Below are 52,546 nucleotides of genomic sequence, written 5' to 3'. Positions count from 1 at the left end.
GGCGCCCTTGGCTTTTGTGGCCCTAGTCAGAAGAAGGACCCCGACTGCACCGTCGCCCCCCAACCACCACCCGCTTGCGCGGGGATGACACCCGGTGGAGGACGGCGAAACCGAGTACCCCCGACACCTCTATCCCCCACGTCACCGCCGATTTCCCCTTCCCCCACAATCCCCTGCAACAAATCCACCGTCCGCCAATCCACCACCCTCCTGCCCGGGTGTACTCTCCGCTCCATCCCCTCGCGATTGCGAGGTCGCGACGAACGGTCGGCGGGGGGAGGCCGGTGTGGGTGGGGTGTCGACCCCATCCGGGCCGGTTCTGCCGGGAACCATGGGTGAGCCAATCCTGCACCCAGGGTCCGGGGATCGCTCCGAGGGTGTTGCCATCCGAGGGGCTTGGAGCTGTGGGGCCAACTCGGCAAGACCCCGCACCTCGACGCGGTCCCTGCGCGCCGCAGTCAAGAGGCTGGTCGAAGGCAGGACCTGGTCGCAAACCCCGGTCGCGTGGCGAGGCTCCGGTCTCACTACACGCCGTCTACCGGCTCCGGGAGCGGAGCCTCGCCATGCCGCATGTCACAGGCGGCGCTGCTCTTTGACATCGCCGGTCGGGCCGGTGGAGGTGTCCGCTCGCCCACAATTCTGACGCTGCGGCTAGAACAGGTCGACGTCGCCGTTCGAGGGCGTGGCGGCGACGCCGTGCAGCGCCGGCACGCGCAATTCGTCGAGCACCAGATTGGCCCAGATCTCGTCGTAGTCGGAATCCGGCGCGGTCGGCGGCAGCAGGGCGAACTGGCGCACGGCAAGAGCCATGTTCTGGCAGCGCTGCTCGATGCGGTCCTGGCCCTGCAGGGCGCTGACGATCATGGCCACCGCTTCCTTCTTGGAGGCTTCGCAGCTCAACGACGGGTCGGCGAGAATCTCGAGGGCGTAGGTGATGCCATCCACCATCGCGGCCGTCTGGCGCGCGGTTTCGTCGAGTTCTCGTGCAAGCTTCTGCAGCGACATGGAAGGGCCAACCCCTGGACGTTCACATGATATACCCGCACAAGTCTAAAGCTCTTATTGCCGGCATACGCGATGAATAATGGTTGCCGAAACTGGTTAGAAGTTCACTAAGGACTCCTCCCCTATCCTGATGACAACCTTGTCAGGAACGACACAGAAAACATGATGCAGGCCCGCGCCAGCGCACCCGCGTTCGACCGCGGCGTCGTGACCACGATTCACCAGGGCGACTGCCTCGTGGGCGGCGAAGCGGACCTGACCTTCTCGACCATCCTGGGCTCGTGCGTCGCCGCCTGCATCCGCGACATCGAGGCGCGCGTCGGCGGCATGAACCATTTCCTCCTGGCCGAGCCCTCGGGCAGCGCCCGCGACCGCTACGGCGCTTCGGCGCGCTACGGCGCCTTCGCCATGGAGCAGCTGATCAACAAGGTGCTGACGCGCGGCAGCGGCCGCAAGGCCAATCTCGAGATCAAGATCTTCGGCGGCGGGCTGATCAATTCGGCGCTGACCGATGTGGGGGCCAAGAACATCGAATTCGTGCGCGAATTCCTCGGCAATGAAGGCTATGTCATCGCCAGCGAGGACGTGGGCGGCAGCTTCGCCCGCCGAGTGATGTTTAAGCCGCATTCGGGGCGGGCCTTCGTCAAGCGGCTCGACTCGGTGGCCGCCTCGAGCGTGGCGCGCGAGGAACTGTCGATCGTGGGCCGGCGCATGGCGCAGGCGTTCGCGCCGCGGCAGCCGGCCAATGACGACATCGAGCTGTTCTGAGACGGTGGAAAACCCGACATCCTGACCGAAATCTTACCGGCCGCCGCCGGCATATAGGTTTGGTTAACCATTCGGATTTTAGGGTCGGACTGCCCGTTTCACCCCGACTGTCCGGATGCGCCGCACCAGGGTTGCGTTGATCGTCGATCTCGTCTGGCTCGCGGCCTTCGCCGCCGGGACGAGTGCAGTCGCGCTGCTCGGGGCCGGCTGGCTTGGCTATGGTCTCTGCGCCCTGTTCGCGCTCCTCGCCATCGGCGCGAGCCTGATGTTTGCGGCGCAGGCGGAAAAGACCGTACAGCGCAAGCTCGCCCAACTCGGCCAGGCGGTGGGCGCCGCCAGCGGCCGCGATTTGCGCGACGGGGTCAGCGTCGAGGCCATCGTCGCCAATCTCGCCGGGCGGCTCGAGCGGGCGACGCAGTTCAAGGCGGCGTTCTCGGGGCTGTCGCAACCGGCGCTGGTGGCCGGGGCCGATGGCGAGATCGTGGGCGTGAGCCGCGGCCTCACCGCGCTGGAGCCGCGGGCGGTCGAGGGGGCGCGGCTCGACGTGCTGCTCGGGCCCGGCTACGCCGCCGCCGGCTTCGCCGAGGAAGAGCTGGTCAATCTGGCGGGGGTCCGCCACACCGCCCGCCACCGTGCCGCCGGCGCCGGGCGCAGCGTCATCGAGTTCGTGCCGGCCGGCGCCTACATCGCCGACGACGATCTCGACGCCTTCGCCGCGGCGCTTGCCGGCGGGCAGACGAGCTTCCGCTTCGATGCCAGGGCGCTGCAGGCGTCGCCGGCGCTGCGGGCGCTGGGCGAGGGGCTCGAGAGCCTCGATCTCGGCATGGCGGCGCTGAACCGCGTGCTGGCCGGCGAGCCGCTGACGCCGGAGATGCGGCGGGCCAATGCCGGCATCGCGCCGCAGGTGCGCGACCTCGCCGATCTCGTGGCGGCGCTGACCGACGAGCGCGACGAGCATTTCGAGGTGCGCGCGGCGCTGGAGCGCAAATGCGAGGCGGTGCTCAACGCCATCGACAAATACCGCCTCGCGGTGGTGTCGATGTCCGAGGCCGCCGAGGGCACGCGCACCGGCGTCGCCGTTGCGGGCGACGCCGTGCAGCGCGGGCGCGACCACACCAGGATGGCGCGGGCGCTGGAGCGGCAGGTGCGCGACATCGTCGGCGAGGCGGCGGTGGCGGCCGAGCGCAGTACGCAGGCGGTCAACGGCGTCGACGGCACCACGGCCGAGATCGACAAGCTGGTGGCAGCCATCGAGGATGTGAGCTTCCGCACCAACCTCCTCGCCCTCAACGCCGCCGTCGAGGCGGCGCGGGCGGGCGAAAAGGGCGCAGGCTTCGCCGTCGTCGCCGACGAGGTGCGCATGCTGGCGCAATCGACGCAGAAGACGGCGCGCGACATCCGCGGCCTGGTCGGGACCAGCCGCGGCCAGGCCGGCGCCGGCGTGGCGGAGGCCGAGGCGCTCAGGAATATTCTGGGCGGCCTCGCCGGACATTTAGAGAATCTAAGCAATGAGACCGACATGATCGCCGGCGCCCTCGACGAGGGCAGCGGGGCAATCAGCCGGCTCGGAACGCAAATCACCTCGCTCGAGGACGAGGCGTCGCGAGCCCTGACCCTGCCGGCGCGCCGGCAGCAGAGGGCGGTGAACGGGGGATGATGGAGCAAAGCGAATTTGCCCTCAGCGAGCGCGAATTCACGCGCATTCGCGAGCGGCTCTACGACGTTGCCGGCATCTCGCTGTCGGACGCCAAGCGCACGCTGGTCATCGCCCGGCTGAGCCGCATCCTGCGCACGCGGCAATTGCCGTCGTTCGACGCCTATCTCGACTTCCTCGAGACCGAGGGGAGCGCCGACGACGCGCAGGATTTCGTCAACGCGCTGACCACCAATCTCACGCGCTTCTGGCGCGAAGAGCACCATTTCGAGCATCTCGTCGGCTATGTCGGCGAGCTGATGAAGACGCGGCTGTCGCAATCGCAGAAGCGGCTGCGCATCTGGTCGGCGGGCTGCTCGACCGGGCAGGAACCCTACACCATCGCGCTGTCGCTGCTGGCGGCCCATCCGGACCTCAGGCGCTGGGACTTCAAGATCCTCGCCACCGACATCGACACCAACGTCATCGCCAAGGCGGCCACCGCCGTCTATCCCGACAGCGAGCTCAACGGCCTGTCGCTGGAGCGGGCGCGGCTGTTCGAGCGTACCGGCGACGGGCGCGTGCGGATTCCGCAACCGGTGGCGTCGCTGGTGTCGTTCAAGCCGCTGAACTTGATGGCGGCGTGGCCGATGAAGGGGCCGTTCGATGCCATCTTCTGCCGCAACGTCGCGATCTATTTCGACAAGGCGACGCAGGGCGAGATGTTCGGCCGGCTGGGCCGCATCCTGGCGCCGGGCGGCTTCCTCTATATCGGGCATTCGGAAAATCTGGGGGCCGGCGGCGCAGGATTCCGCCTCGTCGGCAAGACCATCTACCAGTCCCGCCTGGAGCGGGCGAAGGACGCGGCATGAGCATTCGGGTACTGATCGTCGACGATTCTGCCCTGATCCGGGAAGTGCTGAGCCGGACGCTCGGACGCGACGGCGACATCAGCGTGGTCGGCACCGCCGAGGACCCCATCGATGCACGCGCCAAGATCAAGGCGCTGAATCCGGACGTGGTGACGCTCGACATCGAAATGCCCAACATGAACGGGCTGGCGTTCCTCGACAAATTGATGCGCCTGCATCCGCTGCCGGTGGTGATGGTCTCGACCCTCACCACCAAGGGCGCGAGCGAAACGCTGCTGGCGCTGGAGCTCGGCGCCGTCGACTTCGTCGCCAAGCCCTCGACCGATCTCGCCGGCGGGCTCGAGGCGTTCGGCGCCAATCTGCGCGAGAAGGTGCGCGCCGCCGCGACTTCCGACGTGCGGGCCCAGGCGATGAAGCCGGCCGCCTCCACCAAGCTGCGCACCGCGGCGGCGCCCGCCGGGGCGCTGATCGCCATCGGGGCGTCCACCGGCGGCGTCGAGGCGATCCGCGTGGTGCTGGGCGACATGCCGGCCGATTGCCCGCCGATCGTCATCGCGCAGCACATGCCGGCCGGCTTCACCACGCGCTTTGCCGCCCGCCTCGACGAGCTCAGCGACGTGCGGGTGGTCGAGGCCGAAGACCGCATGCCGCTCGAGCCCGGCAGGGCGTACGTCGCCCGCGGCGACTGGCATCTGCGGGTGGAGCGCAGTTCCGGCCAGCTCAAATGCCGGCTGGGGCAGGACGAGCTGACCTCGGGACACCGGCCCAGCGTCGACGTGCTGTTCGAATCCGTCGCCCATACGGTGGGCGCGCTGGCGGTTGGCGCCATCCTCACCGGCATGGGCCGCGACGGGGCGCGGGGCCTCAAGCTGATGCGCGAGGCGGGCGCCTATACGGTGGGCCAGTCGCAGGCCTCGGCGCTGGTCTATGGCATGCCGCGCGTCGCCTTCGAGGAGGGCGCGGTGGCCGAGCAGGCGCCGATCGACATGATCGCCGGCCGGCTCGCGGCGGCCCTCAACAGGTTGAAGTCTGCGGCATAAGGCCAAGGTCGCAATTGAAGAAATGGTAACGCTTTTTGCCTAGCGTCGGCGGCGAGTGTCGAGTTTCCGGTTTTCCGGCACCATAAGGTAGTGCGTGATGCCCAAGGCCAGTGATGTCAGCGTTCTGATCGTGGATGACCAGCAGTCGATGCGCGGCATCTGCAAGTACATCCTGACGCAACTGGGCTTCAAGGACATCATCGAGGCCAAGAGCGGCCGCGATGCCCTGGGCAAGCTCGAAAAGTCCAACGTCCAGCTGATCATTTCGGACTGGAACATGGAGGACATCGACGGGCTGACGCTGCTGCGGGTCATCCGCAAGCACCCCAAGACCGCCAGCATGCCGTTCATCATGGCCACCGGCCGCTCCGACAAGGAGCAGGTCAAGGAGGCCATCTCGTTCGGCGTCAACAACTACATCATCAAGCCGTTCGACGCCGGCACGATGAAGAAGCGCATCGAAGCGGTCATCGGCGCGCTCACCTGACGTCCGGCGCCGCCGGTTCGTACGCAAGCTCCCGTAAGGACTTGTTCATCCGCCGCTGCCTATAGTTTCACCCGCATTCACCATGGCCTTATTGGGGGAGAGGTCAGGGCGGGCCCGCTGGCGGCTGCCTGTGCTCCCCAAGACAACGGAGCATCCGCCCATGTCCCTCACCTTGCCGAAGTTCCAGATCGCCCAGAAACTGCCGCTCGCGCTGATCGGTTCGGCATTGGTGGTCGGGCTCGGCATCGGCGCTGCGGCATACATGATCGGGCTGCAGACGGTCGAGCAGCAGCGGGCGCGCAGCTTCGATGCGTCGGTCGAGTCGGCGGCGGACCAGGTCGGCTCCTACTTCAAGGACATCGCGGTCGATCTCACGATGTTCGCGGCGCGCGGCGATACGGCGACGCAGATCGACAACATGACGCGCTCCTATGTCGAGGCGGACGTGCAGGGCAAAGGCTCCGACGTGCTGCAGATGGCCTACATCAAGAACAACCCGAACCCGCAATGGGAGCGGGCGAAGGTCGATGGCGTCGGGGCGATCGGCGGCACCTATGACAGCCAGCACAAGCGCTTCCATCCGACCTGGCACAACCTGCTCGAGCAGAAGGGCTACGAGGACGTCCTGCTGTTCAATGCCGACGGCATCCTCGTCTATTCGGTGCAGAAGAACGCCGATTTCGCCACCAGTTTCGCCAAGGGCAGCGGCAACCCGCTGTCGGAAGGCCCGGTGGGCGCGCTGCTGCGCCAGGCGGCCGGGCTGCAGGAGGGCGAGGTGGCGTTCGCCGATTTCAGCTTCTACGAGCCGGCCGGCCGGCCGGAGAGCTTCATGGCGACGCCGGTCTACAAGGGCAAGACCGTCGACGGCGTGCTGATGTTCGAGATCTCGGCCACCGGCATCTCGTCCAAGATGCATTCGATCCGCGGCCTCGGCCAGTCGGGCGAGGCGATCATCGTCGGCGCCGACGGGCTGATGCGCACGCAGTCGAGCTTTTCGAGCGACCCCAACGTGCTGATCACGCCGGTGCGCAGCGACATCGTCAAGGCGGCGATCGCCGGGCAGGCGGTCGACGGCGTCATTGCCGATTTCCGCGGCCAGCCGATGATCGCCAAAGCGGCGCCGTTCGCCTTCCAGGGCACCAAATGGGCCGTGGTCGCCATGCAGTCGGAAGCCGAGCTGTTCGCGCCGGTGGTGTCGATGCGCAACTGGATGCTGCTGGTGGGCGGCGCGCTGCTGCTGGTCGCGGCGGCAGGCGGCCTGCTGTTCTCGCGCTCGGTGACCAAGCCCATCACCCGGCTGACCGGAACGATGAAGGCGCTGGCGGACGGGCAGCTCGATGTCGAGGTGAAGGGCGCGACGCGTTCCGACGAAATCGGCGAGATGGCGCGCACGGTCGAGGTGTTCCGCGAGAACGCGCTCAAGATCAACAACATGACCGACGAGGAGCGGGCGGCCTCCGAGCGCCGCCGTATCGAGCGCACCACCATGATGCAGGCGCTGCAGCAGGCCTTCGGGCAGGTGGTCGACGCCGCCGTCGCCGGCGATTTCTCCAAGCGCGTCGAGGCCGAGTTTCCCGACCGCGAGCTCAACGTCATCGCCGCCTCGATCAACAATCTGGTGGAGACCGTGGATCGCGGCCTCGGCGAGACCGGGCGGGTGCTGTCGGCGCTGGCCAATACCGACCTCACGCACCGCGTCGAGGGCGACTACCAGGGCGCCTTTGCGCAGCTCAAGGCCGACACCAATGCGGTGGCCGAAAAGCTCGGCGAGATCGTCGGGCGGTTGCGGGAAACCTCGCGGACGCTGAAGACGGCGACCAGCGAAATCCTGTCGGGCGCCAACGACCTTTCCGAGCGCACCACCAAGCAGGCGGCGACCATCGAGGAAACCTCGGCGGCGATGGAGCAACTGGCCAGCACCGTGCTGCAGAACGCGCAGCGGGCCAAGGATGCGAGCGTGGTCGCGGCGTCGGTGACGCGGACGGCCGAGGAGGGCGGCGAGGTCATGCTCAAGGCCACCGACGCCATGGAGCGGATCACCGCCTCGTCGGGCAAGATCTCCAACATCATCGGGCTGATCGACGACATCGCGTTCCAGACCAATTTGCTGGCGCTCAACGCCTCGGTCGAGGCGGCGCGCGCCGGCGAGGCCGGCAAGGGCTTTGCCGTCGTCGCCGTGGAAGTGCGGCGGCTGGCGCAATCGGCGGCGCAGGCCTCGAGCGAGGTGAAGGGGCTGATCGAGCAGTCCGGCGCCGAGGTCAAGACCGGCTCCAAGCTGGTCACCGAAGCGGCGAGCAAGCTCGAGGCGATGCTGGCGGCCGCCCGTTCCTCCAACGGGCTGATGGATTCGATCGCCAGGGAGAGCCAGGAGCAGGCCGCCTCGATCGAGGAGGTCAACGCCGCAGTGCGCACCATGGACGAGATGACCCAGCACAATGCGGCGCTGGTCGAAGAGACCAATGCCTCCATCGAGCGCACCGAGGAGCAGGCGACCGAGCTCGACCGCATCGTCGAGGTCTTCACCATCGCCAGCCCGGATGCGCCGTCGCGCAGCTCCCGGCCGGCCCCGGCGCCGGCATTCTCGCGCGGCATCAAGGGCCTGCAGGAGCGGGTCAGGACCGCCGCCAAATCCTACCTGGCGCACGGCAACGCCGCGGTCGACAAGGACTGGGAAGAATTTTGAGGCGGAAAGCCTGACAGCTCCTGGCACGACGATGTGCGATAGAGCTTCGCATGTCCCGCTTCGACCGCGACCTCGATGACCTGCTGGCCCGCCGTCCGCCCGGCGTTGCGACAATGTCGCGCGCGCTGATCGCGACGCTGCGCGACATCCGGCCCGACCTCGACGCGACCGTGCGGCTGGGCTGGGGCTCGGTCAACTTCACCCATCCCCGGCTCGGCTATCTCTGCTGCGTTTATCCCGGCAAGGAGCACGCCGCGCTGGTGTTCGCCGACGGGCGGCTGCTCGACCATCCGCGGCTGGTCGACGACGACAAGGTCAAGCGCGTGCGCTGGATCCCCTTCGCGCCGGGCGAGGCCATTCCGGTCGACGACATCGCCATCCTGCTCGCCGAGGCCATTGCACTTCGCAGCTAAGCGGCTATCAAGAGCCGTTCCGCTCGGAGGACTGCATGGCCCGGATCGGCCTCGTGGCGCATGACGACAAGAAGGACGAACTGGTCGCCTGGGCGCTCAAGCATCGCGAGCGGCTGGCGCAGCACGAGCTGTGGGGCACCGGCACCACTGGCGGGCGGGTGATCGAGGGCACGGGCCTCAGCGTCACCCGGCTGCTCAGCGGTCCGCTCGGGGGCGACGCGCAATTGGGGGCGATGATCGCCGAAGGCCGGCTGGACGCGCTGATCTTCTTCCAGGACCCGCTGACGGCGCTGCCGCACGATGTCGACGTCAAGGCGCTGACGCGGCTGGCGACGCTCTACAACATCCCCTTTGCGGTCAACCACGCCACCGCCGACGCGGTGCTGGCGACGTTCTAACTCGCGATGACGTGCTGCTTTGACCGGGTGGTCAACATTGACCCGACCGGCCCCATATGTGCTAAGTGCGCCCGACGGGCGGGGAGGCCCGCAGTGCAGGCGGGGGCCGGGTGAGCATCGACGCAGTTATCGACGTCCAGAACGTCAGCAAGAGCTTTGGCGGCCTGAGGGCAGTGCACGAGTGTTCGCTGCAGGTGAAGCGCGGCTCGATCACCGGGCTGATCGGCCCGAACGGCGCGGGCAAGTCGACGCTGTTCAACCTCGTCGCCGGCAATATCGTCCCCGACAGCGGCCGGATCGTGTTCGACGGCCAGGACATCACCGGCCTGCCGCCCTACGAGCTGTTCGGCCGCGGCATGCTGCGCACCTTCCAGATCGCGCATGAATTCTCCAACATGACGGCGCTGGAGAATCTGATGGTGGTGCCGGGCGATCAGGTGGGCGAGAGCGTGCTCAAGACCTGGCTGATGCCCGGGGCGGTGCGTTCGCGCGAACGCGAGGTGCGCGAGAAGGCCAACGACGTCATCGACTTCCTCAAGCTCGCCCACGTCAAGAACGAGCTCGCCGGCAATCTTTCGGGCGGCCAGAAGAAGCTCCTGGAGCTCGGCCGCACCATGATGGTCGACGCCAAGGTGGTGCTGCTCGACGAGGTGGCCGCCGGCGTCAATCGCACGTTATTGCAGGATCTGGCGGCCAATATCGAGCGCATGAACCAGGAGCTGGGCTACACCTTTTTCGTCATCGAGCACGACATGGATCTGATCGGCCGCCTGTGCGATCCGGTGATCGTGATGGCGCAGGGCGAAAAGATCGCCGAGGGCCCGATGCGCGAAATCCGCGCCAATCCGCAGATCATCGAAGCCTATTTCGGCGCCCCGGTCGAGGCCGCCTGATGCCGCTGATCGAAGTCAAGAACGTCGTCGGCGGCTATGGTGGTGCGCCCATCCTCAACGGCGTCAACATCGCCATCGAGCAGAGCGACATCGGCGTCATCGTCGGCCCCAACGGCGCCGGCAAGTCGACGACGCTGAAGGCCATCTTCGGGCTGCTGAAGGTGACGTCGGGGTCGATCACCTTCGAGGGCCACGACATCGCCAACGCGCTGCCCGACCGGCTGGTGCCGCTGGGGCTCAGCTTCGTGCCGCAGGAAAAGAACGTCTTCACCTCGATGAGCGTCGAGGAAAACCTCGAGATGGGCGCCTTCACCCGGCGCGACGACATTTCGGGCACGCGCGACGAAATCTACGCCATGTTCCCGGTGCTCAAGGAGAAGCGCCGGCAGCCGGCGGGCGAACTCTCGGGCGGCCAGCGGCAGATGGTGGCGATGGGCCGGGCGCTGATGAGCAAGCCCAAGCTGCTGCTGCTCGACGAGCCGTCGGCCGGCCTCAGTCCGCGCTATGTGCTCGAAATCTTCGAGCACATCGTCACCGTCAACAAGGCGGGCGTCGCCATCCTGATGGTCGAGCAGAACGCGCGGCAGGCGCTGGCCTTCGCCTCGCGCGGGTTCGTTCTGGCGCAGGGCGCCAACCGCTTCACCGGAACCGGGCCCGAGCTCATCGCCGATCCCGAAGTCGCCAGAAGTTTTCTCGGGGGTTAGGCGATGGACGTGCTCGTCTTCTTCATCAACAAGGTCCTCGTCGCCGGCACGGTGCTCGGCTCGATCTATGCGCTCGGGGCGATCGGCGCGACGCTGATCTTCGGCATCCTGCGCTTTGCGCATTTCGCGCATGGCGACATGATGACCATGGGGGCCTTCTTCGCCTTCCTCATCGCGCTCGTCTTCTATCATTACGGCATCTACCTGCCGGTGCCGATGGGCTTCGTGGTGATGCCGCTGGCCATGCTGCTGACCATCGCGGTGGCGCTCGGCATCGACAAGACCGTCTATGCGCCGCTCCGGCGCCGCGGCGCGCGGCCGGTGACGCTGCTGATCGCCTCGATCGGCGTCACGCTGATGCTGCAGGGGCTGATCCGGCTGTTCTTCGGCACCGGCCAGTACAGCTTCTTCGACTATGGCGAGACCAAATCGATCTTCCGCATCGACATGAGCTGGGCCGGGGCGCGGCCGATCACCTTCACGCAGCCGCAGGTGCTGATGGTGATCGTCACCGTGGTGCTGGTGCTGATCCTCAACTTCTTCCTCACCGGCACGCGCCTGGGCAAGGCGATGCGGGCCATGGCCGACAATGCCGACCTGGCGCAGGTCTCGGGCATCAACACGCAATTGGTAGTGCGGCTGACCTGGGTCATCGCCGCGGCGCTCGCCTGCGCCGCCGGCACCATGCTGTCGCTCGACGTGTCGCTGAAGCCGGACCTCGCCTTCAACATCATCCTGCCGATCTTCGCGGCGGCGATCGTGGGTGGGCTCGGGCAGGTGTACGGCGCCATCGCCGGCGGCTTCCTGCTGGGCTTTGCCGAAACGCTCGGCGTCTTCAACTGGTCGACCATCCTGCGGCCGCTGGCCGGCGTGCTGCCGGACTGGATCGTCATTCCGCCCGATCTCAGCCTCGTGCCCACCGAATACAAGCTGACGGTGTCGTTCGTGATCCTGGTGATCACCCTGCTGTGGCGCCCGACGGGGATCTTCAAGGGGGCCTCGACATGAACAGCGTCTCGCGGGCGGCGCTGCTCTATCTGGGGCTGGCCGTCTTCATCGTGCTGGTCGGGCTGTGGCAGGGACCGGCCAACATCTCGCTGCTGCTGCTGCAATCCACCGCCTTCGCGCTGGTGGCGCTCGGGCTCAACGTGCAGTTCGGCTATGGCGGGCTGTTCAATTTCGGCATCCTCGGCTTCGTGATGATCGGCGGCTTCGCCGTCACCTTCGTCTCCTATCCGGTCAGCAAGACGTTCTGGACCGGCGAGGGGCCGATCTGGCTGCTGCGTGCGCTGGTGGCGTTCGCGGCCGGGTTCGCGCTGGTGTGGGGCGCCCGGCGGCTGCCGCTCAAGGGCGGCTGGAAGGCGGCGCTGATGGTGCTGTGCTACTTCATCGCCTATGTCGTCTATCGCAGCCAGATCGATCCGGCGGCGAACTACATCGAAAAGCATGACGGCTTCATCGGCGGCCTTGGCCTGCATCCGGTGCTCGGCTGGATTTTCGGCGGCATCCTCGCCGGCGGCGTCGCCTGGATCATCGGCAAGATCGCGCTCGGGCTGCGGTCGGACTATCTCGCCATCGCCACCATCGGCATCTCCGAAATCATCCGGGCGCTGATCAAGAACGCCGACTGGCTGACGCGCGGCACGCTCACCGTGTCGCCGATCCCCTGGCCGGTGCCGACGCCGGGCGACTATCAGGATCACGGCGTCGCGCCGGCGGTGTCCTTCATCTATGCGCGCGGCGGCTATCTGGCGCTGGCGCTGGTCGTCGTCGCCATCGTGATGTTCCTCATCCAGCGCGCCTATGGCGGGCCGTGGGGGCGGATGATGCGGGCGATCCGCGACAACTTCATTGCCGCCAATTCGATGGGCAAGAACGTCACCGCACGGCAGCTGGAGCTGTTCGTGCTTGGCGCGGTGCTGATGGGCATCGGCGGGGCGATGCTGGTGTCGATGCTGCAGATCTTCGATCCGGGCTCGTACCAGCCGATCAACCACACCTTCCTGTTCTGGGTTATGGTGATCGTGGGCGGCGCCGGCAACAATTGGGGCGCGCTGCTCGGCGCGATGCTGATCTATCTGGTCTATACGCTGTCGGGGCCACTCAGCCAGGCACTATTCTACGCCATTTCCGGCTGGACCACGCAGCTCGGCTGGGGCGCCATCCCCGACATCGATTCACGGTCGCTGCAGATGCGCGTGTTCGTGCTCGGCGTGGTGATCGTCCTGGCGCTGCGCTACGCCCCCAAGGGCCTGATCCCCGAAGTGGTGCGGCGCGAGCGGTAGGGCGCCTCACGCCGCGGCATTCACGGCGTATTGCGCCGCAAAGGCGCGCCGGTAGGCGGGGCGGGCTTCGGCGCGGGCGACGTAGGCGGCAAGGCTGGGGTGTTTGGCCAGCATGCCGGACGGCGCGAGGCGCTGCAGCACATGCACCATCATCAGATCGCCGGCGCTGAAGTTTCCGTCCAGCCACTCGGCCTCGCCGAGCCGGGCCGACAGGTCGCGGAGCCGGACATGCACGCGCTCCTCGAGCATCGGCATGCGCTCGGCGGCCCAGCTCTGCGGGCTCTCGAACAGCCAGGCGCTGGCAAATTCCAGGATCGGCGGCTCCACGGTGCTGACCGCGGCGAACATCCAGGCGATGGCGCGCGCCCGGGCATCGGCGTCGGCCGGCAGCAGGCCGGCATGCCGCCCGGCGATGTGAAAGATGATGGCGCCGCTTTCGAACAGCACCAGGCCACCGTCCTCATAGGTCGGGATCTGGCCGAAGGGATTGCGCCCCCGGTGGGCTGGCTGCTTCATCGCCGCAAAGGACACGTAGCGGACCTCGTAGGGCTGGCCGACCTCCTCGAGCGCCCAGCGCACGCGCATGTCGCGGGCCAGGCCCTTGCCGCCATCGGGCGAACGTTCAAAAGCGGTGATGGTCGGGGTCATGCTGCTGCTCCGTGATGGGTGTTGCATCTAATCGACGGAGCCGAGCGGCTTTCGACAGCCGGTCGCGATTTTTCTGCCGGGCGGCAACGAAAAGGCCCGGGATCGCTCCCGGGCCTCGTCAACTCAGCGATGCCAGCCGATCACTTGACCGGGCCGACTTCGACGAACTTGCCGTCCTGCACGTCGACCTCGACGATGATGCCGTCGACGTCGCCGGCCTTGTCGAACTCGGCCGGGCCCGAGGCGCCCTCATAGTCGATGTCCTTGCCGGCCTTGATCAGCTCGACGGCCTTCTTCCACTCGCCGGGCAGGATCTTCTCGCCCGGGGCGGTGGCGACGTCGCGCAGCGCCTGGCTCAGGCCGGCGCGGTCGGCCTTGCCGTTCTTCTCGATCGCGAGGGCGAGCAGGAAGGCGGCGTCGTAGGCCTGCGGCACGTAGGTGTCGTACTGGCCCTTGTCGTTCTTGAGCGCGGCTTCGTTCTTGTCGAAGGCCGCAGCGCCGTCGCCGGTGTAAGCGCCGGCGCGGGTGGCGAACAGGTGGCCGTTGACGGCCGCCGGGTCGATGCCCTTGAGCAGGTCGTCGCCGATCACGCCGTCGACGCCGATATAGGTGGTGAAGTCACCGGCCTCGACCGCCTGCTGCAGGATGGTGTGGGCGGAGCCCGACGCATAGGCGATGATCACCAGGTTCTTGTCGCCGCCGGCGGCCAGCTGGCCGAGCTCGGCGCGATAGTCGGCCTTGCCGTCTTCATGCGACACGTCGGCGGAGATGGTGCCGCCTTCCTTGGTGTAGGTCGCCTTGAACACGTCGGCGAGGCCCTTGCCGTAGTCGTTGTTCACATAGGTGAGCGCCACCGACTTGATGCCCTTCTGGATGAGCAGGTCGGCGAGCTTGACGCCCTGGAACGCATCCGACGGGGCGGTGCGGAAGACGAGGTCCTTGTCGTCGAGGGTGGTCAGCGCCGGCGCGGTGGCGGACGGCGAGATCATGACGACGCCGCCGGGGATGCCCGCGGCGGTCGCGGCGCCGATGGTGGCGCCGGTGCAGAAGGCGCCGACGATGCCGACGACCTGGTCGGTGTTGACGAGCTTGTCGGCGGCCGGGCCGGCCACGGACGGGTCGCAGGCGCTGTCGCCGGTGACCACGACCAGCTTGCCGTCGAGGATGCCGCCCTGGGCATTGACGTCGCTGAAGGCCTGCTGGGCCGCCTTGACGATCGGGCCGGCCAGGGCTTCGATCGGTCCGGTGATGTCGCCGAGAATACCGACCTTGACGTCGGCGGCCAGCGCGGGGGTCGCCGCCAGGATGGCAGCAGCGGCCGCGAGACCGACGAATTTGTTCACATTGATCATGATGTCCCTCTGCAATGGTTGCCCCGCTCGGCGGCCGTTTCGGACCTTGTTCAACCGGCGCAACATCTTATGGGAGCCCCTTACGACGCTCCGCTGCGGCCGATATTGCACAAATCGTAATCGCGAGTCACCCGGATTTGATCGGGCGGTCAAGGCGTTCGCGCGGTTGCGTAAACGGCGGCGAAGCGCTTACGCTCGCCCCGGTTTTTGTGCGCGGCGGACCTCCGATGCTCCGATTTTCCTGCTGTCTCACCCTGGCCGTGCTGCTGGCGGGGCCGGTGTTCGCGCAGGACTCGGTGATTTCGCTGCAGCCGCCCGGCGCCAGCGAGGCGGTGAGCGTGCCCGACACGGCCGACGACGCCGACGCCTCGTCGTCGGAGGAGCCGGGACCGCCGCCGCCCTGCGGCGGCAAGACCATCACCATCGCCCGCATGCCATGGCCGACGGCGCAATTGCTGGCCGAAATCCACGCCCGGCTGGTGCAGCAGCAATTCGGCTGCGACGTCGAGGTGGTGCCGGGCGACCTCGCGGTGACGCCGTCGTCGATGGGGGCCAACGGGCAGCCGGCGGTGGCGCCGGAATTGTGGATCACCCGCGTTGCCGACGTGTGGAACACCGCGCTCAAGACCGAGGAGGTGCGGCAGGCCGGCACCACCTATTCCGACGCCACGTTCGAGGGCTGGTTCGTGCCCGATTACGAGGTCGCGGCGCACCCCGACGTGACGACGATCGCCGGCCTCAAGGCGAACTGGAAGGATTTCCTCGCCCCCGGGCAGAAGAAGGCGCGGTTCATCTCGTGCCCGCCGGATTGGGCCTGCTCGGTGATCAACCGCAATTTGATCCGCGCCAACGGGCTCGAGGGGGTGTTCGACATCGTCGAGCCGGCCAATCGGTTCGAGCTCGACACGCTGATCTCTGAGGCCGAGAGCCGCAAGCAGCCGATCCTGTTCTACTATTGGCAACCCAATGCGGTGCTTGCGCAATTCGCCTTCAAGCAGGTGGATCTGGGGCCGTTCGACAAGGACAGCTTCGTGTGCCTCGGCCGGGTCGCCTGCGCCGACCCGAAGCCGTCCGGGTTCTCGCCCGATCCGGTGATCGTGGCGCTGGCGCAATGGGTGTTCCTCGATGCGCCGGAGGTGGCGGCGTATTTCCAGCGTGCGCACATGCCGTTCGCCGAGATGAACACGCTGCTGCAGAACCTCAGCGAGCCCGGGGCGACGATCGAGAGCGTCGCCGACGCGTTCGTCGCGGCGCGCGGCGAAATCTGGCAGCCCTGGGTGGGCAAGCCGGCGCAATAGGCGGGCGGGCCTCCGCCTTTTTGCCGAGCAGGCCGCGGTTGCCTCCGGCGGCGGCCGGCGTCTATAACCCTCCCCCGGGAAGCCCGAAGGCGCGAGTTGGAGCAGAGTATTGGACGTCAAGCGGATCAACGAGCACGTGAGCGTCGCCCCGCAGATCAGCCCGGAGGATTTTCCCGCGCTCAAGGCCCTCGGTTTCACCGCCGTCATCAACAACCGGCCGGACGGGGAATCGCCTGACCAGCCGTCCTCGGCGACGATGCAGGCGGCGGCCGAAAAGGCCGGGCTCGCCTACCACTACATCCCGCTCGGACGCGACGGGGTGTCGTCGCAGATGGTGGTCGAGACGGAGGCGGCGCTCGAGGGGAGCGCCGGGCCCGTCCTGGCATTCTGCCGATCCGGCACGCGCTCCACCACCTTGTGGGCGCTGTCGCAGGCCGGAAAGCTGCCGGCAGAGGAGATCGTCGCGGCGGCGGCGCGCGCCGGCTACGACATGTCCCACCTCTTGGGCCATCTCAGCCAGAAACAGTAAGCCCGGGGCCTCGTCGATGCGGGGCCCTTTGTTTTTCGAGCCGGCGGCAACGCCCTCGTCCCCTCGTGACCGGACCTTAAATCGATGCCGATCAAGAAAATCCTCGTCGCCAACCGCAGCGAAATCGCCATCCGCGTGTTCCGCGCGGCCAACGAGCTGAACATCAAGACCGTTGCCTGCTACGCCGAAGAGGACAAGCTGGCGCTGCACCGCTTCAAGGCCGACGAGGCGTACCTGATCGGCAAGGGCAAGGGGCCGGTCGAGGCGTACCTGCAGATCGACGAATATATCCGCGTGGCGCGGGCGGCGGGCGCCGACGCCATCCATCCCGGCTATGGGCTGCTGTCGGAATCGCCGGAGTTCGCCGAAGCCTGCGAGGATGCCGGGATCATCTTCATCGGGCCGAAGCCGCAGACCATGCGCGACCTCGGCAACAAGGTCGCGGCGCGCAACATGGCGATCGCCGCCGGCGTGCCGGTGGTGCCGGCCACCGAGGCGCTGCCCGACGACATGGAGGAGGTGAAGCGCCTCGCCGCCGCCATCGGCTATCCGCTGATGCTGAAGGCGAGCTGGGGCGGCGGCGGGCGCGGCATGCGCCGGATCATGGACGAGAAATCGCTGGTCGCCGAGGTGAGCGAGGGCAAGCGCGAGGCCAAGGCGGCGTTCGGCAAGGACGAGATGTATCTCGAAAAGCTGATCGAGCGGGCGCGGCACGTCGAGGTGCAGCTCATCGGCGACGACCACGGCAACCTCGTGCATCTGTTCGAGCGTGACTGCTCGGTGCAGCGGCGCAACCAGAAGGTGGTGGAGCGGGCGCCGGCACCGTATCTGAGCGACGCGGTACGCCACGACCTGACCGAGGCGGCGCTGCGGCTCGGGCGCAGCGCCAATTATCGCTGCGCCGGCACGGTCGAATTCCTGCTCGATGCCGACACCGACAAATTCTACTTCATCGAAGTGAACCCGCGCATCCAGGTGGAGCACACGGTCACCGAGATCGTTACCGATATCGACATCGTCAAGGCGCAGATCCGCATCATGGAGGGCGCGGTGATCGGCACGCCGGAATCGGGCGTGCCGAAGCAGCAGGACATCAAGCTGCGCGACCACGCCATCCAGTGCCGGGTGACGACGGAAGATCCGGAAGAGAATTTCATTCCAGATTACGGGCGGATCACCGCCTATCGCGAGGCGACCGGGTTCGGGGTGCGGCTCGACGGGGGCACGGCCTATGCCGGCGCCATCATCACGCGGTTCTACGATCCGCTGCTCGAGAAGGTCACCTGCTGGGCGCCGACGCCGGAAGAGGCGATCGCCCGCATGCACCGGGCGCTGCGCGAGTTCCGCATCCGCGGCGTCGCGACCAATCTCGCTTTCCTCGAGAACATCATCACGCATCCCGATTTCGTCAACAACCGCTACACCACGCGGTTCATCGACACGACGCCGGAGCTGTTCCAGTTCGAGCGCCGCAAGGACCGGGCGACCAAGCTGTTGACCTATATCGCCGACGTCACGGTCAACGGCCATCCGGAAGTGCGAGACCGGCCGCGGCCGCCGGCCGACGCCATCGAGCCGGTGCCGCCGCTCTACGAGCCGGTGACGCTGATCGACGGCTCGCGGCAGGTGCTGGAGCGGCAGGGGCCGAAGGGCCTCGCCGAGTGGATGAAGGCGCAAAAGGCAGTGCTCTTCACCGACACCACGATGCGCGACGCGCATCAGAGCCTGCTGGCGACGCGCATGCGCAGCTACGACATCACGCGCATCGCCGAGAGCTATGCGCGCGGGCTGCCCAATCTGTTCTCGCTCGAATGCTGGGGCGGCGCGACGTTCGACGTGGCGATGCGCTTTCTCAACGAGGATCCGTGGGAGCGGCTGGCGGCGGTGCGCGAGGGCGCGCCGAACATCCTGACGCAGATGCTGCTGCGCGGATCGAACGGCGTCGGCTACACCAACTATCCCGACAATGTGGTCAAGTTCTTCGTGCGCCAGGCGGCGAAGGGCGGCGTCGATGTGTTCCGCATCTTCGACTGCCTCAACTGGGTCGAAAACATGCGCGTGTCGATCGACGCGGTGGCCGAGGCGGGCAAGGTGGCGGAGGGCGCCATCTGCTACACCGGCGACCTGTTCGATGCGAGCCGGCCGAAATACGACCTCAAATATTACGTCGGACTGGCCAGGGAGCTGGAGGCGGCAGGCGCGCACATCCTCGGCATCAAGGACATGGCGGGGCTGCTGAAGCCGGCGGCCGCCAAGGTGCTGATCTCGGCGCTGAAGCAGGAGATCGGGCTGCCGATCCACCTCCACACGCACGACACGTCGGGCGCCGCCTCGGCGACGCTGATGGCGGCGGTCGAGGCCGGCGTCGACGCGGTGGATGCGGCGATGGACGCGTTCTCGGGCACCACCAGCCAGCCGACTTTCGGCTCGGTGGCGGCGGCGCTGCGCGACACCGATCGCGATCCCGGATTCGATGCCAAGGTGATCCGCGAAATCTCGTTCTACTGGGAGGCGGTGCGCACGCAGTACCGCGCCTTCGAAAGCGACCTCAAGGGCGGCGCGTCGGAAGTCTACCTGCACGAAATGCCGGGCGGGCAGTTCACCAACCTCAAGGAACAGGCGCGTTCGCTGGGGCTCGAGAGCCGCTGGCACGAAGTGGCCAAGACCTATGCCGACGTCAACCGGATGTTTGGCGATATCGTCAAGGTGACGCCGAGCTCCAAGGTGGTGGGCGACATGGCGCTCGCCATGGTCAGCTCCGGGCTGACGCGCGCCGACGTCGAGGACCCGAACCGCGAGATCGCGTTCCCGGATTCGGTGGTCGGGTTCTTCGCCGGCGATCTCGGGCAGCCGCCGGGCGGATTCCCCAAAAACCTGCAGAAGAAGGTGCTGAAGGGCCGCACGCCGCTCACCGAGCGGCCCGGCTCCTATCTCAAGGACGTCGACCTCGAGGCGGAGCGGGCCAGGGTGGCCAAGGAGACCGGCGAGAAGATCGACGATTTCCGCCTCGCCTCCTACCTCATGTACCCCAAGGTCTTCCTCGATTTCCTCAAGACGCAGGACCGCTACGGGCCGACCGCGGTGCTGCCGACGCCGGTGTATTTCTACGGGCTCGACCAGGGCGAGGAAATCTTCGCCGAGATCGAGCGCGGCAAGACCATGGTGATCAACTATCTGGGCCGCGCCGAGACCAACGAGAAGGGCCAGGTGCGGGTGTTCTTCGACCTCAACGGGCAGCCGCGCACCATCACCGTGCCGGACCGGCTGAAGGTGGGCGAGGTGCAGGTCCGGCCCAAGGCGGCGCTCGGCGATCCGCGCCAGGTCGGCGCGCCGATGCCGGGGGTGATCTCGGGGCTGTCGGTCAAGGTGGGCGACCCGGTCAGCGCCGGCGACGTGCTGCTGTCGATCGAGGCCATGAAGATGGAAACCGCCATCCACGCCGAAGCCGACGGCGTCGTCGCCGAAGTCACGGTGAAGCCGGGCGACCAGATCGACGCCAAGGATTTGCTGGTCCGATTCGAGTAGGGTTGTTCCCAAGGCGGGAACGTGCTAGATTTGCCGCATGCGTGTCGTGGCGTATGGACACCTGCGGGCATACGGACATGCGCATCCAGACGCGGCAGCATCGTTGCGTCGCTGGTACAACATCTCGCGGAAGGCGCGTTGGCGGACCACTGCCGACGTGCTGGTAGATTTTGGCGGTGCGAAGGTGCTCAACGCCGAGCGCGTCAGGTTCGCGATCCATGGCGGAGCATATCGTATGGTTGCTGCGTTCGATTTTCCGCGACAGACGCTCTATATGAAGTTCATCGGCACGCATGCGGAGTATGACCGCATTGACGCGCTTACGATCGCTCAATTCTGACAGGACTGCGGATGGACATCCAACCAATCAAATCCGACAAGGACTATCGGACAGTCCTCAAGGAGATCGATCGACTATGGCTGTCGCCCGAGGGGACGCCAGAAGGCGATCGGTTGGATGTACTCATCGCGTTGGTGGTCGCGTACGAAGAAAAGCGGTGGCCACCGGAACCGGAAACACTCAGCGACCCGGTCGAGGTCATCCTGGCACACATTGATGTCACCGGCCGCACCCAGGACGATCTCGCCAAGCTGCTCGGATCCCGCTCGCGGGCGTCAGAGATTCTCAATCGCAAGCGGTCGCTGACGCTGGGCATGATCCACAAGCTGCACGAGCAGTGGAAGATTCCGGCCGAGCTGCTGATACGGCCGTACAAGCTCGACGCCGCCTAATACCCGCGAACCAAGGTGGTGACGGCGTAGGCGGCGAGCACCACGAAGATCCAGAGGTCCGAGACCGTGGCCCAGGTCTCGATGCGGTTGCGGCCGGTGTTGGCGATGTGCCGGATGCCGGCGAGGCCGTAATAGAGGCCGGTCACGATGGCGGCGGGCAGCACCCAATCGGGCCGGACGATCGAGGCGACGCTGACGAGGCCCATGGCCAAATTGGCGAAGCCGAGCTCGACAACGATCTTGCTGGCGTCCAGGTCTTCGATCTCGAAGATGGTCCTGGCGGTGAAGGCCGGATTGGCGATCTGGCGGACGCCGGCCAGCAGCAGGCGGATGCCGCCGGCCCAGAAGACGAACCAGCGTCCGACCAAGGCGATCCAGTCGCCATGGCCGGCTGCCTGCTCGATCAGCACCGAGGCGATGGGCAGCACGCCCATCAGCAGCACGATCATGAGGTAGTACATCGCGGCCCCTCCGGTGTGGGGCCGCTTCTATCGCCGCGCCGTTCGAGGGTCCAGAGATGGTGCCGGACCGGCCGCTACAGCCGCCGGTAGTCGCCGTCGATCACCGGGCCGTTGCCGGGGCGGCTGGTCGAGCGCGACGGGGCCGGGCGCGGCACGAGGCGCACGAGGACGCTCACCAGGAGGGGGATGACGATGGCGTCGTCGAGCCAGCCGAGCACCGGGACGAAATCGGGGATGAAATCGAACGGGTTCAGCAGGTAGGCGGGGACCAGCAGCATCAGCGCCTTGAGCCACAACGGCGTCTCGGGCGCGAGGAAGGCGCGCCACAGCGTGACCAGTTCATCCTTGAAACGCAGCAAACGGTGCATGGGGCCTCCTTTGCAGCGAAATGTGGTCGTTGTGTGGGGCGTTTCAAGACGTCATCTTACGGCAACGTTGCGCGCCTAGGCGCTAAGGCTTATTTCGAGGCCTCATGAGCATTTCCGAACGCAAGCATACAATTGGCGTCGATGTCGGCGGCGTCCGCGTCGGCGGCGGCGCGCCGATCGTCGTGCAGTCGATGACCAACACCGATACCGCCGACGTCGAGTCCACCGTGCGGCAGGTGGCGCAGCTCTGGCGCGCCGGCTCGGAGCTGGTGCGCATCACCGTCGATCGCGACGAGAGCGCGGCGGCGGTGCCGCATATCCGCGACCGGCTGGCGCGCATGGGCATCACGGTGCCGCTGATCGGCGATTTCCACTACATCGGCCACAAGCTGCTGACCGATCATCCGGCGGCGGCCGAGGCGCTGGCGAAGTACCGGATCAATCCGGGCAATGTCGGCTTCAAGGCCAAGCGCGACACGCAGTTCGCGACGCTGATCGAGCTGGCGCTGCGCTACGGCAAGCCGGTGCGCATCGGGGTCAATTGGGGCTCGCTCGACGAAGAGCTGCTGACCCGGCTGATGGACGAGAATTCGGCGTCGCCCGAGCCGGTGTCGGCGGCGGCGGTGCAGCGGGAGGCGATCATCCAGTCGGCGCTGCTGAGCGCGGCGCGGGCCGAAGAGATCGGGCTTTCCCGCGACCGGATCATCTTGTCCACCAAAGTCTCGGACGTGCAGAATTTGATCGCGGTGTACCAGGAGCTCAGCGCGCGCTGCGACTATGCGCTGCATCTGGGACTCACCGAAGCCGGCATGGGCAGCAAGGGCATCGTCGCCTCGTCGGCGGCGATGGGCATCCTGCTGCAGCAGGGGATCGGCGACACCATCCGGGTGTCGCTGACGCCCGAGCCGGGCGGCGACCGCACGCAGGAAGTGCGGGTGGCGCAGGAGCTGCTGCAGACCATGGGCTTCCGCCAGTTCCTGCCGGTGGTGGCCGCGTGCCCCGGCTGCGGGCGCACCACCAGCCAGACCTTCCAGGTGCTGGCCAAGGAAATCCAGGACCACCTCAATGTCTCGATGCCGGAGTGGCGCGAGCGCTATCCGGGGGTCGAGCAGCTTTCGGTGGCGGTGATGGGCTGCATCGTCAACGGCCCGGGCGAGAGCAAGCATGCCGATATCGGCATTTCGCTGCCGGGCACCGGCGAGACGCCGGCGGCGCCGGTGTTCATCGAGGGCAGGAAGGTCGCGACGCTGCGCGGCGCCGATGTGGCCGAGCAGTTCAAGGTGATGGTCGCCGACTACATCGAGCAGCGCTTCGGCACGGGCGCCAAGGCACGCGCCGTCGAGCCGGCGGAGTAACCGGACCTTTCAGCCGAACAGGTCGCCCTGGGCCAGCCGAGCCGTGTAGCGCTCGACCAGCTTGCGGTGGATGGGCGCCCTGAGCAGGCGGCGCATGCGCTCGGGCGCAGGGGCCTTGTAGTCGGCCATCAGCTCGGTCAGCAGCACCGGCTCGCCGGCGTAGGGCGTGTGCGTGACAGGCATGCCGGCCTCAACCGTGCCGGGCTGCAGCACGCGGGCATAGACACCGGGGCGGTTGACGGCGAAGAAGCGCTTGACCCAGTGCGGATCGCCCATGCGGGCGGCGAAGGTGGCGCAGGGGATGCGCGGCGCGGTGGCTTCGAGCACCACCTCGCCGATCTCGAAGCGATCGCCGACCCTGATGGTCCGGCTGTCGAGGCCGGCGATGGTGAGGTTTTCGCCGAACAGGCCCGGCGGCAGCGCGCGGCCGAGGTCGCGCTCGAAGAACTCGTAGTCGGGCCGGCCGTAGAGATAAACCGCCTGGTCGAGCCCGCCATGGTGCTTGGTGTCCATCACGGCATCATCGGCGACCCCGAGCGGAGCGATCGCCACCGGGCCGGCCACCGGATGCTTGCAGATGCCGGTCAGCGGCTTGTAGCCCGGAACGTGTTCGGGGCGTCCGATATTGACGGCGATGAGCTGCATGCCGGTCATGCGGCGGGGACCTCGCAGGCGTCGGCCCATTTGCCGCCGCAGAGCTCCACCAGCCGCGCCAGCGGCAGGCGCACCGAAGCGTGGGTGGAGCCGCCGGCGGGGATCACCTCGTCGTAGATTTTGAGCGACACGTCGCAATAGATGGTCAGCGGGCCGGGCAGGCCGAAGGGACAGACGCCGCCGACGGCGTGGCTGGTCAGGCGTAGCACGTCATCGGGACCGAGCATGCGCGGCCGGCCGCCGAACGCGGCCTTGGCCTTCCTGTTGTCGAGGCGGGCATCGCCGCGGGTCACCAGCAGGAACTCGGCATCGTTGACGCGGATGGCAAGGGTCTTGGCGATCTGGCCGGGGGCGACGCCGTGCACCTCGGCGGCAAGCTGCACGGTGGCGGTCGAGGCGTCGGTCACCATCACGGATAGATCGGGCGCGCGGACGGCGAGGTCCGCCTTGACGGTTTCAAGACTCATTGTGTGCTGTCCGAATGACGCGCTTAGCCCCAATCAGCACGGCATAGTCTGCCTCGTCGCGGAAGCGCGCGATGGACCATACGGCTGGGGTGCCGATGCGCTGGCTCAGGTGGATCGCCCGCTCGTCGCCGAGAGACACGGCAATGTGCGCCCCAAAGGGATCTGCGGTCGGGCCAAACAAGAGAAGGTCGAGCGGCTCGAAATCGTCGCTGACGCGCTCGGTGTGTTGCGTATCGGCCCAAAGGTCGCTGGAGCGCAGCGGCGGCAGCTCGCGGCCGAAGGCCCGCAACAATTCATATGCAAACAATTGGCAATTCGCGCCGGCGGCGATGCTGTCGACACCCGGTGCGCCGGGATAGCGCGTCGCGTCATAAGGGACGTGCCAGAAGCGATCAGGAATGTCGCTGAGGAGCATCGGCGGCATCAGTTTTCCCGGGTGGCGAAGTAGCGCACGGTCTCGCGCAGCGTGGTGGCCTCCGGACCGAACGGGGTGAGGGCGGTGATGGCGTCGTGCACGATGTCGCCGAGGTGGCGGCGCGCGGCGTCGAGGCCCAGCATCGACACCAGCGTCTGCTTGTTGCGGCCGGCATCCTTGCCGGTGGCCTTGCCCAGCGCCTCGGGCGAGGCGGTGACGTCGAGCAGATCGTCGGCGAGCTGGAAGGCGCGGCCGGCGGCTTCGGCGTAGCGGGTGAGATGGCCGAGCGCGTCGTTGTCGGCGCCGGCGAGCACGGCGCCCATGCGGATGGCGGCGCGGATCAGGGCGCCGGTTTTCATCGCCTGCATGCGGGCGATGCCGAGGCGGTCGAGCGGCGTGGTTTCGCCCTCGATGTCGCGCATCTGCCCGCCGACCATGCCGCCGACGCCGGCGCCGGTCGCGAGCTCGACCACGAGGCGGGCGCGGATGGCAGGGGCGGTGCTGCCGTGCTCGGCCAGATGCGCAAAGCTCAGCGTGAGCAGCGCGTCGCCGGCGAGGATGGCGGTGGCGTCGTCATAGGCCTTGTGCACGGTGGGGCGGCCGCGGCGGAGGTCGTCGTCGTCCATTGCCGGCAGATCGTCGTGGATCAGCGAGTAGCAATGGACCAGCTCGACCGAGACGGCGGCGGCAAGGCTCAGCTCGGGTGCAACCCCGAGCATCTGTGCGGTCTGGCGCAGCAGGAACGGCCGGAGGCGTTTACCGCCATTGAGCGTGCCGTGGCGCATGGCGTCGACCAGCCTGTCGGGCGGCGCGTCGGGGCCGCTGAGCGGCCCGGCCGCCAGCAGCACGTCCAGCGCGCGCTCGATGTCGGCGGCGTTGTGCCCCAGTTTTTCGTCGAAAGCCGCCATCATCCCCATCGTCGTTCCCGCGCAGGCGGGAATCCAGGCAGGACTCTCCGCAGGCGCGGTTGCGGCCAGCTTGGTACTGGATTCCTGCCTGCGCGGGAATGACGATGTGGTACAAAGGTGCCTCTGGGCAAGGGCCGCGTCCGTGGCTCAGAATCTTGGCCCTTCCCCTAGCCAAAGCCGGTTTTCTTCTCTATAGAGCCGCCAACTTTCCGGCAGACCCCGATCTGTCGACGCCGGCACGCCTGGCGCCAGCCCAATTTTACGGAGACCGAAATGGCCGTTCCAAAGCGCAAGACCTCGCCGATGAAGCGCGGGTTCCGCCGCTCCGCCGATGCCCTTGCCGCCCCGGCTTACGTCGAGGACAAGGATTCGGGCGAGCTGCGCCGTCCGCACCATGTCGACCTCAAGACCGGCATGTATCGCGGCCGCCAGATCATCGAGCCCAAGAAGGCCTAAGTTCGGGCTTTCGTCGACTTGCACAATTTTCCGGCCAGTCCCAAAAGGGCTGGCCGTTTCGTTTAGGGGGTTTTCGGTGAGCAGCATCCGCGTTGAATCGGACTCGATGGGCACCATCAACGTGCCGGCTGACAAGTATTACGGGGCGCAGACGGCACGCTCGCTGGCCAATTTCGACATCGGCGGGCAGAAGATGCCCGAAGAGATCATCCGCGCCTTCGGCATCCTCAAGAAAGCGGCCGCCGGGGCCAATCTCAAGCTCGGCCTGATGGACCAGGCGACGCACGATCTGATCGTCAAGGCGGCCGACGAGGTGATCTCGGGCAAGCTCAAGGAACATTTCCCGCTGGTGGTGTGGCAGACCGGCTCGGGCACGCAGTCCAACATGAACGTCAACGAGGTCATCTCCAACCGCGCCATCGAGCTGGCGGGCGGGGTGATGGGGTCAAAAAAGCCGATCCATCCCAACGACCACGTCAACATGAGCCAGTCGTCGAACGACACCTTCCCCACCGCCATGCACATTGCCGCGGTCGAGGCGCTCGAGGGCTATTTCTTCCACCGCGTCGAGCTGCTGCGCGACACGCTGGCCGACAAGTCCAGGCAGTTCATGGACGTGGTCAAGATCGGCCGCACGCATCTGATGGACGCAACGCCGCTGACGCTGGGCCAGGAGATGAGCGGATGGGTGGCGCAGATCGATCTGGCGCTCAAGGCGGTGCGCGCCACGCTGCCGCAGCTCTACGAGCTGGCGCTGGGCGGCACGGCGGTCGGCACCGGCCTCAACGCGCACCCGCAATATGGCGAGACGGTCGCCGCCGAGATCGCGCGGGTTACCGGTCGGCCGTTCGTGACGGCCCCGAACAAATACGCGGTGATGGCGGGGCACGATGCCTTCGTTGGCACCTCGGGGGCGCTGAAGCAACTGGCCGTGGCGCTGATGAAGATCGCCAACGACGTGCGCTGGATGGCTTCGGGCCCGCGCTCGGGCCTGGGCGAAATCTCCATTCCCGAGAACGAGCCCGGCAGCTCGATCATGCCGGGCAAGGTCAACCCGACGCAGTCGGAAGCCATGACCATGGTGGTGGCGCAGGTGATGGGCAACGACGCCGCCATCGGCTTTGCCGCCAGCCAGGGCAATTTCGAGCTCAACGTGTTCAAGCCGGTGATCGCCTACAATTTCCTGCAGGCGGTGCGGCTGCTCGCCGATGCGGCCAAGAGCTTCAACGACCATTGCGCCATCGGCATCGAGCCCAACCGCGCGCGCATCCAGCAATTGGTCGACCAGTCACTGATGCTGGTGACGGCGCTCAACCGCAGGATCGGCTACGACAACGCCGCCAAGATCGCCAAGAACGCGCACAAGAAGGGCACGACGCTGCGCGAAAGCGCCATCGAGCTCGGCCTCTTAAGCGGCGAGGAATTCGACAAGGAAGTGCGGCCCGCCGAGATGGTCGGCCCGCTCAAGATCTAGCTCACCGCCGCCATTGCCGCAGGACCGAGATGGTCGCGAGCACGGCGAGGACGGCCACCAGTATCCACCAGCGGTTGTCGATCGGCAGGCTGAAGGGCCGTTACGGCCGGGGCGGCTGGCCGCGCCGGACGATGATACCGGCGCCGATGGCGATCAGCACGATCGGCCAGAACACGCCCCAGTCGAGCCCGAAGAAGATGGCGAGCGCCATGGCGAGCAGCACCAGCCCGCCGATCAGCGGCCCCATGGCGCGGCCGGCGAAGGTGTTGTCGACGCGGTAGAAGCGGATGGCGGTGACCAGCAGGCCGACGGCCGGAACCAGCAGCAGCACCGACCACCAATGGCCCGGAATCTGCAGCCCGAAATTGCCGAGCAGGACGATCACGCCGACGGCGATCAGGATGAGCGCCCCCACGGGCATGCCGCGATCGTCGGACATGCCCCAGCGCGCCTCGCGGCGGGCCTGGCGTTCGGCACGGCGCATGTCGCGCCAGTTGGCGCCGGAGCCGGGCGCGGCGCCCGGCGGATCGTTGGCGGGGCCGGTGGTGTTGGGGTCGGACATCGATTTCTCCTGCCGTTCGGGCTGCATATTGTGACCCCGGAGCGCCGCTGCAAGTGAGGGCTGGCGGCGCAGCATGCACTTTGCCATTGTTCGCCGACAACCAGAAAGAGCCCCTCGAGATGTCAGAGACCGTGATCCTCCCCGGCGGCCGCAGCACCGTCCGCCGCCGCGGACCGTTCATTCCACCACTGCTGGTGATACCGTTCGTGCTCTACAATTTGCTCGCCTTCGCCATGTTCGGAGGCCTGCCGGGCGGATGGTCGAGCCAGCTTTTCAGCATCCACATGGTGTCGGGCACCGACTGGTCTCTGACCTGGGGTGATCTGATGCTGCTGATCGGCATCATCTGCCTGTTCTTCGAGGTGCTGAAATCCACCAACACCGGCCGCTCGTCGCTGATCGAGCACATGCTGTCGACGGTGCTGTTCATCGTGTTCCTGGTCGAGTTCATCCTGGTCGGCGCGGCAGCCAGCTCGACCTTCTTCCTGCTGATGGCGATGAGCTTCGTCGACGTGGTGGCGGGCTTTTCGATCTCGATCACCGGCGCCGGCCGCGACGTGACGATGGAGTAGGAGCCGTCGGGCTCCTCCTCCATCGAGCGTCTCCGTGCTCTGTCCGAACGTTCCCTAGAGGGCTCGTTCGGCCAACCGCTGGGGACGCCGCTGATAGACTGATGGCCGGAGGCTAGGCGTCCACCGAGATGCGGTAGCCGGGCGGCAGGCGGCGGATGGCGATCCTGCCGCCGGCGTCGTAGGTGCGCAGCACTTCGGCGAGGGGCGCGCGGCGGCGGGCGCGCTGCGTGGCGAGGTGATGGCGCTCGGCGATGAGCTGGCTCAGGAAGTCCGCCTTGGGGGCGCCGCGATAGCTCGAGAATGGCGAGCCGCTGCCGGTGGTCGCTGGTACCGTGCCGATCGTCTCAAAAGGACGCATAGCCGTGCCTTCCCTGTTTCGGAACGGCGCATTCGTCTCAAAACGAAACAGTTGCGCTCTTGTTCTGACGGCAACGTCGCAACGGGCATGCCGGTTCGCAACGATTTGTTAACGTTTTGCGGCGGATTCGCGGCGCATGGTTAGCGGCGCGGGCCGTTGCGCTTCAACGTGCCAGGGGCCGTCCGGTTCAGGCGAAGCTGTCCTTGCGGGCGCGCAGGGCGGCGAACACCGCCGAAGGTTCGGTGCCGGGGTCGAGCCCCACGGCCCTGGCCAGCGCCGGCTGGTCGGCGCGCAGGAAGGGGTTGGTGGCCTTTTCCATCCCCAGGCTCACCGGAATGGTGAAGCGGCCGGCCTCGCGCATGCGCTTGACCTCGGCGGCCCGGATGTTGAGGGCGGCGTTGCGCGGATCGACGCTGAGGGCGAAGCGGGCGTTGTCGGCCGAATATTCGTGGCCGCAGAACATCAGCGTGTCGTCGGGCAGGGCACGCAGCAGCTTCAGGCCCTCCCACATCGGGCCGGGCTTGCCCTCGAACATGCGGCCGCAGCCCAGCGAGAACAGCGCGTCGCCGGTGAAGACGTGGCGGTCGACGGCGTTGTGGTAGCTGATATGGCCGTTGGTGTGGCCGGGCGTCGCCAGCACCTCGAAGGCGGTCGCGCCGATGAGCACGATCTCGCCGGGAGCGACCATGGAATCGAGGCCGAGGATCTTTTCGGCCTCGCCGCGAGGGCCGGTGACGGTCACGTCGAAATCCGATTTCAGCACCGGCAGGCCCTCGACGTGGTCGCGGTGGTGATGGGTGATCAGGATGTCGGTGAGGGTCCAGCCGCGGTTGTGCAGCGCCGATTTGATGGCGCCCGCGTCGGGGGCGTCGATGGCCGCGGTCTTGCGCGTCTCGACGTCGTGCACGAGATAACCGTAATTGTCGGTTCGACACATGAACACTTCGACGAGGACGGCCACGTTCCCTTGCTCCGACGCACTCCGGCAGTGCAGACTCATAGCCGCTCCGTGATGCCAAAGCCATGACTCCAGACGTCAAACGCCTGATCGGGTTCTACAAATCTCCGCTGGGGAAGGTGTCGCGCGCGCTGCTGCGCGAAGAAATCATCCGGCTGGCGGGGCCGGTCACGCAGCGGCGGGTGTTGGGGCTGGGCTTTGCCTCGCCCTATCTGCGCTTCGCCCTCGAGCCGGCCGAGCGGGTGCTGGCCTTCATGCCGGCGCGGCAGGGGGCCTCGTCATGGCCGCGCGAGGGGCCGTCGCACACCGTGCTGTGCGATCCGCTCGAAATGCCGCTGACCGATGCCGCGGTCGACCTGATCATCGCGGTGCACGCGTTCGAGCATATCGGCGATGCCGAGGAACTGATGCGCGAGCTGTGGCGGGTGGCGGCGCCGAACGCCCGGCTGATCGTGGTGGTGCCGCGCCGCCGCGGCGTCTGGGCGGCGCTCGACAACACGCCGTTCGGCGACGGCAATCCGTTCAGCCGCGGCCAGGTCGAGCGGCTGCTGCGTGACCACAGCTTCGTGCCCGAAGCCTGGCGCGAGGCGCTGTACCTGCCGCCATCGGGCCATCGGCTGGCGCTGAAGCTGGCGCGCTTCTTCGAGCGTTTCCTCAGGCTGTTCGGCCCGGCCTTCGCCGGGGTCATAGTGGTGTCGGCGCGCAAGGAGCTGTTCCCCGCAGTGCCGCGTCGCAAGAAGCTCGAGCGCTACGTGCGCGTGCCGGGCCTGGCGCCGCAGACGGCGATGCAGGGCCTGCCGGAGCGGTAGAATGTTATTCGGTGCGGGTGACGGTGCGCAGACGGCCGGCCCTGATATTGACCTTCATAGATTGCACCAATTGGCGGAACAGCGGCATCGGCAACTCGCCGTAGACGGCGTCGTCGTCAAGACGTTGAAGATCAGGTCCGGGCCATCTGAAGCGATTCAGTTCCGTGGTCACGATCCAGCTTCTCCGGCTGTCCAGGCCGAGCTGTGCCTTCACCGCTGCGGGAAGTTCTATCGCGTTTCCAACTCCGGCCGGCGGGCTGTGCGTGATCGGCGCGACCAGGACCTGGTCTCGATTTTGTTCATCCGGCGCGACGAGCACGATGGCGCAAGGACGGTCCTTTCGTCCCTGTTCGTGACCACCCTTGGCTTCCCTGAGCCATAAATAGCTGTAGCGAATGACCTGCCGTTGCGTCGGCTTGTCGATGTTCACTCGGCGGCCTGGGGCTTGCCCGTTGCTGCCTCCGCCGTGTCATCGTCTTCGGGAAGTTCAATGCCGAGGATCGCCTCCGCAATGTCGTCGGGTAGGTCGTAGACCGAATAGGCCTCACGAGTGTCGTAGGATCTTAGCCGCTCATAGTCCGCGACCGACATCAAGACAACGCTGTCGCGGCCGTGGCGGGTGATCGTGACCGGCTCGCGCTGGGCTTTTTCGGCGTACACTCCGAATTGCTTGGCAACTTGTGCGGCGCTGGCGCGAACCACGGATTTTCTCCATATTCCGTATAATGCGGATATTATCTACGCGTGGCGCGTACATTTCTCAAGCAGAATTGTGGCTTTCCGGCCCCCGCGTCTCTATGGTCCCGGCGATTTTCCGACCCCGACCGCAGATGACCGATACGCCCGACCGACCGCAGCCGCAGCCCGGCCTCCTGAACATTGCGCCGTACGTGCCGGGCAAGTCGCAGGCGGCGCCGGGGGTGACGCCGATCAAGCTCAGCGCCAACGAGTCGCCGCTGGGCGCCTCGCCGGCGGCGCTGGCGGCGCTGGCCGAGGCCGACCGGTCGCCGGAGGTTTACCCCGAGGGCACCTCGCGCATCCTGCGACAGGCGCTGGGCGAGGTGCACGGGCTCGATCCGGAGCGGATCGTGTGCGGCAACGGCTCCGACGATCTCCTGCACCTGCTCGCGCAATGCTATCTCGGCGAGCGCGACAATGCGGTGATGAGCCGGCATGGCTTCAACGTCTATCCGATCGTCACCATGGGGGCGTCGGCCGAGATCATCATGGCGCCCGAGAAGGACTATCGCGCCGACGTCGACGCGCTGCTCAAGGCGGTGACGCCGGCGACCAAGATGCTGTTCCTCGCCAATCCGAACAACCCCACGGGGACGTATCTGGGCGGAGCCGAGCTCGAGCGGCTGCATGCGGGGCTCCGGCCCGACATTCTGTTCGTGCTCGACAGCGCCTATGCCGAGTACGTGGCGGCCGAGGACTACGACGTCGGCATCTCGCTGGTCAGCGGCAGCGAGAACGTGGTGATGGTGCGTACCTTCTCGAAGATGGGCCTTGCCGCCTCGCGCATCGGCTGGATGTACGCGCCGGCGCATGTGGTCGATATCGTCAACCGCATCCGCGGGCCGTTCAACGTCAACCGGCCGGCGCAGTTCGCCGGGGCGGCGGCGGCGCGGGACATCGATTTCACCGTTCGGCTCAAGCAGTACAATGCGCATTGGCGGGCCTGGCTCACTCGCGCGCTCAACGGCAACGCCATCCGCGTGGTGCCGAGCGAGGCGAATTTCGTGCTGGCGCTGTTCGACAGTCCCGAGACCAGCAAGGCGGCGTTCCAGGCGCTGTTCGACGAGGGGCTGATCGTGCGCGAGATCGGGGTCTACGGCATCGACAACGGGCTGAGGATTTCGATTGGACCGGAGCCGGCAATGCGACGGCTGGTCGAGGTGTTGAAGGCGTTCGGCGCGCCGGGGGCAAAGGACTAGAAGCATGTTCGAGAAACTGGCGCTGATCGGCATCGGCCTCATCGGATCGTCGATCGCACGGGCGAGCCGGCGCCACGGGCTGGTCCGGACCATTGCCATCTCGACGCGGCGGCAGGAGACGCTGGACGAGGCGCAAGCGCTGGGACTGGGCGACGTCTATACGCTCGATCCGGTCGAGGCGGTGCGCGGCGCCGATCTGGTGATCCTGTGCATTCCGGTGCAATCGTACGGGCCGGTGATGGCGCAGATCGGGCCGCATCTCGAGCCCGGGGCGATCGTCTCCGACGTCGGCTCGGTCAAGGCCTACGTGGTCAAGCAGATGCAGCCGCATATCCCCCAGGGCGTGCACCTGATCCCCGGCCATCCGATCGCGGGCACCGAACATTCCGGCCCCGCGGCGGGCTTTGCTGAGCTGTTCATCAACCGCTGGTGCGTGCTGACGCCGGGCAGGTCGGCCGACCCGGGCGCGGTCAGCAAGCTCAGCGCCTTCTGGACGGCGCTTGGCTCCAATGTCGAGCTGATGGAGCCGGAACATCACGACATGGTGCTGGCGATCACCAGCCATATCCCGCATCTGGTCGCCTACAACATCGTGGGCACGGTGTCGGATCTCGAGCAGGACACGCAGTCGGAAGTCATCAAGTTCTCGGCCTCGGGCTTCCGCGATTTCACCCGCATTGCCGCCAGCGACCCCGTGATGTGGCGCGACGTGTTCCTCACCAATCGCGATGCGGTGCTGGAGATGCTGGGCCGGTTCCTCGAGGATCTGAGCAAGCTGCAGCGCATGGTGCGTGTCGGCGACGGGCCCGGCATGGAGGCGCTGTTCACCCGCACCCGCAAGATCCGGCGCTCGATCATCACCGCCGGGCAGGAGACGGCGGCGCCGGATTTCGGCCGCCCGCATGGCGAGGCGAAGACCATCAGCGGGCCGTCGGGCACGGCGCTCGCCGAGGGCACCCCCGCGCCGCTGGTCGACACCAACATAGAGGTGGCGAGCCCGGTGCGTGAACATGGTGGCGGCGACGACGCCTGAGCGGCTTTGTCTGCGCTCTGGCCGATCGGCCGCGAGAGCGTCCGCTCAGCCAACCGCCTGGAGCATCGCCTCGACCTCGGCGCGCGTCGGGGCGCCAAGCCGGCCGCCGAAGCGGGTGCATTTGATCGCCGCGGCGGCGGAGGCAAAGCGCAGATTGCGCTCGATGTCCCAGCCCTCGGCCAGGCCGAAGGCGAAGGCGCCGTGGAACACGTCGCCGGCCGCGAGGGTGTCGACGGCATCGACGGTGAAGGCCGGCAGATGCCGGACGCCGTCGCCGTCGGACCAGTAGCAGCCGCGCTCGCCGCAGGTGATGGCGGTGAAGCGGTCGCCCGCGCCGGCCAGCGCCCGGACCGGATCGTCAGCGCCGAACAGGGCCCCGCAGACCGCCTCGGAGGCGATGATGTGGCTGGCCAGCGCCGCGAGGCGCGTCAGCGTTTCGGCCGGCGCCACGTCGGCGTCGAGCACGCCGGGAATGCCGCGGTCACGTGCGGCGCGCAGCGCCATGGCGGCCGCCTCGGGCCAGCGGGCGTCGACGCTCGCCACGGCGATGTCGTCCATCGGCGGCAGCGCCGTGGGCGGCGTGCGGATCGCCGGATCGTAGAACGGCACGACGATGCGTTCGCCGGCGGCATCCATGATGATCGACGAGAAGCCGGAGCGGGCGCCGGACACGCGGCGCAGCGCCGACAGATCGATGCCGGCGTCATGGAGTTGCGCCACGATGCGGTCGCCATTGGCGTCATCGCCGCAGGAGGCCCAGAGGCGCGCCTTGCCGCCAAGCCGGACGATGCTGGCGGCCTGTGCCGTCGCCATGCCCTGGGCGACGTCCAGCGCCTCGCCCGGCAGATATTTGCCGGGGCCGGTGGGCAGCGTGTCGAAGCGGAAGATCGTATCGAGGCTCAGCGCACCGACGCAGAGCACCCCGCCGCTCATATCGATTTCAGCGCGTCGATGACAGTCTTGCCGTCCGGCGAATCCCATTCGGCGGGGCCTTGCAGCACGCCGATCTCGCAGCCCTTCTTGTCGAGCAACAGCGAGGAGGGCAGGCCGGCGGCAACGGCTTCGGTCTGCAGCCGCTTGAAGGCGTCGAAGGTGGAATCGGCATAGAGCGGCAGGTTCTTCCAGCCGCCGTCGGCGAGAAATTTCCTGGCCTTGTCGAGGCCGCCGGAGCCGACGTCGAGATTGATCGGCAGCACCATGAAGTCGGGGCCGTTCTCGGCGGCGGCGAGCTTGTCGAGCGCCGGCATCTCGGCGCGGCAGGGAATGCACCAGCTCGCCCAGAAATTGACCAGCAGGAACTTGCCGGCGAAATCGGCGAGTTTCACCGGCTTGCCGTCCTTGTCGGTGAAGGCCATGTCGGCATAGCCGCGGCCGGTACCGGTGCCGTTGAGGGCGGCGAGCTGGCCGGTCGCCGCGGCATCGACTTTCTTGGCCGCCGCCGGCTGCGGCACGCAGTCGGATGCCTTGGGCGAGCCGGCATTGCCCACCCAAAACGTTATCGCTATAGCTACCGCCGCAATCACGAGGGCTGCCACCAGCAGGCGGCGGGGTGTCATTCTCGGGCGGGCTGCTGCGGGTTCGGACACTCGGAACTCCAAAGGATTTCGGCGATGAGCAATCGCATGTGGGGCGGCCGGTTTTCGTCCGGCCCCGATGCCATCATGGAAGAGATCAACGCCTCGATCGGCTTCGATCAACGGCTTTACCGGCAGGACATTGCCGGATCAATCGCTCATGCCACCATGCTCGCCGAAGCGGGCATTCTGACGCATGCGGACCGCGACGCCATCGTCGCCGGTCTAAACGCGGTGCTCAGCGAAATCGACTCGCAGAAGTTCAACTTTTCGCGCGCGCTCGAGGACATCCACATGAACGTGGAGTCGCGCCTGCGCGAGCTGATCGGCGATGCGGCGGGCCGGCTGCACACGGCGCGCAGCCGCAACGACCAGGTGGCGACCGACTTCAGGCTCTATGTGCGCGACGCCATCGACACGCTGCTGGCGCAGATCAAGGTGCTGCAACTGGCGCTGGTCGAGCGCGCCGACGCCGAGGCCGAAACCATCATGCCCGGCTTCACGCATCTGCAATCGGCGCAGCCGGTGACGTTCGGCCATCATCTGCTCGCCTATGTCGAGATGCTGGGCCGCGACAGCGGGCGGCTCGGCGATGCGCGCAGGCGGCTCAACGAGAGTCCGCTCGGCTCGGCGGCGCTGGCCGGTACACCGTACCCAATCGATCGCGAGATGACGGCCAAGGCGCTGGGCTTCGACCGGCCGACGGCCAATTCGCTCGATGCCGTCAGCGACCGCGACTTCATCCTCGAAACGCTCAGCGCCGGTTCCATCATGGCGATGCATCTGAGCCGCTTTGCCGAGGAGCTGGTGATCTGGAGCTCGGCGCAGTTCAATTTCGTGCGGCTTTCCGACAAGTTCACCACCGGCTCGTCGATCATGCCGCAAAAGCGCAACCCCGACGCCGCCGAATTGGTGCGCGCCAAGGTGGGGCGCATCATCGGCGCGCTGACCTCCCTGCTGGTGGTGATGAAGGGCCTGCCGCTCGCCTATTCCAAGGACATGCAGGAGGACAAGGAGGTGGCGTTCGACGCGCTCGATGCCCTCTCGCTCAGCCTCGCGGCGATGACCGGCATGGTGCAGGATCTTCAGGTCAACCGCGAGCGCATGCGGGCCGCCGCCGCCATGGGCTTTTCCACCGCGACCGACGTCGCCGACTGGCTGGTGCGGCAGGCCAACATCCCGTTCCGCGACGCGCACGAGATCACCGGCCACATCGTCAAGCTGGCCGAGGAAAAGGGCATTCCACTCGACGGACTGACCATCGAGGATTTCAAGCTCATCGACCATCGCATCGACAGCCGCATCCACAAGGTGCTGAGCGTCGAGAGCTCGGTGCGCGCCCGCCGCTCCTATGGCGGCACGGCGCCCGAGAACGTGCTGGCGCAGGCGGCGCGCTGGAAGTCGCTGCTCACCGGCCAGCCGGTCGAGCCGCGGGCGCCCAAGCTCAGGCTCGGCGGCGGCCACGGCGATGGCGGCGTAGAGTAGCCATGCCGCAGGCGTCACGGCAGATGCGGCTCACCGAGCGGCATGTCGCCCTGATGAAGCGCGACATCCCCGAGATTTCCGGGCCAATGCCCGGCTACGAGCTGATGACCGACGGCGACTACCGGCGGGTCATGGCGGAACTGCTCGGCGGCGTGACGGCGGGCGCGGCCTTCTGGATCTTTGCCTATGGCTCGCTGATCTGGAAGCCGGCCTGCGAGGTGGTGGAGCTCAGGACCGGCATCCTGCGCGGCTGGCATCGGGCCTTCTGCCTCGGCTGGAACACGCGCTTTCGCGGCTCCGACGACGCCCCCGGGCTGATGCTGGCGCTCGATCATGGCGGCTCGTGCAAAGGGGCGCTGTACCGGCTGCCGACCGAGGCGGTCGAGGTCAATCTGCGCCGGCTGCTGGAGCGCGAGATGAGCCTCAAGCCATCGGCCTTTCCGCCGCGCTGGGTGACGGTGGAGAGCGAAGACGGGCCGATCCGGGCGCTGACCTTCTGCATCGACCGCCGCTCACCGCGCTATGTCAGCGGCCTCAGCGAAGAGCAGATCGCCGACGTGCTGGCGCGCGCCACCGGCAGCCGCGGCTCGATGGCGGAGTATTTGCACGCCACGGTCACTCATCTCGAGCGGCTCGGCATTCACGATCATCATCTGTGGCGGCTGCAGGAGCTGGTCGCCGAACGGATCGATGCGGCCTATCCCACGGAGTCCTAGGTGCATTTCTTCGAGTATCGCGACGGCGCGCTGTTTGCCGAGGACGTCGACGTGACGGCGCTGTCAGACACAGTTAGAACGCCGTTTTACGTGTATTCGGCCGCGACGCTGCGCCGTCATGTGCGGGTGATGCAAGAGGCGTTTGCGCCGCTCGACGTGCTCGTCGCCTATGCGATGAAGGCCAATTCCAACCAGGCGGTGCTGAAGGTGGTCGCCGGGGCAGGCGCGGGCGCCGACGTGGTCTCGGGCGGCGAGCTCGAGCGCGCCATCGCGGCGGGCATTCCGGCGCGCAAGATCGTGTTCTCCGGCGTCGGCAAGACCGCCGCGGAAATGCGGCGTGGGCTGGAGCTCGGCATCAAGTGCTTCAACCTCGAAAGCGAGCCGGAGCTCGAACGGCTGAGCGAGATCGCCGCAGCGATGGGCAAGGTCGCGCCGGTGTCGGTGCGCATCAACCCGGACGTCGATGCCGGCACGCACGCCAAGATCTCGACCGGCAAGAAGGAGAACAAGTTCGGCATTCCGTCTGCGCGGGCGCGCGAGGTCTATGCGCGGATCGCGGCGCTGCCGGGCGTCGAGGCGGTCGGCATCGATATGCATATCGGCAGCCAGATCACCGACATGACGCCGTTCGACCATGCCTATGCGCTTCTCGCCCAATTGGTGCGCGATCTGCGGGGGCAGGGGCACGACATCCGCCATGTCGATGTCGGCGGCGGTCTCGGTATCCCCTACCATCACGACCAGGACGCCCCGCCGCTGCCGAGGGAATATGCCGAGATCGTCAAGCGGCACCTGGGCGGGCTCGGGGCCGAGATCGTGCTCGAGCCGGGCCGGCTGATCGTGGGCAATGCCGGCATCCTCGTCACCCGCGTCGAGTATGTGAAGGAGGGCGACAAGACCTTCGTCATCGTCGATGCGGCGATGAACGATCTGATCCGGCCGACGCTCTACGAAGCGCATCACGACGTACAGCCGGTGCGGCACTCCAATCTGCCGCCGATCACCGCCGACGTGGTGGGCCCGGTGTGCGAGACCGGCGACTACCTGGCGCTCGGCCGCCGCATGCCCGGCGTCAAGCAGGGCGATTTGCTGGCGGTGATGACCGCCGGCGCCTACGGCGCGGTGATGGCCTCGACCTACAATTCCCGTCCGCTGATCCCCGAAGTGCTGGTCGACGGCGCCCGCTGGCACATCATCCGGCCGCGCAGGTCGATCGAGGAACTGATCGCGCTCGACAGCGTGCCGGACTGGCTGACGTGAGCCTTTGCGTCAGCCCCGAAAAGACCGATAATCCGCGGCGTCGGCCGCGAGGCTAGCCCATTGCGACCTTGGCCATGCTGGGCAGCTCCACCGGCTTACCGCGCAGCGCGTCATCGACCTTTTCAAGCAGCGTCTGCAGGCTGAAGGGTTTGGGCACCACGTCGTAGATCAGCGCCTCGAGCCCGTGAGCGCGCTCGCGCTGGTCGGCGAAGCCCGTCATCAGCAGGATGGTGAGGCTGGGGAATTGCGCGGCCACGGTCAGCGCCAGCGCGATGCCGTCCATCACCGGCATCTTGATGTCGGACAGCAGCAGATCGAACTCGCCATTGCGCTCGGCGCAGATTTCGGCGGCAATGCCGCCATCCTCGGCCTCGGTGATGTCGTGGCCCATATGCACCAGGGCGCGGGTGACGAAAGCCCGCACATTGTCGTCGTCTTCGGCCACCAGAATGCGTGCCATCACGAAGCCTTTGTTGTGAAACTGAGCCGGACCGAAACGGCGCCGTTGGGTGGCGAGTTCACTTCGGTGGCAAAATCCATCACCTCGCCGGGGTCCATCTCGGCGACGGACGGGGTCACCGTCCATTCGTAGACGGCGCCGCCCTGCTCGTTGAGCAGGCTCACCAGGATGGGCGGAACGCGCACCGGCCGGCTCGCGACCGAGCGGATGCGGGCGGAAATCTGCATCACCATCTTGCCCTCGCGCAGGGTGTTGATGGTCTTGCTGTCCTGGAATTCGAGCCCGACGACGTTCACCGGCAGGCCGATGGCGGCATACAGGCCGGCCAGCGAGGGGAACCAGCGGACGAGGTCGGTCCGCAGCGAAAACCCCAGCACCAGCATCGAGACGAGCAGCACCAGGGCGCCCAGGCGGGCGGTGCGGCGCACGCGCGCGAAGGGCAGCTTGCCCACCACCCGGCGCTGGCGGCGGTCGAACGAGGCCGCCGCCTTCTTGATGGCGGCCGGATCGACGGCGTTGGCCGGGGGTTTCTTGACCTTGGGCGCGATAGCGGCGCGGATTTCGGCCAGCGTGCGCTCATGGTCGGCATCGAGCGGGATCGAGGCGGGATGCGGGAAGGTGGCCGGCGCCACCGCCTTCTCTTCCGTCTCGAAGGCGAGATCGAGCGCTGCCTCGTCCTCGGGAAACAGCCGGTCGGGCTCGATGGCGGGGGGCGGCGGCACGTCGGCCTGGGCGTGCCAGGACTTGCCGCACTGGGCGCATTGTACCTCGCGCCCGTCCGACCCGAGGGTCGAAAAGGGCACCTGATAGCGCGTGCCGCAATGCGGGCAGGCGATCACCACCGTGGCGAGGTCGGCCGAGCTCATGGCCGACCCTAGGCCGCCTACGGTTAAGTTTCCTCAAACTTGCCCATGTTACGGCATATCGACATCGGGCTTGGGCGGTTCGTCGGGGTATGGAGTTGGCGAGCCCGTTCCGGCTTGCTGTGGTGCCGCGTTTCCGAACTGGAAACGCTTGCGGGGTTCGGCTGCTATGATCGGCGCCGGCTGATTCGGAGACGTCGCCCGAGTGATCGAATTCACCAATGTCGGCTTGCGCTACGGGCACGGCCCGGAAATCCTCCGCGACCTGACCTTTCGCATCGAGCCCGGCTCGTTCCATTTCCTCACCGGTCCGTCCGGATCGGGCAAGACGTCGCTGCTGCGGCTGCTGCTGCTCTCGCTCAAGCCCAGCCGCGGCACGCTGACCATGTTCGGCAGGAACGTCAGCCGGCTGAACCAGGATTCGCTGCTCGACATGCGCCGTCACATCGGCATCGTGTTCCAGGAATTCCGGCTGCTCGACCACCTGACCACGTTCGAGAACGTGGCGCTGCCGCTGCGGGTACTGGGCCAGCCGGAATCGATGTACCGCTCCAACGTCACCGAGCTGCTCGAATGGGTGGGGCTGGGCGAGCGCATGGATGCGCTGCCGCCGCTGCTGTCGGGCGGCGAGAAGCAGCGCGCGGCGATTGCCCGGGCGGTGATCGGCCGGCCCGACATCCTGCTGGCCGACGAGCCGACGGGCAATGTGGATTCCGAGCTGTCGCTGCGGCTGGTGCGGCTGTTCGCCGAGCTCAACAAGCTCGGCACCACCATCATCCTTGCGACGCACGAGCTCAGCCTGCTCGATGCCTTCGATTTTCCGCGCATGGCGCTGCGCGACGGCGAGGTGAAGATGCATGGCTGACGCCGCCACCCTTGCCGCGGCGCCGGCCGCGCCGGTCGCCAAGCCGTCGCCCCGGCGCACCACCGCCATCGTGCCGGAGCGGTCGGTGGCCGGGCGCACGCTGGTGCTGCTCATCGCCATCATGACCTTCCTTAGCGGCGTGACGCTGGGCGGGGTGGTGCTGGTGCAGAAATCGGCGATCGCCTGGTCGTCGGATGTCGGCCGCGAGGTGACGATCCAGATCCGCCCGATCGAGGGAGAGGTGATGGACAGCAACATCCGTACCGCCGTGGCGCTGGCCGAGGCGACGCCCGGGGTGACGGGCGCACACGCGGTCAGCCTCGAGGACAGCGAAAAGCTGCTGGAGCCGTGGCTGGGCAGCGGCCTCGATCTCAGCCAGCTCGAGATTCCGCGGCTGGTGGTGGTCGAGCTCGGCAACCCCAAGGACGTCGACCTGACGACGCTGGAGCGCGAGCTCAAGACGGTCAAGGGCGCAACGCTCGAGACGCATGCCGCCTGGCGGCAGCAGCTCAACACCATGGCCGCCACGCTGGTGATCTCCGGCATCCTGGTACTGCTGCTGATCGTGGCGGCGACGGTGCTGGCGGTGGTGTTCGCGACGCGCGGCACCATGGCGTCGAACCGCGAGATCGTCGACGTGCTGCATTTCATCGGCGCCTCCAACAGCTTCATCGCCGGCGAATTCCAGGGCCGCTTCCTGGCGCTGGGCTTTCGCGGCGGCGTGCTCGGCGGGCTCGCGGCGGTGCTGTTCTTCTTCCTCGTGGCGGGAGCGGCGGGCTCGATCGTGCCGGACGAGGCGAGCGCGCAGCTCGGCTTCCTGTTCGGCCGCTTCTCGCTCGGCTTCGACGGCATCCTCGGCATCGCCGCGGTGATTCCGGTGCTGGCGGCGCTCACCGCCATCACCTCGCGGCTCACGGTGCGCCGCTTCCTCAGCCAGACGTCGGGCTTGTGAAGCATTCCGGCAGCGCGCAGGGTCTGCGGCAAGCCTGAGGGAGAGAGTTGGTGGCAGCCGTTCAGGCGATCCGCACGGCGGTGTTCTACCTGCTGTTCATGGGACAGACGATTGTCCTCGCCATCATCGTCGGGCTCATCGCCATGATCTGGCGGCGGCGCACCGCCGCATCTTGGGCGCTGGCCACCTATTGGCGCAATTCCAACGTCGCCTTCCTGCGCTGGATCGTCGGGGTGCGGACCGAGGTCACAGGCGCCGAGAACATCCCGCCCGGCGCCTGCATCATCGCGGCCAAGCACCAGAGCGACTGGGACATCTTCGCCATCCTGCCGCACACCAACGAACAGCCGGCCTTCATCGCCAAGAAGGAGCTGATCGACATTCCGTTCTTCGGGCAGGCGGCGCGCTCGATCAACACCATCCCGATCGACCGCAAGCTCGGAGCACAGGCGATTCCGCAGATGCTGGCGGCGGCCGGCGCGGCGCTTGAGCGCGGCTGCCGTATCGTCATTTACCCCGAGGGCACGCGCAAGAAGCCGCTGGCCGATCCGGATTACCGGCAGGGGGTGACGCGCCTCTACGAGGCACTCGGCGTGCCGGTGGTGCCGGTGGCGCTGGACTCCGGCCTCTATTGGGGCAAGCTCGGGCCGATCATCTGGCCGGGTACGGCGCGAGCCCGCTTTTTGCCGGCGATCCAGCCGGGGCTGAGCGCGGCGGTGTTCGCGGCGCAGTTGCAGGGCGTGATCGAGGCCGAAACCACGCGGCTGATCGCCGAAGCGGTGGCGCAAGGCGTTGCCCGGCCGCTCGGCGCCGAGTTCCGGGCGAGGCTGGCCGCGCGGACGCAAGCGGCTGGGGCTTCAGCTTCTTGAACCCACTATATGTTGACGCGCTGCGCGAAGCAGCCCATAGATGTTGCGTCGGGGCGAAAACCCGATTGACTTTTGCGTCAAATTTGTTCTAGTTTTGTTCCCTTTCGGGAGTGGGGAATGCGACAGATGGCGTATCTTGCAGAGAGCCGAACTCCGGCATTGCCATCGCCGCGGCACGTCAACTGGCGGGGCCGGTCCGGCCGCTTCTATGCCCTCACGCCCGAGCGGCTCGACAGCTTCGTGCTGTCGACCGACGGCCTCTATATGCTGGCGCGCGGCACGCTGCCGCTGTGGGTGGGCACGGCGCACGACGTGATCCACGACGCGCAGAGCCGCGCCCGCTTCCGCCTGGCGCTCGCCGCCGCCGACCGCGCCTTCGCCATCGCCGCCGAAGAGGACGAGCTCAGCCGCATGACCGTGGTGTGGGATCTCGAAGGCGCCGAGCCGGTGGCCGGGCTGAGCGCGGCCTAGAAGATCTTCTTGCGCTCTGTTCGACCGATGGCGAAAGCGCTCGGTCGTCCAACCGCGGCTTACGCGCTCGCGGCCATCAGCCCGGTGTCGCGGTCCAGCGCCTCGACGATCTCCAGCAGCGTCTTGTCGCGGATGCCAAGCCGCAGCAGGTGCTGGGCGGTGTTGCGGACATATTCGGTATTGCGGCCGGATTCTCCGGCGCTGCGGCCGATCAGCCGGACCTGCTCGGCAAGGTCGAGGCGGCCGGCATATTGCGGGTGCCGCTCGTTGACCAGATAGGCCAGCGCCTGCACGCGGGTGCCGTCGGCGAGTTCGACGCTGCGCCACGCTTCGCGATAGACGCCGCGGTCCTGCTCGCGGGCCTGCAGATAGTCGAAGGTTTCGGGCCAGAGCTCGGGCGCGACCTCGAACGCAACGCCAAGGCACGAGCCGCCCCGGCTCAGGCCGAACACCAGCCCAGGCTGTTCGGGCGTGCCGCGATGGCGGTGCGAGTAGATCGACAGCGCCCGGTGGGCGCCGCGCAGCAGCGCCTTTTCCGCCCTGAGATAGGCAAAGCCCGGGTTCCAGATCAGCGAGCCGTAACCGAAGACCCAGGGATTTGGCACCGGCATCGGTGGTCTCCATCTCGCCCCATGCGGTTGGTAGCGAGCGCGCGTCCGGCCCGCAACCCGTCCCGGTGACGGCGCCGGGAGCGAACGCTACAAGGTGCGCCATGAAACGAATCATCGCTCTCGCCGTCGTCGTCGTGCTGGTGGTCGCCGCCTGGAGCGGCGCCTGGTTCTGGGGCGCCGGCTTCATCACCTCGCAGGCCAAAAGCCTCGAGACGGCCGACGGCACGAGCACGCCGAAAGTGAGCTGCGGCAGCTTCTCGGTCGGTGGCTATCCGTTCGGCTTCGATGTCACCTGCAGCAACGCTACGATCGTCTATGGCGACACCACGGTGACGGCGAGCGGCCTCAAGGCCTCGGCCGAGGTCTACAACCCCACGCATGTGCTGGTGTTCGCGCAATCGCCCATCGGTATCACCGATGCCTTCACCGGCAGCCAGAGCCGCGTCGATTTCGCCTCGCTCGAGGGCAGCGCGCGATTGACCGGCTGGCGCATCGGGCGCGTGTCGCTCATCGTCGACAAGCCGGTGTGGAACGACACGGTGCTCGACGACCGGCTGATCGCCAAGGCCGACCATGCCGAAGCGCATCTCATCGACCTGCCCGAGCTGCACGACGCCAAGGCCGGCCTCGCCGGGCTCGGGCAATATGTCGAGATCGACAACCTCAACGCCCCGGGGGTCCAGGTTAACGCCGCCAAGGTGACGTTCGAGGGCGACATTGACAAGCTGCCCGACGACATCCGCACCTATGGCGAGGCCGATTTGGTCAAGCGCTGGCAGGCGGCGGGCGGCACCTTCACCCTCAAGGGCTTCAAGGGCACGGACGGCGACAGCCATTTCGAGGCGACCGGCGCGCTGTCGCTCGATGCGCAGGGCCGCGTCAACGGCCAGGTAAAACTCAATTCCAAAGGCGTCGTCGAGCGGCTCGGCACGGCCATCCCCGAGCAGTACAAGGGGCTGATCGTGGGCAGCCCGGCGGCGGACGGCTCGTACAGCCAGACGGTCAATATCGCGGCCGGCCTGATGTTCGTCGGGCTGGTGCCGGCGGGCATGCTGCCGCCGGTGTTCTGACGCTACGCCGTCTTGTCGACGCGCCGCTCATCCTGGGCGCGCGCGGCCAGCTCGTCGCCGCTTTCGGCGTCGGACCTCTTCTCGAGCTCGGTCGCTTTGGCCAGTTCGCTGCGCTGGCGCGCGATCTCGACCATCGCCTCGGCGCTGCTGTGCTGGGCTTCGGCGAACGCCAGGCGGCGGATGGCGCTCTGGGCGTCCATGTTCAGGCCTGCCGGTCGACCACGCGGCCGGTGCCCGGCGGGGCAGGCGGCGGCGCCTTGGCGGAAACCTCGTCGATCAGATCGACGACCGCCTGCTGCATCTCGTGCTCCTTGCGCAGCACGGCGATCTGGGCGAGCTCGCGCCCGCCGGTCTGCTGCATCGCAAGAAGCTGAACTGTGAGGTCTTCGGCCATCCCACAAGGCTAGGACGGCGCCGTAAACGAAGGTTTACGCCGGTCGCCTCAGTCTTCCGCGGTTTTGCTCTGATCGTGCCCGTGCCGGCCGGGCACCCACAGCACGTCGTTCCTGCCGTTCTGGTTGGCGACGCGCGACAGCACGAACAGCAGGTCGCTCAGGCGGTTGAGGTAGATGATGGTCTGGCTGCTGGTCGCCGGCTCCTGGTGCACCAGCTCGACCACCTGCCGCTCGGCGCGGCGGGTCACGGTGCGTGCGACATGGAGGGCGGCCGCCAGCGGCGTGCCGCCGGGCAGAACGAAGCTGCGCAGCGGCGCCAGCGCCTCGTTGTAGAGGTCGATCATCTGCTCGAGCCAGGTGCACTGCTCGGCGGTGATGCGCAGCGAGGGCGGGGTGCCGTCGGGGTCGGCGCCGGGCGTCGCGAGGTCGGAGCCGAGATCGAACAGATCGTTCTGGATGCGGGCCAGCACGGCGTCGACCTTGGGCATCGAGGTGGTCGACAGCCGGGCGATGCCGATCATGGCATTGGCCTCGTCCACCGTGCCGTAGCAGTCGACGCGCAGATCGTATTTGAAGCGGCGCGGCCCGCGCACCAGCCCGGTGGTGCCGTCGTCGCCGGTCTTGGTGTAGATCTTGTTGAGCTTGACCATCAGCCCTGGTGTCCCTGGCCGAAGAAGTACAGCGCGCCCAGCAGCACCACCAGCGCGATGAACTGGGCGATGACGCGGGCCCGCATCAATTGCTGGCTGCGATTGGCGTCGCCGCCGCGGAACATGTTCCACAGGCCCATGAACAGGATCACGGCCACCACCAATACGGCGACGACGGTGATCAGGGTGACGATATCAGCGCTCATGGGGGTGTCCGATCGTTGGAGGCGCGGCCGGTGCGGGAAATGTACGCCGCCAGTGCCGCCGCGAGCCGGTCATAGATGGCACGAATCCGCGGGCTGAGGAACAGTTCCCGGTGGGTGGTCAGCCAGACCTCGAGCGCAGGGATGGCCAGCATCGGCAGCAGGGTGCGCATGCCGGGCGTGTCGTTGACCAGCCCGAGTTGGGCGAAGCCGATGCCGAGCCCGGCCTTCAGCAGCTCCCAGCCCGCCGTCTGGCTGTCGGTGCGCAGCGCGAAATCGCTGCGGGCCAGGGGAAAGCCGAGCTGCTTCGCCGCCGTGATGATGAGATCGGAGCGGTCCATGCCGATCAGCGTGTGGCGCGGCAATTCGTCCGGGGTCGCCGGAGTGCCGCGGGCGCCCAGATAGCTCGCATGCGCGGTGGCGACCACCGGCAGCTCGCCAAGCTTTTTGGCGATGAGCTCGAGCTGGGCAGGGCGCACCATGCGGATGGCGATGTCGGCCTCGCGCAGCAGCAGGTTTTCGATGGAATCGGAGGGCACGAGCTCGATGGCGACGGCGGGGAATTCCTCGCGGATCGGCCGCAGCAGCGCCGGCAGGACATAGTGTGAGACCACCGTGCTGGCGGTGATCCGCACCGTGCCTTCGAGCGCGCCGGTCGAGCCCTCGGCCATCAGCACGGCCTCGGCGAGGCTGGCTTCGGCCGCCTGCACCGACTGGTAGAGCCGCAGCGCCGTGTCGGTCGGCTTCAGCCCCTGCAGCGTGCGGTCGAACAAGGCGACGCCGAGCTGCTGCTCCAGCGTCTCGATATGGCGGCCCAGCGTGGGCTGGCTGTAGCCGATGCGGCGGGCCGCGGCCGACAGCGAGCCGTGGGTGACCACGGCGCCGAAGCTGCGCCAGAGCGCCCAGTCGGGTTCGGTGAGGACCATCTATTCAATCCTGTATGGCTGGCGTGCAATTATCGCCAATTTCGCTTCGAGAATGAATAGATAACTTATGCGCATCCACCACGAAAGGAGCGCATGATGAGCAAGGGACAGGTCACGATCCTCGGGATCAACGGCCATATCGGACAGGCGGCGGCGAAGGCCTTCGTCGCCGCGGGCTGGGAGGTGACCGGCATGGGCCGGTCCGACAAGCACCTCACGCCGGGGGTGCGCTTCGTGCGCGGCGATTCCGACTCGGTTGCCGACATGCGCCGGGCCATCGGCGGGTCCGACGTGGTGATGAACGCGCTCAACATGCGCTACGATCTCTGGTTCGAGGGCCGCATGGAGGCGCAGATGGCGCGGGTCGTCGAGGCCATGGGCGCCAGCGGCAAGACCATGCTGTTTCCCGGCAACATCTACAATTTCGCCAGGACCGAGCGCGTGCTGCGGCCGGAGACGCCGCAGCATCCCGAAACCGTGCGCGGCCAGTTGCGGGTGCGGGTCGAAAGCGCGCTCGAGGCGGCGGCCAATCGCGGCGACATCCAGGTGCTGATCCTGCGCGCCGGCGATTTCTACGGACCGGGCAGCAGCAATGACTGGTTCGATCTGGCGATGATGACCGACGTGCGCAAGGGCGTGGTGCACACCATGGGCTATCGCGGCGTGCCGCATGCCTGGGCCTATCTGCCGGATCTGGCGCGCGCCTTCGAGGCGCTGGCGGCGGTGCGCTCGAGCCTCGAGGGTTTCGAGCGCTTCCACTTCGCCGGGCACTACGTCACGCCGGCGCAGATGCAGGCGGCGCTCGAGGCCGCGGCGCCCGTGCCGATCAAGGTCCGCCCGTTCCTGATGCCGCTGCTGGTCGCCGGCGGCTGGTTCAGCCCCATCCTGCGCGAAACGGCGAAGATGCGCTACATCTGGAAGACCCCGCTGCAGCTCCAGGACGAGCGGCTCGACGACATCCTGGGCGAGGGGTTCGCCACGCCGTTCGAGACGGCGGTCGAGGCAACGGCGATGCCGTTCTTTGCGGCGATGCGGAAAGACGCAAACGGGAAGCTCGCAACGGCGTAGCGCCTCCGCTGGCGCGCTAGAACCCCAGTTCACTCCGCACGCTTTCGGCGCTCACTCCGGCCGCGCGCAGGTCGCGCAGGCTCGGCGATCCCCGCGATTTGCTGAGCTTGCGGCCGTCGGCGCCGAGGATCAGCCTGTGGAAGGTGTAAAGCGGCTGCGGCAGCCCCAGCAACATCTGCAGCAGCACGTGGATGTCGGTCGAGGGCTCCATGTCGCGGCCGCGGGTGACGTGGGTGACGGCCTGCGCCGCATCGTCCACCACCACCGCGAGATGGTAGCTGGTCGGCGTGTCCTTGCGCTGCAGCACCACGTCGCCCCAGAGCTCGGGCCGGGCGTAGCGGATCTGCGGCCGGTCGAGCGGTGTCGGCGCGCAGACGGTGAAGCTCAGCGGGCCGGTGAGTTCCAGCGCCCGGCCGAGGTCGAGCCGTGCCTGCGTCGGCCGGCCGCCGGCGGGGCCGTGCAGGCGGCACTTGCCGTCGTAGAGCGGCGCGCCGTCGGGATCGGCGCCGGTCGCGCGCGCCGCGATCTCCTGCCGCGTGCAGTCGCAGTCGTAGAGCAGGCCACGATCGCGCAGACGATCGGCCGCCGCTTCGTACGCCGCGAAGCGCTCCGACTGCACCATCACCGGTTCCGGCCAGTCGAGGCCGAGCCAGCGCAGATCGTCGTAGATCGCCGCGACGAATTCGGGTTTACGTCGCGCGAGGTCTATGTCTTCGAGACGCAGCAGAAAGGCGCCGCCGAGCCGGCGGGCCCAGAACGCCGTGAACAGCGCCGAATAGGCGTGGCCCAGATGCAGGTAGCCGTTGGGGCTCGGCGCAAAACGAAGGACGGGCATGCGCCCCTCTACCATGCCCAAATCGCCCGAGCGCTTGGTTTCCTCCGACATCCTGCAAAAGCAGTTGCGCGCCCTGCTGCGCCGCCACCCGCAATTGCGGCCGGTGGCGAAAATTTCGGGCGCGTTCGACATCCGGCTGACGCCGGGCGGCTTTTCCGGCCTGACCCGCGTCATCTGCGGGCAGCAGCTGTCGGTGGCGAGCGCCCGCGCCATCTGGGGGCGGTTCGCGCAATTGCCGGGCGCGCTCGATCCGGCGACCTATTTGACGCTCAGCGAGGAGACGGTGCGCAGCGTCGGCTTTTCCGCCGGCAAATACCGCACGGTTCGCGTCATCGCGCAGGCGATCGTCGACGGCGAGCTCGATTTCGAGTTGGTCGAAACACTGCCGGCCGAGGCGGCGCTGGCCTATCTCACGGCGCACAAGGGCATCGGGCCGTGGACGGCGGAAATCTACCTGATGTTCTGTGCCGGCCACCCGGACATTTTCCCGGCCGGCGATCTTGCGTTGCAGAAGGCGGTCGGGCATGCCCTCGGCATGGATCATGCGCCCGACGCGCGGGAGCTGGTCACCATCGCAGAGCCCTGGTCGCCCTATCGGCACGCCGCGGCGCTGCTGTTCTGGAAGTATTACGCGGTGGTGATCCGCAAGGCCGGAGGTATCGCCCTATGACGCCCATCAAGCTCTCGGGTCCGATGCTGCCGCCCAAATCCGGGCGGGCGCCGAAGCAGTTGATGGTGCTGCTGCACGGCTACGGCGCCGACGGACGCGACCTCATCGGCCTCGGCGGCGAGTGGCGCGACGACTATCCGGACATGCTGTTCGTGTCGCCGAACGCGCCCTGGCCGTGCGCGCGCAACCCCGGCGGCTTCGAGTGGTTCGCGCTGTCCGACCGGCCGGCCGAGGATTTCCGCCGCGAGGGCGCCGACCAGGCGCGGCCGGTGATCGTCAATTTCCTCATCGATTTGTGGGCGCAGACCGGGCTCAGCGCCCGCGACACCGTGCTGTGCGGCTTCAGCCAGGGCGCCATGATGGCGCTGCATGCCGGGCTGTCGCTCGACCAGAAGGTGCGCGGCATCATCGCCTTTTCGGGCGCGCTGATCCCGCCGGCCGGGCCCTGGTCGGCGCCGCCGGTGGCGCTGATCCACGGCAATATCGACGGCGTGGTGCCTGTGCAGTTGAGCCTCGAGGCGGAGACGGCGCTCCGGCAGGCCGGCGTCGATGCGCGGCTGTTCATCGAGGAAAACACCGGCCACAGTATCGCGCCCGACGGGCTCGGCTTCGCCACCGCCTTCCTGCACCGGATATTGCCGCCCAACGCCTAGAAAGCTCGGCGAATTGACGCTTCACGGCGGCGTCATACTGCATATAGTATATGGCCGATATGCGTGCTGCCGATTCCCAATGCGGGAGTCTCCGGTGACCGTGCATGTGTCGCCCGAGTCGTGTCCCGCGCTTGTTCTGAACGCCGATTACAGGCCGCTCAGTTACTATCCGCTGTCGCTTTGGTCGTGGCAGGACGCGATCAAGGCCGTGTTCCTTGACCGCGTGCAGATCGTCTCGAGCTACGACCGCATCATCAAGTCGCCCAGCTTCGAGATGTTCCTGCCCAGCGTGGTGTCGCTGAAGGAATATGTGAAGCCGGCGCGGCACCCCGCCTTCACCCGCTTCAACGTGTTCCTGCGCGACCGCTTCACCTGCCAATATTGCGGCAGCAAGGAGGATCTCACCTTCGACCACGTGATCCCGCGGTCCCGGGGCGGCCGGACCACCTGGGAGAACGTCGTGGCCGCCTGTGCGCCCTGCAACCTCAAGAAGGCCAACCGGCTGCCGCAGGACATCCGCATGTTTCCGGCGCAGGCGCCGTTCCAGCCCACGGTGCACGATCTGCACAATGCCGGGCGCGGCTTCCCGCCCAGCCATCTGCACCAGAGCTGGCTCGACTATCTCTACTGGGACATCGAGCTCGAGCCGTAAGCCCGCGCTCGCGGCCCGCTTGGAATTTCCTCTGCCAATAACTATTATTGGAGCAAAGGGAGATTTCCGATGGCGATCAGCGCCGATCTGGGCGAAACGCTGGAGGCGGTGGTCAACGACCTCGTCGCCAACGGCCGCTACAATTCCAAAAGCGAAGTGCTGCGCGAGGGCGTGCGCCTGGTGCAGGAACGTGAAGCCGCCCTGGCCAGGCTGACAACGATCCTCGAAAAGAGCATCGAGGATTCGGAAGCTGGCCGCACCCAGCCTCTTGAGGATGTGGTTGAGCGGCTGGCCGCAAAGTATCGGGCCATGGCGAAACAGACCGCGTGATGCGCGTCACCATCACCGACCTTGCGGCAGCGGATTTGTCGGAGGTCGGTATGTTCATTGCCCAGGACAACCCGCCGCGTGCCGAGAGCTTCGTCTATGAACTGCTGGACCGCTGCTACGGCCTTGCGGAGCATCCGCAGCGTTATCCCGTCATCGGCATCTGGCACGGGCGCCAGCTTCGTCGCTGCGCCTTTGGCAGGTATCTGATCTTCTATTCGGTGCTTCCTGACGAAGTTGAAATCAACCACGTCGTGCACAGCGCCCGTGACTATCTGCGCGTGCTGTTCCCTGAAGAGCGCCGGTGCCGCGCCTGCACTACGATGGCGGCGACCAGCACAGCCACCAGCACCACCGACAGGATGGCGTTGTAGCCGGCAAGGCTGAGCTTGAGGATCGGGTCGCGCCACTGCACCTGGTCACAGGGGATGACCTTTTCGATGTTGCCGCTCGACAAATCGTTGAAGCTCAGCCCGTCGCCGGTGCCGGTGCAGGCGGATGGGCCGGGCCAGAAGCCCCATTCGACGCCGGCATGATAGCCGCCCATATAGGCCGACCACACAAAGATCAGCGCCGCGGCCGCCATCGCTACGTACCACACGGTCAGCGGCAGGCGGTTCCAGAAGATCAGGATCAGCGCCAGCAGCGGCAGTCCCCAGTAATAGGCCTGGCGCTGCGCGAGGCAGAGCTCGCACGGCACCAGCCCGCCGAAGATCTGGCTGCCCCAGGCGCCGGCGATCACCGCCAGCGCCAGCACGAAACTGATGCCGACCAGGATCTTGTCGGTGGGCAGCCGGCGGCCGGCGATGGAGGCGGTGGTGCTGGTCATCTGTTTGTCCATGCTGGTGTGACGGCGGATTGAGGCGCTTCCTTGCCCGAAATCAAGCCACTCGCGCCGATGTTACGCCGCGGGCGCGAG

65 protein-coding genes (1 of these 65 only partly in view) are annotated in these 52,546 nt (G+C 67.3%); 38 read left to right on the top strand and 27 right to left on the bottom strand.

Annotated features, from left to right (window positions below; all coding sequences use genetic code 11):
• Nucleotides 1-651: 651 nt before the first annotated feature.
• The gene (locus BGO82_RS14890) at nt 652-1,005 is read right to left on the bottom strand and encodes a hypothetical protein (protein WP_291306393.1); all 354 of its coding nucleotides are present in this window, start codon (nt 1,003-1,005) and stop codon (nt 652-654) included.
• Between the two features lie 162 nt (nt 1,006-1,167).
• Between BGO82_RS14890 and BGO82_RS14885 the strand changes: the two genes are divergently transcribed.
• The 12 genes from BGO82_RS14885 to BGO82_RS14830 all read left to right on the top strand — a co-directional run bounded on the left by BGO82_RS14885 (nt 1,168) and on the right by BGO82_RS14830 (nt 13,181).
• A complete protein-coding gene (locus BGO82_RS14885) occupies nt 1,168-1,773 on the top strand; it encodes a hypothetical protein (RefSeq protein ID WP_291306392.1) in 606 nt (201 codons plus the stop codon).
• Nucleotides 1,774-1,888: 115 nt separating this feature from the next.
• The gene (locus tag BGO82_RS14880) at nt 1,889-3,430 is read left to right on the top strand and encodes a methyl-accepting chemotaxis protein (RefSeq protein WP_291306391.1); all 1,542 of its coding nucleotides are present in this window, start codon (nt 1,889-1,891) and stop codon (nt 3,428-3,430) included.
• Entirely contained in the window at nt 3,427-4,278 is an 852-nt protein-coding gene (locus tag BGO82_RS14875) for a CheR family methyltransferase (RefSeq protein ID WP_291306390.1), read from the top strand. Before BGO82_RS14880 ends, BGO82_RS14875 begins: the two co-directional genes overlap by 4 nt.
• Complete coding sequence (locus tag BGO82_RS14870; protein ID WP_291306389.1) at nt 4,275-5,318, top strand: chemotaxis response regulator protein-glutamate methylesterase; 1,044 nt, start codon at nt 4,275-4,277, stop codon at nt 5,316-5,318. Before BGO82_RS14875 ends, BGO82_RS14870 begins: the two co-directional genes overlap by 4 nt.
• Before the next feature lie 97 nt (nt 5,319-5,415).
• Nucleotides 5,416-5,805, top strand: coding sequence for a response regulator (locus BGO82_RS14865; protein WP_291306388.1), 390 nt, complete (start codon nt 5,416-5,418; stop codon nt 5,803-5,805).
• 160 nt (nt 5,806-5,965) lie between these two features.
• Complete coding sequence (locus BGO82_RS14860) at nt 5,966-8,488, top strand: methyl-accepting chemotaxis protein (protein ID WP_291306387.1); 2,523 nt, start codon at nt 5,966-5,968, stop codon at nt 8,486-8,488.
• Nucleotides 8,489-8,538: 50 nt separating this feature from the next.
• Nucleotides 8,539-8,901, top strand: coding sequence for a DUF1801 domain-containing protein (locus tag BGO82_RS14855; RefSeq protein ID WP_291306386.1), 363 nt, complete (start codon nt 8,539-8,541; stop codon nt 8,899-8,901).
• Between the two features lie 35 nt (nt 8,902-8,936).
• Nucleotides 8,937-9,299, top strand: a complete 363-nt coding sequence (locus BGO82_RS14850; RefSeq protein WP_291306385.1) for a methylglyoxal synthase — start codon at nt 8,937-8,939, stop codon at nt 9,297-9,299.
• 110 nt (nt 9,300-9,409) lie between these two features.
• Nucleotides 9,410-10,192 carry an ABC transporter ATP-binding protein gene (locus BGO82_RS14845; RefSeq protein ID WP_291306384.1) on the top strand — a complete coding sequence of 261 codons (783 nt, stop codon included), beginning with the start codon at nt 9,410-9,412 and terminating at the stop codon, nt 10,190-10,192.
• Entirely contained in the window at nt 10,192-10,896 is a 705-nt protein-coding gene (locus BGO82_RS14840) for an ABC transporter ATP-binding protein (protein ID WP_291306383.1), read from the top strand. Before BGO82_RS14845 ends, BGO82_RS14840 begins: the two co-directional genes overlap by 1 nt.
• Before the next feature lie 3 nt (nt 10,897-10,899).
• Nucleotides 10,900-11,904 carry a branched-chain amino acid ABC transporter permease gene (locus tag BGO82_RS14835; RefSeq protein WP_291306382.1) on the top strand — a complete coding sequence of 335 codons (1,005 nt, stop codon included), beginning with the start codon at nt 10,900-10,902 and terminating at the stop codon, nt 11,902-11,904.
• A complete protein-coding gene (locus BGO82_RS14830) occupies nt 11,901-13,181 on the top strand; it encodes a branched-chain amino acid ABC transporter permease (RefSeq protein ID WP_291306381.1) in 1,281 nt (426 codons plus the stop codon). Before BGO82_RS14835 ends, BGO82_RS14830 begins: the two co-directional genes overlap by 4 nt.
• Before the next feature lie 6 nt (nt 13,182-13,187).
• Here the strand turns inward: BGO82_RS14830 and BGO82_RS14825 are convergent, their stop codons facing one another.
• Together BGO82_RS14825 and BGO82_RS14820 are read right to left on the bottom strand one after the other, a co-directional pair.
• Nucleotides 13,188-13,829, bottom strand: coding sequence for a glutathione S-transferase family protein (locus BGO82_RS14825; RefSeq protein ID WP_291306380.1), 642 nt, complete (start codon nt 13,827-13,829; stop codon nt 13,188-13,190).
• A gap of 140 nt (nt 13,830-13,969) precedes the next feature.
• Nucleotides 13,970-15,181 carry an ABC transporter substrate-binding protein gene (locus tag BGO82_RS14820; protein ID WP_291306379.1) on the bottom strand — a complete coding sequence of 404 codons (1,212 nt, stop codon included), beginning with the start codon at nt 15,179-15,181 and terminating at the stop codon, nt 13,970-13,972.
• 227 nt (nt 15,182-15,408) lie between these two features.
• Here BGO82_RS14820 and BGO82_RS14815 point away from each other — a divergent pair, with 227 nt between their 5' ends.
• From BGO82_RS14815 to BGO82_RS14795, 5 genes are all read left to right on the top strand, one after another.
• Entirely contained in the window at nt 15,409-16,479 is a 1,071-nt protein-coding gene (locus BGO82_RS14815; protein WP_291306378.1) for a glycine betaine ABC transporter substrate-binding protein, read from the top strand.
• A gap of 109 nt (nt 16,480-16,588) precedes the next feature.
• Nucleotides 16,589-17,008 (top strand): TIGR01244 family sulfur transferase, encoded by a 420-nt coding sequence (locus BGO82_RS14810; RefSeq protein ID WP_291306377.1) that lies wholly within the window; start codon nt 16,589-16,591, stop codon nt 17,006-17,008.
• A gap of 84 nt (nt 17,009-17,092) precedes the next feature.
• Entirely contained in the window at nt 17,093-20,533 is a 3,441-nt protein-coding gene (gene pyc, locus BGO82_RS14805; protein WP_291306376.1) for a pyruvate carboxylase, read from the top strand.
• Between the two features lie 37 nt (nt 20,534-20,570).
• Nucleotides 20,571-20,873, top strand: a complete 303-nt coding sequence (locus tag BGO82_RS14800) for a type II toxin-antitoxin system HigB family toxin (protein WP_291306375.1) — start codon at nt 20,571-20,573, stop codon at nt 20,871-20,873.
• Nucleotides 20,874-20,884: 11 nt separating this feature from the next.
• Nucleotides 20,885-21,265 (top strand): transcriptional regulator, encoded by a 381-nt coding sequence (locus tag BGO82_RS14795; protein WP_291306374.1) that lies wholly within the window; start codon nt 20,885-20,887, stop codon nt 21,263-21,265.
• Here the strand turns inward: BGO82_RS14795 and BGO82_RS14790 are convergent.
• Together BGO82_RS14790 and BGO82_RS14785 are read right to left on the bottom strand one after the other, a co-directional pair.
• Complete coding sequence (locus BGO82_RS14790; protein ID WP_291306373.1) at nt 21,262-21,726, bottom strand: DUF6790 family protein; 465 nt, start codon at nt 21,724-21,726, stop codon at nt 21,262-21,264. The two genes, BGO82_RS14795 and BGO82_RS14790, sit on opposite strands and share 4 nt — an antisense overlap.
• Nucleotides 21,727-21,800: 74 nt before the next feature.
• A complete protein-coding gene (locus tag BGO82_RS14785) occupies nt 21,801-22,094 on the bottom strand; it encodes a YkvA family protein (protein ID WP_291306372.1) in 294 nt (97 codons plus the stop codon).
• Nucleotides 22,095-22,198: 104 nt separating this feature from the next.
• On the opposite strand from BGO82_RS14785, the gene ispG reads away from it, so the two are divergent.
• Nucleotides 22,199-23,449: a flavodoxin-dependent (E)-4-hydroxy-3-methylbut-2-enyl-diphosphate synthase gene (gene ispG / locus BGO82_RS14780; protein ID WP_291306371.1), complete on the top strand. Its 1,251-nt coding sequence runs from the start codon at nt 22,199-22,201 to the stop codon at nt 23,447-23,449.
• A gap of 9 nt (nt 23,450-23,458) precedes the next feature.
• Here the strand turns inward: ispG and BGO82_RS14775 are convergent, their stop codons facing one another.
• From BGO82_RS14775 to BGO82_RS14760, 4 genes are read right to left on the bottom strand one after another with little or no spacing between them, the layout of a single operon-like run.
• Nucleotides 23,459-24,103, bottom strand: coding sequence for an MOSC domain-containing protein (locus BGO82_RS14775; protein WP_366246960.1), 645 nt, complete (start codon nt 24,101-24,103; stop codon nt 23,459-23,461).
• On the bottom strand, nt 24,100-24,570 hold the full coding sequence (locus BGO82_RS14770; RefSeq protein ID WP_291306370.1) for a YbaK/EbsC family protein: 471 nt from the start codon (nt 24,568-24,570) through the stop codon (nt 24,100-24,102). Before BGO82_RS14770 ends, BGO82_RS14775 begins: the two co-directional genes overlap by 4 nt.
• A complete protein-coding gene (locus tag BGO82_RS14765; protein WP_291306369.1) occupies nt 24,560-24,994 on the bottom strand; it encodes a hypothetical protein in 435 nt (144 codons plus the stop codon). The genes BGO82_RS14770 and BGO82_RS14765 overlap by 11 nt, the downstream gene beginning before the upstream one ends.
• Complete coding sequence (locus tag BGO82_RS14760; protein WP_291306368.1) at nt 24,994-25,893, bottom strand: polyprenyl synthetase family protein; 900 nt, start codon at nt 25,891-25,893, stop codon at nt 24,994-24,996. The genes BGO82_RS14765 and BGO82_RS14760 overlap by 1 nt, the downstream gene beginning before the upstream one ends.
• A gap of 273 nt (nt 25,894-26,166) precedes the next feature.
• Here BGO82_RS14760 and rpmF point away from each other — a divergent pair, with 273 nt between their 5' ends.
• Both rpmF and fumC read left to right on the top strand, forming a co-directional pair.
• Complete coding sequence (gene rpmF / locus BGO82_RS14755) at nt 26,167-26,349, top strand: 50S ribosomal protein L32 (RefSeq protein ID WP_291306367.1); 183 nt, start codon at nt 26,167-26,169, stop codon at nt 26,347-26,349.
• Between the two features lie 25 nt (nt 26,350-26,374).
• Nucleotides 26,375-27,823: a class II fumarate hydratase gene (gene fumC / locus BGO82_RS14750; protein ID WP_366246961.1), complete on the top strand. Its 1,449-nt coding sequence runs from the start codon at nt 26,375-26,377 to the stop codon at nt 27,821-27,823.
• A gap of 100 nt (nt 27,824-27,923) precedes the next feature.
• On the opposite strand, the gene BGO82_RS14745 is transcribed toward fumC, so the two are convergent.
• Entirely contained in the window at nt 27,924-28,385 is a 462-nt protein-coding gene (locus BGO82_RS14745) for a hypothetical protein (RefSeq protein ID WP_291306365.1), read from the bottom strand.
• 119 nt (nt 28,386-28,504) lie between these two features.
• On the opposite strand from BGO82_RS14745, the gene BGO82_RS14740 reads away from it, so the two are divergent.
• Nucleotides 28,505-28,957 (top strand): hypothetical protein, encoded by a 453-nt coding sequence (locus tag BGO82_RS14740; protein ID WP_291306364.1) that lies wholly within the window; start codon nt 28,505-28,507, stop codon nt 28,955-28,957.
• Nucleotides 28,958-29,069: 112 nt separating this feature from the next.
• Here the strand turns inward: BGO82_RS14740 and BGO82_RS14735 are convergent, their stop codons facing one another.
• Both BGO82_RS14735 and gloB read right to left on the bottom strand, forming a co-directional pair.
• On the bottom strand, nt 29,070-29,315 hold the full coding sequence (locus tag BGO82_RS14735) for a hypothetical protein (protein WP_291306363.1): 246 nt from the start codon (nt 29,313-29,315) through the stop codon (nt 29,070-29,072).
• A 187-nt stretch (nt 29,316-29,502) separates the two neighbouring features.
• Nucleotides 29,503-30,276: a hydroxyacylglutathione hydrolase gene (gene gloB / locus BGO82_RS14730; RefSeq protein WP_291306362.1), complete on the bottom strand. Its 774-nt coding sequence runs from the start codon at nt 30,274-30,276 to the stop codon at nt 29,503-29,505.
• 62 nt (nt 30,277-30,338) lie between these two features.
• Here gloB and BGO82_RS14725 point away from each other — a divergent pair, with 62 nt between their 5' ends.
• Nucleotides 30,339-31,082, top strand: a complete 744-nt coding sequence (locus BGO82_RS14725; RefSeq protein WP_291306361.1) for a methyltransferase domain-containing protein — start codon at nt 30,339-30,341, stop codon at nt 31,080-31,082.
• A 4-nt stretch (nt 31,083-31,086) separates the two neighbouring features.
• Here BGO82_RS14725 and BGO82_RS14720 read toward each other — a convergent pair whose 3' ends face one another.
• Together BGO82_RS14720 and BGO82_RS14715 are read right to left on the bottom strand one after the other, a co-directional pair.
• Complete coding sequence (locus BGO82_RS14720; RefSeq protein ID WP_291306360.1) at nt 31,087-31,512, bottom strand: hypothetical protein; 426 nt, start codon at nt 31,510-31,512, stop codon at nt 31,087-31,089.
• Complete coding sequence (locus tag BGO82_RS14715) at nt 31,509-31,784, bottom strand: type II toxin-antitoxin system prevent-host-death family antitoxin (protein ID WP_291306359.1); 276 nt, start codon at nt 31,782-31,784, stop codon at nt 31,509-31,511. The genes BGO82_RS14720 and BGO82_RS14715 overlap by 4 nt, the downstream gene beginning before the upstream one ends.
• A gap of 128 nt (nt 31,785-31,912) precedes the next feature.
• On the opposite strand from BGO82_RS14715, the gene BGO82_RS14710 reads away from it, so the two are divergent.
• Together BGO82_RS14710 and BGO82_RS14705 are read left to right on the top strand one after the other, a co-directional pair.
• Nucleotides 31,913-33,019 carry a histidinol-phosphate transaminase gene (locus tag BGO82_RS14710; RefSeq protein ID WP_291306358.1) on the top strand — a complete coding sequence of 369 codons (1,107 nt, stop codon included), beginning with the start codon at nt 31,913-31,915 and terminating at the stop codon, nt 33,017-33,019.
• A 4-nt stretch (nt 33,020-33,023) separates the two neighbouring features.
• Entirely contained in the window at nt 33,024-34,052 is a 1,029-nt protein-coding gene (locus BGO82_RS14705; RefSeq protein ID WP_291306357.1) for a prephenate/arogenate dehydrogenase family protein, read from the top strand.
• A 45-nt stretch (nt 34,053-34,097) separates the two neighbouring features.
• On the opposite strand, the gene BGO82_RS14700 is transcribed toward BGO82_RS14705, so the two are convergent.
• A complete protein-coding gene (locus BGO82_RS14700) occupies nt 34,098-34,985 on the bottom strand; it encodes a PfkB family carbohydrate kinase (RefSeq protein ID WP_291306356.1) in 888 nt (295 codons plus the stop codon).
• Nucleotides 34,982-35,608 carry a TlpA disulfide reductase family protein gene (locus BGO82_RS14695; protein WP_291306355.1) on the bottom strand — a complete coding sequence of 209 codons (627 nt, stop codon included), beginning with the start codon at nt 35,606-35,608 and terminating at the stop codon, nt 34,982-34,984. Before BGO82_RS14695 ends, BGO82_RS14700 begins: the two co-directional genes overlap by 4 nt.
• Nucleotides 35,609-35,662: 54 nt before the next feature.
• Between BGO82_RS14695 and argH the strand changes: the two genes are divergently transcribed.
• From argH to lysA, 3 genes are read left to right on the top strand one after another with little or no spacing between them, the layout of a single operon-like run.
• On the top strand, nt 35,663-37,111 hold the full coding sequence (gene argH, locus BGO82_RS14690) for an argininosuccinate lyase (protein WP_291306354.1): 1,449 nt from the start codon (nt 35,663-35,665) through the stop codon (nt 37,109-37,111).
• Between the two features lie 2 nt (nt 37,112-37,113).
• Nucleotides 37,114-37,827 (top strand): gamma-glutamylcyclotransferase, encoded by a 714-nt coding sequence (locus BGO82_RS14685; RefSeq protein WP_291306353.1) that lies wholly within the window; start codon nt 37,114-37,116, stop codon nt 37,825-37,827.
• Complete coding sequence (gene lysA, locus BGO82_RS14680) at nt 37,828-39,087, top strand: diaminopimelate decarboxylase (RefSeq protein WP_291306352.1); 1,260 nt, start codon at nt 37,828-37,830, stop codon at nt 39,085-39,087.
• A 52-nt stretch (nt 39,088-39,139) separates the two neighbouring features.
• Here lysA and BGO82_RS14675 read toward each other — a convergent pair whose 3' ends face one another.
• Both BGO82_RS14675 and BGO82_RS14670 read right to left on the bottom strand, forming a co-directional pair.
• Nucleotides 39,140-39,547 carry a response regulator gene (locus BGO82_RS14675; protein ID WP_291306351.1) on the bottom strand — a complete coding sequence of 136 codons (408 nt, stop codon included), beginning with the start codon at nt 39,545-39,547 and terminating at the stop codon, nt 39,140-39,142.
• Nucleotides 39,547-40,413, bottom strand: coding sequence for an MJ0042-type zinc finger domain-containing protein (locus BGO82_RS14670; RefSeq protein WP_291306350.1), 867 nt, complete (start codon nt 40,411-40,413; stop codon nt 39,547-39,549). The genes BGO82_RS14675 and BGO82_RS14670 overlap by 1 nt, the downstream gene beginning before the upstream one ends.
• A 202-nt stretch (nt 40,414-40,615) precedes the next feature.
• On the opposite strand from BGO82_RS14670, the gene ftsE reads away from it, so the two are divergent.
• From ftsE to BGO82_RS14650, 4 genes are all read left to right on the top strand, one after another.
• Nucleotides 40,616-41,275 carry a cell division ATP-binding protein FtsE gene (gene ftsE, locus BGO82_RS14665; protein WP_291306349.1) on the top strand — a complete coding sequence of 220 codons (660 nt, stop codon included), beginning with the start codon at nt 40,616-40,618 and terminating at the stop codon, nt 41,273-41,275.
• Nucleotides 41,268-42,227 (top strand): ABC transporter permease, encoded by a 960-nt coding sequence (locus tag BGO82_RS14660; protein WP_291306348.1) that lies wholly within the window; start codon nt 41,268-41,270, stop codon nt 42,225-42,227. Before ftsE ends, BGO82_RS14660 begins: the two co-directional genes overlap by 8 nt.
• A gap of 50 nt (nt 42,228-42,277) precedes the next feature.
• Nucleotides 42,278-43,096, top strand: coding sequence for a lysophospholipid acyltransferase family protein (locus BGO82_RS14655; protein ID WP_291306347.1), 819 nt, complete (start codon nt 42,278-42,280; stop codon nt 43,094-43,096).
• Nucleotides 43,097-43,222: 126 nt separating this feature from the next.
• Nucleotides 43,223-43,567: a hypothetical protein gene (locus BGO82_RS14650; protein WP_291306346.1), complete on the top strand. Its 345-nt coding sequence runs from the start codon at nt 43,223-43,225 to the stop codon at nt 43,565-43,567.
• A 59-nt stretch (nt 43,568-43,626) separates the two neighbouring features.
• Here BGO82_RS14650 and BGO82_RS14645 read toward each other — a convergent pair whose 3' ends face one another.
• A complete protein-coding gene (locus BGO82_RS14645) occupies nt 43,627-44,178 on the bottom strand; it encodes a gamma-glutamylcyclotransferase (protein ID WP_291306345.1) in 552 nt (183 codons plus the stop codon).
• Between the two features lie 101 nt (nt 44,179-44,279).
• On the opposite strand from BGO82_RS14645, the gene BGO82_RS14640 reads away from it, so the two are divergent.
• Nucleotides 44,280-45,248 (top strand): DUF2125 domain-containing protein, encoded by a 969-nt coding sequence (locus BGO82_RS14640; protein WP_291306344.1) that lies wholly within the window; start codon nt 44,280-44,282, stop codon nt 45,246-45,248.
• Between the two features lie 2 nt (nt 45,249-45,250).
• On the opposite strand, the gene BGO82_RS14635 is transcribed toward BGO82_RS14640, so the two are convergent.
• The 5 genes from BGO82_RS14635 to BGO82_RS14615 are packed head-to-tail and all read right to left on the bottom strand — an operon-like array spanning nt 45,251 to nt 47,422.
• Nucleotides 45,251-45,448 carry a hypothetical protein gene (locus BGO82_RS14635; RefSeq protein ID WP_291306343.1) on the bottom strand — a complete coding sequence of 66 codons (198 nt, stop codon included), beginning with the start codon at nt 45,446-45,448 and terminating at the stop codon, nt 45,251-45,253.
• 2 nt (nt 45,449-45,450) lie between these two features.
• Nucleotides 45,451-45,642, bottom strand: a complete 192-nt coding sequence (locus BGO82_RS14630) for a hypothetical protein (RefSeq protein ID WP_291306342.1) — start codon at nt 45,640-45,642, stop codon at nt 45,451-45,453.
• Between the two features lie 48 nt (nt 45,643-45,690).
• Nucleotides 45,691-46,293 carry a cob(I)yrinic acid a,c-diamide adenosyltransferase gene (locus BGO82_RS14625; RefSeq protein WP_291306341.1) on the bottom strand — a complete coding sequence of 201 codons (603 nt, stop codon included), beginning with the start codon at nt 46,291-46,293 and terminating at the stop codon, nt 45,691-45,693.
• The gene (locus BGO82_RS14620) at nt 46,293-46,499 is read right to left on the bottom strand and encodes a twin transmembrane helix small protein (protein WP_291306340.1); all 207 of its coding nucleotides are present in this window, start codon (nt 46,497-46,499) and stop codon (nt 46,293-46,295) included. The genes BGO82_RS14625 and BGO82_RS14620 overlap by 1 nt, the downstream gene beginning before the upstream one ends.
• Nucleotides 46,496-47,422 (bottom strand): LysR family transcriptional regulator, encoded by a 927-nt coding sequence (locus BGO82_RS14615; RefSeq protein WP_291306339.1) that lies wholly within the window; start codon nt 47,420-47,422, stop codon nt 46,496-46,498. The genes BGO82_RS14620 and BGO82_RS14615 overlap by 4 nt, the downstream gene beginning before the upstream one ends.
• Nucleotides 47,423-47,518: 96 nt before the next feature.
• Between BGO82_RS14615 and BGO82_RS14610 the strand changes: the two genes are divergently transcribed.
• The gene (locus BGO82_RS14610) at nt 47,519-48,490 is read left to right on the top strand and encodes an NAD(P)H-binding protein (protein WP_291306338.1); all 972 of its coding nucleotides are present in this window, start codon (nt 47,519-47,521) and stop codon (nt 48,488-48,490) included.
• Nucleotides 48,491-48,506: 16 nt separating this feature from the next.
• On the opposite strand, the gene gluQRS is transcribed toward BGO82_RS14610, so the two are convergent.
• Nucleotides 48,507-49,325: a tRNA glutamyl-Q(34) synthetase GluQRS gene (gene gluQRS / locus BGO82_RS14605; RefSeq protein ID WP_291306337.1), complete on the bottom strand. Its 819-nt coding sequence runs from the start codon at nt 49,323-49,325 to the stop codon at nt 48,507-48,509.
• On the opposite strand from gluQRS, the gene BGO82_RS14600 reads away from it, so the two are divergent.
• The 5 genes from BGO82_RS14600 to BGO82_RS14580 all read left to right on the top strand — a co-directional run bounded on the left by BGO82_RS14600 (nt 49,324) and on the right by BGO82_RS14580 (nt 52,001).
• Entirely contained in the window at nt 49,324-49,995 is a 672-nt protein-coding gene (locus BGO82_RS14600) for a DNA-3-methyladenine glycosylase 2 family protein (RefSeq protein ID WP_291306336.1), read from the top strand. The two genes, gluQRS and BGO82_RS14600, sit on opposite strands and share 2 nt — an antisense overlap.
• Complete coding sequence (locus BGO82_RS14595; RefSeq protein ID WP_291306335.1) at nt 49,992-50,648, top strand: hypothetical protein; 657 nt, start codon at nt 49,992-49,994, stop codon at nt 50,646-50,648. The genes BGO82_RS14600 and BGO82_RS14595 overlap by 4 nt, the downstream gene beginning before the upstream one ends.
• A 94-nt stretch (nt 50,649-50,742) precedes the next feature.
• Entirely contained in the window at nt 50,743-51,300 is a 558-nt protein-coding gene (locus BGO82_RS14590; RefSeq protein WP_291306334.1) for an HNH endonuclease, read from the top strand.
• A gap of 69 nt (nt 51,301-51,369) precedes the next feature.
• Nucleotides 51,370-51,630 carry a type II toxin-antitoxin system ParD family antitoxin gene (locus BGO82_RS14585; RefSeq protein WP_291306333.1) on the top strand — a complete coding sequence of 87 codons (261 nt, stop codon included), beginning with the start codon at nt 51,370-51,372 and terminating at the stop codon, nt 51,628-51,630.
• Nucleotides 51,630-52,001, top strand: coding sequence for a type II toxin-antitoxin system RelE/ParE family toxin (locus tag BGO82_RS14580; RefSeq protein ID WP_291306332.1), 372 nt, complete (start codon nt 51,630-51,632; stop codon nt 51,999-52,001). Before BGO82_RS14585 ends, BGO82_RS14580 begins: the two co-directional genes overlap by 1 nt.
• Here the strand turns inward: BGO82_RS14580 and BGO82_RS14575 are convergent.
• Complete coding sequence (locus tag BGO82_RS14575; RefSeq protein ID WP_291306331.1) at nt 51,899-52,456, bottom strand: disulfide bond formation protein B; 558 nt, start codon at nt 52,454-52,456, stop codon at nt 51,899-51,901. The two genes, BGO82_RS14580 and BGO82_RS14575, sit on opposite strands and share 103 nt — an antisense overlap.
• Before the next feature lie 72 nt (nt 52,457-52,528).
• Nucleotides 52,529-52,546: the 3' portion of a DUF72 domain-containing protein gene (locus BGO82_RS14570; protein ID WP_291306330.1), read on the bottom strand. Its footprint extends 765 nt past the window's final position; the window shows 18 of its 783 coding nt (coding positions 766-783); its start codon lies beyond the right edge, outside the window; its stop codon occupies nt 52,529-52,531.

Source organism: Devosia sp. 67-54, assembly GCF_001899075.1.
In the GTDB taxonomy this organism is placed as follows: domain Bacteria; phylum Pseudomonadota; class Alphaproteobacteria; order Rhizobiales; family Devosiaceae; genus Devosia_A.
This window is presented reverse-complemented; position numbering and strand designations above follow the sequence as displayed.

Excerpts from the sequence above, each read along its gene's own strand:
- BGO82_RS14825 (WP_291306380.1), bottom strand. The coding sequence starts at position 13,829 with ATGACCCCGACCATCACCGCTTTTGAACGTTCGCCCGATGGCGGCAAG.
- BGO82_RS14785 (WP_291306372.1), bottom strand. The coding sequence starts at position 22,094 with ATGCACCGTTTGCTGCGTTTCAAGGATGAACTGGTCACGCTGTGGCGC.
- BGO82_RS14620 (WP_291306340.1), bottom strand. The coding sequence starts at position 46,499 with ATGAGCGCTGATATCGTCACCCTGATCACCGTCGTCGCCGTATTGGTG.
- BGO82_RS14745 (WP_291306365.1), bottom strand. The coding sequence starts at position 28,385 with ATGTCCGACCCCAACACCACCGGCCCCGCCAACGATCCGCCGGGCGCC.
- BGO82_RS14770 (WP_291306370.1), bottom strand. The coding sequence starts at position 24,570 with ATGAGTCTTGAAACCGTCAAGGCGGACCTCGCCGTCCGCGCGCCCGAT.
- BGO82_RS14700 (WP_291306356.1), bottom strand. The coding sequence starts at position 34,985 with ATGAGCGGCGGGGTGCTCTGCGTCGGTGCGCTGAGCCTCGATACGATC.
- BGO82_RS14630 (WP_291306342.1), bottom strand. The coding sequence starts at position 45,642 with ATGGCCGAAGACCTCACAGTTCAGCTTCTTGCGATGCAGCAGACCGGC.
- BGO82_RS14855 (WP_291306386.1), top strand. The coding sequence starts at position 8,539 with ATGTCCCGCTTCGACCGCGACCTCGATGACCTGCTGGCCCGCCGTCCG.
- BGO82_RS14840 (WP_291306383.1), top strand. The coding sequence starts at position 10,192 with ATGCCGCTGATCGAAGTCAAGAACGTCGTCGGCGGCTATGGTGGTGCG.
- BGO82_RS14830 (WP_291306381.1), top strand. The coding sequence starts at position 11,901 with ATGAACAGCGTCTCGCGGGCGGCGCTGCTCTATCTGGGGCTGGCCGTC.
- BGO82_RS14800 (WP_291306375.1), top strand. The coding sequence starts at position 20,571 with ATGCGTGTCGTGGCGTATGGACACCTGCGGGCATACGGACATGCGCAT.
- BGO82_RS14695 (WP_291306355.1), bottom strand. The coding sequence starts at position 35,608 with ATGACACCCCGCCGCCTGCTGGTGGCAGCCCTCGTGATTGCGGCGGTA.
- BGO82_RS14860 (WP_291306387.1), top strand. The coding sequence starts at position 5,966 with ATGTCCCTCACCTTGCCGAAGTTCCAGATCGCCCAGAAACTGCCGCTC.
- BGO82_RS14885 (WP_291306392.1), top strand. The coding sequence starts at position 1,168 with ATGATGCAGGCCCGCGCCAGCGCACCCGCGTTCGACCGCGGCGTCGTG.
- BGO82_RS14635 (WP_291306343.1), bottom strand. The coding sequence starts at position 45,448 with ATGGACGCCCAGAGCGCCATCCGCCGCCTGGCGTTCGCCGAAGCCCAG.
- BGO82_RS14660 (WP_291306348.1), top strand. The coding sequence starts at position 41,268 with ATGGCTGACGCCGCCACCCTTGCCGCGGCGCCGGCCGCGCCGGTCGCC.
- BGO82_RS14765 (WP_291306369.1), bottom strand. The coding sequence starts at position 24,994 with ATGCCGCCGATGCTCCTCAGCGACATTCCTGATCGCTTCTGGCACGTC.
- BGO82_RS14640 (WP_291306344.1), top strand. The coding sequence starts at position 44,280 with ATGAAACGAATCATCGCTCTCGCCGTCGTCGTCGTGCTGGTGGTCGCC.
- BGO82_RS14585 (WP_291306333.1), top strand. The coding sequence starts at position 51,370 with ATGGCGATCAGCGCCGATCTGGGCGAAACGCTGGAGGCGGTGGTCAAC.
- BGO82_RS14615 (WP_291306339.1), bottom strand. The coding sequence starts at position 47,422 with ATGGTCCTCACCGAACCCGACTGGGCGCTCTGGCGCAGCTTCGGCGCC.
- ispG (WP_291306371.1), top strand. The coding sequence starts at position 22,199 with ATGAGCATTTCCGAACGCAAGCATACAATTGGCGTCGATGTCGGCGGC.
- BGO82_RS14775 (WP_366246960.1), bottom strand. The coding sequence starts at position 24,103 with ATGACCGGCATGCAGCTCATCGCCGTCAATATCGGACGCCCCGAACAC.
- BGO82_RS14820 (WP_291306379.1), bottom strand. The coding sequence starts at position 15,181 with ATGATCAATGTGAACAAATTCGTCGGTCTCGCGGCCGCTGCTGCCATC.
- BGO82_RS14790 (WP_291306373.1), bottom strand. The coding sequence starts at position 21,726 with ATGTACTACCTCATGATCGTGCTGCTGATGGGCGTGCTGCCCATCGCC.
- BGO82_RS14875 (WP_291306390.1), top strand. The coding sequence starts at position 3,427 with ATGATGGAGCAAAGCGAATTTGCCCTCAGCGAGCGCGAATTCACGCGC.
- BGO82_RS14675 (WP_291306351.1), bottom strand. The coding sequence starts at position 39,547 with ATGGCACGCATTCTGGTGGCCGAAGACGACGACAATGTGCGGGCTTTC.
- BGO82_RS14740 (WP_291306364.1), top strand. The coding sequence starts at position 28,505 with ATGTCAGAGACCGTGATCCTCCCCGGCGGCCGCAGCACCGTCCGCCGC.
- BGO82_RS14600 (WP_291306336.1), top strand. The coding sequence starts at position 49,324 with ATGCGCCCCTCTACCATGCCCAAATCGCCCGAGCGCTTGGTTTCCTCC.
- rpmF (WP_291306367.1), top strand. The coding sequence starts at position 26,167 with ATGGCCGTTCCAAAGCGCAAGACCTCGCCGATGAAGCGCGGGTTCCGC.
- BGO82_RS14880 (WP_291306391.1), top strand. The coding sequence starts at position 1,889 with ATGCGCCGCACCAGGGTTGCGTTGATCGTCGATCTCGTCTGGCTCGCG.
- BGO82_RS14865 (WP_291306388.1), top strand. The coding sequence starts at position 5,416 with ATGCCCAAGGCCAGTGATGTCAGCGTTCTGATCGTGGATGACCAGCAG.
- BGO82_RS14645 (WP_291306345.1), bottom strand. The coding sequence starts at position 44,178 with ATGCCGGTGCCAAATCCCTGGGTCTTCGGTTACGGCTCGCTGATCTGG.
- BGO82_RS14890 (WP_291306393.1), bottom strand. The coding sequence starts at position 1,005 with ATGTCGCTGCAGAAGCTTGCACGAGAACTCGACGAAACCGCGCGCCAG.
- BGO82_RS14575 (WP_291306331.1), bottom strand. The coding sequence starts at position 52,456 with ATGACCAGCACCACCGCCTCCATCGCCGGCCGCCGGCTGCCCACCGAC.
- BGO82_RS14835 (WP_291306382.1), top strand. The coding sequence starts at position 10,900 with ATGGACGTGCTCGTCTTCTTCATCAACAAGGTCCTCGTCGCCGGCACG.
- pyc (WP_291306376.1), top strand. The coding sequence starts at position 17,093 with ATGCCGATCAAGAAAATCCTCGTCGCCAACCGCAGCGAAATCGCCATC.
- BGO82_RS14725 (WP_291306361.1), top strand. The coding sequence starts at position 30,339 with ATGACTCCAGACGTCAAACGCCTGATCGGGTTCTACAAATCTCCGCTG.
- BGO82_RS14625 (WP_291306341.1), bottom strand. The coding sequence starts at position 46,293 with ATGGTCAAGCTCAACAAGATCTACACCAAGACCGGCGACGACGGCACC.
- BGO82_RS14650 (WP_291306346.1), top strand. The coding sequence starts at position 43,223 with ATGGCGTATCTTGCAGAGAGCCGAACTCCGGCATTGCCATCGCCGCGG.
- BGO82_RS14735 (WP_291306363.1), bottom strand. The coding sequence starts at position 29,315 with ATGCGTCCTTTTGAGACGATCGGCACGGTACCAGCGACCACCGGCAGC.
- BGO82_RS14795 (WP_291306374.1), top strand. The coding sequence starts at position 20,885 with ATGGACATCCAACCAATCAAATCCGACAAGGACTATCGGACAGTCCTC.
- BGO82_RS14760 (WP_291306368.1), bottom strand. The coding sequence starts at position 25,893 with ATGGCGGCTTTCGACGAAAAACTGGGGCACAACGCCGCCGACATCGAG.
- argH (WP_291306354.1), top strand. The coding sequence starts at position 35,663 with ATGAGCAATCGCATGTGGGGCGGCCGGTTTTCGTCCGGCCCCGATGCC.
- BGO82_RS14850 (WP_291306385.1), top strand. The coding sequence starts at position 8,937 with ATGGCCCGGATCGGCCTCGTGGCGCATGACGACAAGAAGGACGAACTG.
- BGO82_RS14580 (WP_291306332.1), top strand. The coding sequence starts at position 51,630 with ATGCGCGTCACCATCACCGACCTTGCGGCAGCGGATTTGTCGGAGGTC.
- BGO82_RS14595 (WP_291306335.1), top strand. The coding sequence starts at position 49,992 with ATGACGCCCATCAAGCTCTCGGGTCCGATGCTGCCGCCCAAATCCGGG.
- BGO82_RS14710 (WP_291306358.1), top strand. The coding sequence starts at position 31,913 with ATGACCGATACGCCCGACCGACCGCAGCCGCAGCCCGGCCTCCTGAAC.
- BGO82_RS14705 (WP_291306357.1), top strand. The coding sequence starts at position 33,024 with ATGTTCGAGAAACTGGCGCTGATCGGCATCGGCCTCATCGGATCGTCG.
- BGO82_RS14670 (WP_291306350.1), bottom strand. The coding sequence starts at position 40,413 with ATGAGCTCGGCCGACCTCGCCACGGTGGTGATCGCCTGCCCGCATTGC.
- BGO82_RS14870 (WP_291306389.1), top strand. The coding sequence starts at position 4,275 with ATGAGCATTCGGGTACTGATCGTCGACGATTCTGCCCTGATCCGGGAA.
- BGO82_RS14610 (WP_291306338.1), top strand. The coding sequence starts at position 47,519 with ATGAGCAAGGGACAGGTCACGATCCTCGGGATCAACGGCCATATCGGA.
- gluQRS (WP_291306337.1), bottom strand. The coding sequence starts at position 49,325 with ATGCCCGTCCTTCGTTTTGCGCCGAGCCCCAACGGCTACCTGCATCTG.
- BGO82_RS14815 (WP_291306378.1), top strand. The coding sequence starts at position 15,409 with ATGCTCCGATTTTCCTGCTGTCTCACCCTGGCCGTGCTGCTGGCGGGG.
- BGO82_RS14685 (WP_291306353.1), top strand. The coding sequence starts at position 37,114 with ATGCCGCAGGCGTCACGGCAGATGCGGCTCACCGAGCGGCATGTCGCC.